Raw genomic sequence first — 48,688 nt, 5'->3', positions numbered from 1 at the left:
AGGCGCTCGACGCCTTCCTCGCGAAGCCGAACAAGGTGTCGCCCCGCGTGCGCTGCGCCCTGCGCATCGCGGCGTTCGAGCTGCTCTACGGCGGCACCGCCCCCGAGGTCGCGGTGAGCCAGGGCGTCGAGCTCGTGCGCGCTTCGGCCCGGGGCGCGGCCGGGCTCGCCAACGCCGTGCTCCGCCGGGTGTCGGAGGCGCGCGAGGCGTACCTCTCCGCCGAGGACGTCGCCCCTGCCGGGCGCGCCGCGGGCGCCGAAGCGCGCCGCGCCGGGCTGCCGGTCTGGCTCGCGGCCGAGATCCGCTCTTCCTGCGGGGACGCCGCGCGCCCCCTGTTCGGCTCCCAGCTCGGCGTCGCGCCGCTCGCGGTGCACGTGAGCCCGCGCGCCGAGGGGTCCGTCGACGCCGCGTCGGTCGGGGGGAGCCCGTCGGCGCTGCCCGGTTGCATCCAGGGCGCCGACGGCCCCCGGCTCGTGGCGAGCGGCCTGTTCGAGCGCGGCGACGCGGCCGCGTCCGACCTTCGCGCCCAGCTCGTCGCCACGGCCGCCACGCGGCCCGGTACCTGCCTGGAGATCGGGGCGGGGAGGGGGACCAAGACCTACGTCATGGCGGCTCAGGGGCGCCGGGCCGGGTACGCGCGCGAGCACACGGCGCTCGACCTGCACGAGCGCAAGTGCGCGCTCAACCGGGGGCGCCTGGAGGCCGCCGGCCTCATCGACGGGGTGCGCCTCGTCACCGGGGACGCGCGCGACCTCGATGGCGCGCTCGCGGGGGCGGATGCGCCGCCGCGGCTGTTCGACACCGTGCTGGTCGACGCCCCCTGCTCCGGAACGGGCACGATGCGCCGCCATCCCGAGATCCCCTGGCGCCTCGACCCCGCGGATGCGCGCACCGGTCTGCCCGGCCTCCAGCTCGCCATGCTCGAGCAGGCCGCCGCGCACGTGGCACCGGGCGGCGAGCTGTTCTACGCCACCTGTTCGGTGCTTTCCGCGGAGAACCGCGCGGTGGTCGAGGCCTTCCTGTCCGGCGACCGGGGCGCCGGCTTCTCTCCCGTCCCGGTGTCGGGGTCCGGCATCTTCTCCCTCCCGGCGTTCGCCCCGGCCGCCGAACTGCTGCGCGTCTGCGAGGACGGGGACGGGATGTTCCAGAGCGTGCCGGCCCCGGGGTGCTACGACGGCCATTTCTGCGCGCGCCTGCGCCGGAGCGCCTAGGCCCCGCTCCGCCGTCCGGCCCGCGACAAGGTGCCCGACGGGATGCGCCCGCGCCTCCCGGCGCCGCGCCGACCCGGTCCATGCGAAGGCCGCCGCGCCGAAGGGGGGTCCCTCGGCGCGGCGGCCTTCGAGCGCTCTGTCGATCGCCGGTCGCTAGTCGTTCTTGTGCGGGCAGTTCTCGCAGCTGTGGCCGGCGGGCTCGGACGACCCGGAGGTCGCCGCGGTGCTCGAGGAGCCCCCGCGCTGGTCGGTGTTGTAGAACCCGGAGCCCTTGAACTCGATGCCGCTCGGCGAGAAGACCTTCTCGGCGTCGCCGCCGCAAGCCGGGCAGCTCACCGCAGGGCGCTCGGTCATGCCGTGCTCGACCTCGAAGACGGTGCCGCACGAGGTGCAGCGGTAGTCGTAACGTGCCATCTCAGCTCTCCTTGTCCCCGGCCGCGCGCACGCGGCCCCATCGTTCGTCATACGCTCGATACTCTACCCGAATCCGCATCGGGTCCCGCGGCCGCCGGCGCATCGACGGCGAATCTGCATGAGACCGCCGCCGCACCGGATCGGCGCGGCGGCGGGAGGGGCCGCGGGCCGGCGGGTCAGAGGCGGCCGGTCTCCTCCACAAGGGACCGGATGCGCGCGACGGCCGCGGTGACGTCGGCCTCATCGGCCTGCCACGACCAGTTGCCCTCGGTGGTCCCCGGGACGTTCATGCGGGCGTCGTCCCCGAGCATCAGCACGTCCTGCAACGGCATCATGACGAGGTCCGCGGACGATTCGAGCGCGGAGCGCATGATGGAGGCCGCGAGCCCCTCCCGCTCCTCGGCGGTCGCGTCGGCGCCCCAGCGCGCCCCCGTCCACCCCAGGAGCGTCGAGGTGTCGTGCGTCGAGGTGTAGACCACCTTGTCAGCCGCCGGCTTCACGCCGCCGCGCACGTCGTAGTCCTCGAACTCGAGCACGTCCATGCCGGGGAAGCCGCAGGAGGCGGTCAGCGCGCGCACGGCCGGCGTGAGGTAGCCCAGGTCCTCCGCGATGAACGGCAGGGGTCCGAACTCCTCGTGGGCGCGGCGGAACAGGTCGATACCCGGTCCGGGGAGCCAGCGGCCGGCGCTTCCCTCCTTGCCCGCGGGGATGTTGAAGTAGGACTGGAACCCCAGGAAGTGGTCGAGGCGCACGCGGTCGTACAGCGCGAGCGAGCGGCGCAGGCGCTCGATCCACCAGGTGTAGCCGTCCTCGCGCATGCGGTCCCAGCGGTAGGTGGGGTTGCCCCAGACCTGCCCGGTGGCGGAGAAGCGGTCGGGCGGGGTGCCCGCGATCTCGGTGGGCCTGCCCGTCGCGGACAGGGAGAACATCGCGGGCTCGCTCCAGGCGTCCGCGGAGTCGTCGGAGACGTACATGGGGATGTCGCCGACGATCTCGATGCCGCGCGCGTTCGCGTAGGCGCGCAGCTCCGCCCATTCGGCGTCGAAGCGGTACTGCGCGAAAGCGTGGAAGCGGCCGCGGTCGATGAAGCGGGCGTCGTCCAGGATGCGGACGTCGTAGCGGCTGTAGGCGCGCGGCCAGCGGTGGCGGCTCGCCCCGCGCGAGGCGTCGCGCACGGCCATGAAGGCGCAGTAGGGGTCGAGCCAGACCTCGTTGCGCTCCTGGAAGGCGATGAAGTCCGCGGAGTTCTGGCCGCCGTCGGACTTGAACCGCTCGTAGGCCGCCTCGAGCTCGCGGGGCGTCTCCTCGAGCAGGTCGGTGCTGCCGGCGAACGCGGAGGGCCCCGCGTAGGGCGATCCGAACGAATCGGTGGGGTTCACGGGCAGCACCTGCCAGTAGCGCGCGCCCATCTCCGCGAGGTGGTCGACGAAGGCGCGCGCCGGTGCGCCGAGGGTGCCCGGCCGGCCGTCCTCGTTGGGCACGGAGGTGATGTGGCACACCACGCCCCAGCCGCGTTCGAGCGGCTTCTGGAGGCGCTCCGCCTCATGGAAGTAGGCGACGGCGCTGCCGAGCGGCCACAGGGAGAGCTCCGCGGTCCCGTCCTCCCCGCGCACGAGGTCGGCGCCGCCGATGACGTCGACGCCGCGCTCGCCGCGGAAGGGGATCCTCACCGTGCGGAGCTCGGTCGTGCTGCGGTTGACGACGACCGTCGCGCTCTCGCCCTCCCCGCCGTCGCGGGTGTAGGAGAGGACGTCGTCGTCGAGCGCCTCGGCCTCGAGCGGGGCGGAGGTCAGCAGCGGGAGGGCGCGGCGCAGGGCCGAGGCGTTGCGCACCATGGTGAAGAAGTCACGGTCCTCGTGGCCCCAGGGGAAGGTCGCGCGGTTGCCGGGGTCGGTGAGCCCCTGCACGCCCGCCTCGTCGCCGTAGTAGATGGACGGCACGCCCTTGAAGGTCATCTGCATGAGGGCGGCGAGCCAGAAGCGGCCCTTCGCCAGCCCGAGCTGCTCGTCGGTGAGGCGCCAGGTGCCGCGCTCCCGCTCGGGGAGGGCGTCGATGTCGGGAAGGCCGCCGAGCACTGAGATGATGCGGGGGCGGTCGTGGCTCCCCAGCAGGTTGAGCGCGCAGTCGAGCGCCTCGGGCGGGTAGTTCTCGACGAGGCTCTCGATGGCCTCGGCCGCGTCGCGCGCGGTGTAGCCGGACCCCTCGCCCGTGAGCAGCCCGATCACGAGGTCGCGGAAGGGGTAGTTCATGGCCGAGTCGAGCTCGTCGCCCAGCAGGTAGCGGCGGAGCCTGCCGTAGGAGATCTTGTTGGACGCGTCCTCCCAGACCTCGCCGAGCACGAGCGCATCGGGCTTCTCCCGCGTCGCGGCCTCCTTGATGCCGGCGAGGAACTCGTCGGAGAGCTCGTCGGCGACATCGAGGCGCCAGCCGCTCGCCCCGGCGCGCAGCCAATGGCGGATGACCCCGTCTGGTCCCAGGATGAGCCGGCTGATGGCCTCGGAGCCCTGGTTGACGGCGGGCATGTTGCCCACGCCCCACCAGCAGTCGTAGGTCCCGTCGTCGTTGATGCGGAAGGCGTCGCGCCACAGGGAGTCCTCGTCGCCCGACCAGGCGCCTGGCTCGGGGTAGTTGCCGAACGCGTTGAAGTAGACCGAATCCGAGCCGGTGTGGTTGAACACGCCGTCCAGGATGATGGAGATGCCGAGCGCGCGGGCGTGCCAGCACAGGCTCCGGAAGTCCTCCTCGGTGCCGAGGAGCTGGTCGATGCGCATGTAGTCCGCCGTATCGTAGCGGTGGTTGCTCGCCGCCTCGAAGATGGGGTTGAGGTAGATCGCCGTGACGCCCATCTCGGAGAGGTAGGGGAGGTGCTCCTCGATGCCGCGCAGGGAGCCCCCGTAGAAGTCCCAGCTGCGGATGGCGCCCGTCTCGTCGCGGTCGTAGACCGGGGGCGTGTCCCAGTCCTCGACGATGTGCTGCTCGCAGCCCCTCCGCGGATGGGCGAGGCGCCCCAGGGCGCGGGTCCGCCAGTCGTCGTCGCGGGCGAAGCGGTCGGGGAAGATCTGGTACACGATGCCCCGTTCGTACCATGTCGGCCGCTGGGCGCGGTGTCGGTAGACGGTGATCTGGAAGGAGGGGACGTCGGCGCGGTCGTAGTAGGTGACCCCCTCGCCGCCCACATGGCCCTCGGGGGCGCCCACGCGGCTCTCGAAGCCGTCGGTGGTGCGGACGATGAAGCTGTACCACACGATGTTCGGATCGCTCCAGCTCACGGTGACGCGGTAGCCGCCCGAGCCGTCGGCCGCCATGGGGTAGAGCTGCTCGCCGACCCCGTCGATCCAGGTGCGCAGGGTGCATTCGATGCCCGCCGCGTCCTCCTTGACGACCTCGAGGGTCAAGGTGACCTCGGTGCCGGCGGTCACGGCCCCGAAGGGGGTCCGGTATCGGGCCAGACGGCTGTTGTGTCGAAGTTTCATAGCGGAATCCTTGCATGCGTACCGCGCGGCTGCGCGATAGGGGGTCGGTTCATTCGGCGTGAACGCCAAACGTACAGTTTAACGTAGTTGCGCCGCTTCTTGGGCGTTACGCGCGCGCAAAAGGGACGGGGAGCCGTGCGCGAGCTCGGCTCCCCGTCCGGAGGGCGAATCTTGCTCGGCCGTCCTAGCGCTTCTTGCGCGCGGGGGCCTTGCGGGCCGCGGAGACGCTCGTCGCCTTGGGCGCCTTCTCCTCCGGGGCGGCAGGTGCGGGCTCGGTCGCGGCGGGCTTCTTCGCGGCGGTCGCCTTGGTCGCCGGCACGGCGGCGGGCTCGTCGGATGCGGGCTTCTCCGTGGGCGTCGCCTTGGCCGCCGCGGTCTTCGCGGCAGCGGTCTTGGTGGAGGCGGGCTTGGCGGCCGCGGTCTTGGTCGCGGTGCGCTTGGCGGCCGTCGTCTTCGCGGCGGGCTTGGCAGCGGCCTTCGTCGCCGTGGAGGCCTTCGCGGCCGTCTTCGTCGTCTTCGCGGTCGCCGGCTTCTCCTCGGCGGCCGCGGCGGTCGCGGCGTCCTCCTTGGGGGCGGCCTTCGCGGCCGCGGTCTTGGCGGCGGACGCCTTGGTCCCGGCCGTCTTGGTCGCCGTCGTCTTCGCGGCAGCCGTCTTGGTTGTCGTCGCCTTCGCGGCAGTGGTCTTCGCGGCGGTCGTCTTGGTCGCCGCCGCCTTGGTGGCGGGGGCCTTCTTGGCAGCCGGCTTCTTCGCGGCGGTCGTCTTGGTCGCCGCGGTCTTCGTCGCCGTCTTGGTCGTCTTGCGGGCGGTCGTCTTCTTCGGCTCCGGATCGGCAGCCGGCTTCTCCTCGGCCTTCGGCTCCGGCTCGGGGGCGGGCTCGGCGTCGGCCTTCGGCGCAGCCGGCTTCTCCTCGGCCTTCGGCGCCGCGGGCTCGGGTGCGCTCACCGCGGGCTCAGCGGGCTTCTCGGCCGCCTGCTCGGGAGCGGCGGCCTCGTCGGATGCCGCCTCGGGCTCGACGGGGGCGGCGTCGGTCTCGTCGGCCTTCGGCTCGGCGGCCGTCTCAGGCGCAAAAGGGACGTAGCGCTCCATCTCGGGGTGCAGCCCGTAGTAGACGTCCATGTAGGCGGCGGCGGAGCGCGTCCAGCTGAAGTCCGCGTCCATGGCGTTGTCGATCAGCTTGTTCCAGGCGTCCTTGTCATCCCAGAAGGTGCGGGCGGCGCGGAAGACGGCATCGCCCATCTCGTCGCCGTTGAAGTGGGTGAACGTGAAGCCCGTGCCCTCGCCGGTGAACATGTTGTAGGGGATGACGGTGTCCTTGAGGCCGCCGGTCTCGCGCACGATGGGCAGCGTGCCGTAGCGCATGGCGATCATCTGGGACAGGCCGCAGGGCTCGAACAGCGACGGCATGAGGAACATGTCGGCGCCGGAGTACATGCGCTGGGACAGGTACGGGTCGAACTCGATGCACGCGGCCATCGAGCCGGGGTAGGTGCGCTCGAAGTAGCGCAGGGCCTCCTCGTACTCGGCGTCGCCGGTGCCGAGCACGGCGACCTGCACGCCGCCGGAGAGGATGCGGTCGAGCGAGTAGGTGACGAGGTCCATGCCCTTCTGGCGGGTGAGGCGCGTGACCATGGCCATGAGCGGGCGGTCGTCGCGGACCTCGAGGCCAAGCTCCGCCTGGAGCGCGGCCTTGCACGCGGCCTTGCCGGAGCGGTCGTCGCGCGAGTAGTTGGCGTGGACCCGCGAGTCGGTCGCGGGGTCGTTGCTCTTGAGGTCGAGGCCGTTCAGGATGCCGGACAGGACGTTCTCGCGGCGGCGCAGGACGCCGTCGAGGCCCTCGCCGAACTCGGGCGTGCGGATCTCCCAGGAGTAGGTGGGAGAGACGGTGGTGATGGCGTCGGAGTAGTTGAGGGCGCCCTGCATGTAGTTGATGGAGCGGGCGTCGCAGCGCAGTTGGCGGACGGCGGGCTCGATGTGCGCCATGCCGAGCACGTCGCCGAGGAGCATGTCGGTGAACTGCCCCTGGAAGGCGATGTTATGGATGGAGAACACGGTCTTCACGTTGCGGTACAGCGGCATGTCCATGTAGAACTCGCGCAGGAACACGGGTGCGAGCGCGGTGTGCCAGTCGTTGCAGTGCAGGATGTCGCACATGAAGCCGTCGGGCAGGTACTGCAGGCTCTCGCAGACGGCCTTGGAGAAGAACGCGAAGCGCTCGCCGTCGTCGAAGAACCCGTAGGGGTAGCTGCGGTTGAAGTAGTGCTCGTTGTCGAGGAACAGATAGGTCACGCCGTCGCGGACGATGCGCTTCATGCCGCAGTACTCGTTGCGCCATCCGAGGGGCACGTAGAACTGGCCGACGTGCTCCATCTGGGCCTTGAACTCGTCGGCGATGGTGGCGTACTTGGGCACCATGACGATGACGTCGGCGCCCGCCTGCACGAGCGCCTCGGGCAGGGAGCCCGCGACGTCGCCCAGGCCGCCCGTCTTCACGAAGGGCGCGGCCTCCGCGCTCGCGAACACGATCTGCAGTTTCTTAGCCATGGGAATCTTCTCCTGTTTAAGCTCACGGTCTTGCGAAATCGCCGCCCGGCGGACAGCCGGACGGCGATTCCATGATACCCCTGTTCGGCCTCCGTGGGGCGAGGGGGTCGGTTTTGTAACCGGACGGACGCGCCCGTTACTCGGTGATGGGGGCCTTCCCCACCACGAGGATGTCGCTCGGGGTGCCGCGCAGCTCGGTGTTGGCGGGCACCACGTTGTTCTTGTCGATGATGGCGTTCTCGACGCGGGCGCCGCTGCGGATGATGCAGCCCTGCATGACGATGCTGTTGATCACGCTGGCGCCGCTCTCGACGACGACCCCGCGCGAGAGGATGGAGTTGCGCACCGTGCCCATGATCTCGCAGCCCGCGGAGATGCGGGAGTTGCAGGCGAGCGAGCCGGAGGCGTACTTGGCCGGCGCGGCGTCGTGGGCCTTCGTGAGGATCGGACGGTCCTTCATGAACAGCTGGTTGCAGACGCGCGGGTCGAGCATCTCCATGCTGCGGCGGTAGTAGGTGCCCTCGTTGAACATGCCGACGGCCAGGCCCTTGAACTCGTAGCTGCACACGTCGATGCGGGCGAAGTCGGAGGCGATGGCCTCGAAGATGTCGAGGTAGTCCGCGGTGGCGTAGCGGTCGATGATCTCGAGCAGCAGCTCGCGGCCGATGATGAAGCAGTCGAGGAACTTGTTGTCGCCGTAGCGGCAGCCCTCCTTGACGCTCTGCACGCGGCCCGCGTCGCCGATCACGAGCGAGCTGCAGTCCTCGTGGTCGCGCTCGGTCTTGACGTAGACCATGGTGATGCCGGCGCCGCTGGTCTCATGGGCGTCGATGATGGCGTTCAGGTCCATGTTGAAGATGATGTTGGAACCCATGAGCACGACGTAGGGCTGGGTGGCGCGCTGGAACAGCGTCTTGTTGGAGATGATGTCGCGCAGCAGGAAGCGCATGCCGGTCTTGGTAGAGCCGTAGGGGTTGCCCGGCAGGGGGAACAGGCCGCCGCGCTTGCGGTCGAGGCCCCAGTCCTTGCCATGGCCCACGTGGTCGATGATGGAGCGGTAGTTGCCCGGCATCACGAGGCCGACGGTCCTGATGCCCGCGTTGGCCATGTTGGACAGCGGGAAGTCGATCAGGCGGTAGCGCCCCATGAACGGCACGGACGCAAGCGGGCGGCTGGCGAGCAGCTTGCCCTGCTCGATCGCGGTGTAGTTGGCTGTGATGTAACCGATGGCCTTGTTGTTGATCATCGGATCATTCCCCCTTCCCGATGACGACGTCGTTTCCGACGACGGCGGTGTCCCTCTGCGTGTCGACGCTGCCGAGCTTGACGCCCTCCTCGACGACGGCGTTCTCGCCCAGGATCGCACGGACCACATGGGCGCCGCTCTTCACGACCGAGCCGGGGAGCAGGACGGAGTCCTCGACGACGGCGCGCTCCTCGATGACGCAGTCGGTGGACAGGATGGAGTGCTTGGCGGTGCCGAAGACCTCGCAGCCGTTGGAGACCAGGCAGTCGTCGACGCGGCCGTCCGGGCCGATGTAGTGCGGCGGGCGGGTGGTGTCGTTGCTCATGATCGGAGCGGTCTTCTCGTAGATGTCGAACTCGGGGTTCGCGCCCAGAAGGCCCATGCTCGTCTCGTGGTAGCTCGCGATCGTGCCGACGTCCTTCCAGTACCCGTGGAACTCGTGGACGAACAGGCGCTTGCCGGCAGCCAGCGCGTTGGGGATGATGTCCCCGCCGAAGTCATGGCTGGAGCGCTGGTCGAGCGCGTCCTCCTCGAGGGCGTTGATGAGGAAGTCCGCGGTGAAGATGTAGATGCCCATGGAGGCCAGGTTGGAGTCGGGCTTCTCGGGCTTCTCGGTGAACTTGACGATGCGCCCCTCGTCGTCGGTGGTGAGGATGCCGAAGCGGCTCGCGTCCTCCCAGGGCACCGGCATGACGGCCACGGTCAGGTCCGCGCCGTTCTCGATGTGGCTGTCGAGCATCTTGCGGTAGTCCATGCGGTAGAGGGCGTCGCCGGACAGGATCAGGACGTACTCGGGGTCGTTCGCCTTGATGTAGTCCAGGTTCTGGGTGACGGCGTCGGCGGTGCCGGCGTACCAGGCCCCGCCGTCCTGGGTGGCGTACGGGGGCAGGATGGAGACGCCGCCGCCGCGCTCATCGAGGTCCCACGCCGATCCGCTGCCGAGGTAGGCATGCAGGCGGTAGGGGCGGTACTGGGTCAGCACGCCCACCGTGTCGATGCCCGAGTTGGCGCAGTTCGAAAGCGTGAAGTCGATGATGCGGTACTTGCCGCCGAAGCTGACCGCGGGTTTGGCGATCTTGGATGTGAGGGCCCCCAATCTGCTGCCTTGTCCTCCTGCGAGGAGCATAGCGATGCATTCTTTTCTGCTCATCGAATTCTCCTTCATTGCCTAAACGTCTCGGATACTGCCTTGCCTGTATGCGAGCGGTCCGCCGCCCGTGGCGGACGACGGACCGCGAGCGGCCGCCCCTTACGCGTGCCAGATCTCGTCGCGGTACTCGCGGATGGTGCGGTCGGACGAGAAGTGGCCGGAGTTGGCGATGTTCATGAGCGCCATGCGCTGCCAGGTGCGCGTGTCGTCGTAGACCTGCGTGAGCTCCTCCCACGCCTGCACGTAGCTGGCGAAGTCGGCGAGCACGAAGTCGTAGTCGTTGTTGTTCATGAGCTCGGCCTGGATGGACTCGAAGTTGCCCGACAGGCGGCCGAAGGTGCCGTCGGTGAGCTCCTCGATGCACCGGCCGATGCCCTCGCGGTCGGCGTTGACGAGGTCCCAGGCGAAGTAGTTGCCATGCCGCAGGGCCTCGACCTCGTCGACCTTCATGCCGAAGATCTTCTCGTTCTCGAGCCCGGCGAGCTCGGCGATCTCGATGTTGGCGCCGTCGAGGGTGCCGAGCGTGATGGCGCCGTTCATCATGAGTTTCATGTTCGAGGTGCCCGACGCCTCCTTGCCGGCCGTGGAGATCTGCTCGGAGATGTCGGTGGCAGGGTAGATGAGCTGCGCGTTGGAGACCGCGAAGTTGGGGATGAAGGCGACCTTGATGACGTCGTTGACGCGCTCGTCGGAGTTCACCACGTCGGCCACCGAGTTGATGAGGCGGATGACCTCCTTGGCGAAGGTGTAGGCGCTCGCCGCCTTGCCCGAGAAGATGAACGAGGTCTTGTGCGGGCGGTAGCCGGGGTCGGCGATCATGCGGTTGTAGATGTGCATGACCTTGAAGATGTTCAGCAGCTGGCGCTTGTAGGCGTGGAAGCGCTTGACCTGGACGTCGAAGATGGAGTCGACGTCCAGCTCGATGTCGCAGGTCCGCTTCACGTACGCGGCGAGGCGCGCCTTGTTCTCGCGCTTGCTCTGCGCGAGCGCGTCCAGGAACTCGCCGTCATCGGCCCAGGCCTCCAGGCGCTTGAGCTCGGAGGCGTCGACCAGCCAGCCGTCGCCGATCTTACCGGTGATGAGGCGGGAGAGCGACGGGTTGGCGTTGCCCAGGAAGCGGCGCGGGGAGATGCCGTTGGTCTTGTTGTTGAACTTCCCGGGCGCGAGCTCGTAGAAGTCGTGCAGGGTCTCGCGCTTCAGGATGTCGGTGTGCAGCTGCGCCACGCCGTTGACCGAGTGGCTGCAGATGACCGAGAGGTTGGCCATGCGCACCTGGCCGTCCCAGAGGATGGCGGTGTTGCGCAGCTTGTCCTGCCAAGCGTCGATGTCGCGCGGGAAGGACTCCATGTAGCGGCGGTTGATCTCGTCGATGATCATGTAGACGCGCGGCAGCAGGTGGCGGAAGGTGTCGATCGGCCACTTCTCGAGCGCCTCGGGCAGCACGGTGTGGTTGGTGTAGGAGACCGTGCGGGTGACGATGTCCCAGGCGGTGTCCCAGTCGAGCCCCTCCTGGTCCATGAGCAGGCGCATGAGCTCCGCGCCGCACATGGCGGGATGGGTGTCGTTGGTGTGGATGGCGACGAGGTCGGGGAAGCGCTCCCAGGAGGAGGTGCCGTAGTCGTTCTTGAAGGTGCGCAGGATGGAGGCGACGCCCGCGGCGACGAACAGGTACTCCTGCTTGAGACGCAGGATGCGGCCGTGCTCGCCCGCGTCGTTGGGGTACAGGATCTCCGAGATCGCCTCGGCGTCGGTGCGGAACTTGTTGGCCTTGGCGTAGTCGCCCGCGTTGAAGGCGTCCAGGTCGAAGTCGGCGCCCGCCGGCTCGGCGCTCCACAGGCGCAGGCGGTTCACGGTCTTGCCGCCGTAGCCGATGATGGGCACGTCGTAGGGGACCGCCTCGATGAGGTCGCCGCCGACCACGTCGAAGTGGAAGGTGCCGTCGGGGTCCTCGTGGCGCACGACGTCGCCCCCGAAGCGCACGAGCACGCGGCTCTCGGGGTGGCGGGTCTCCCACGGATAGCCCTTGGCGAGCCAGTTGTCCGTCACCTCGACCTGGCGGCCGTCGCGGATCTCCTGCTTGAACAGGCCGTAGCGGTAGCGCATGCCGTTGCCGAAGCCCAGGATGCCCTCGGCGGCCATGGAGTCGAGGAAGCAGGCGGCGAGGCGCCCCAGGCCGCCGTTGCCCAGACCCGGGTCCCCCTCCTCGGCGAGGAGGTCGTCGAGGTCGATGCCCATCTCGGACAGGCCCTGCTCGACGACGTCGCGGACGCCGTAGTTCAGCAGGTAGTTGTCGAGCAGCGGACCCATGAGGAACTCGAGCGAGAAGTAGTAGACCTTCTTCTTGTCGCTCTTGCCGTTCTCGGAGTCCGACTCGGCGAACTGGCGGTTGGCACGGGACGCGATGAGCTTGGCCAGCGCGCGGTAGCGCTCGCCGTTCTTGGCGACGTCGATGTCCTTGCCGACCTCGGCCATGAGCATCGTGCGGTAGTCGCGCTTGAACTCATCGGTGGTCTCGAAGATCTTATGCATGCGGGTGTCTCCCTTGCGGTCGGTTCGCCGTCCCGGGCGCTTAGGCCTCGGGATCGGCCTTTCTGGCGGCGGCCGCTCCGTGCGCGGCCTTCGCGGTCTTCCTCGCGGCTGCCTTGGCGGGAGCCGTGCGGGTGGATGAGGTGGGGGCGCCGTCCGCCTTCGCGGCGGACGTGCGCTTGGTCGTGCTCTTGGCGGGCGCCTTCTTGGCGGCGCCGGTCGTCTTCGCGGATCCGGAGGCCTTTTTCGCGGCCGGCTTCCCGGCCTTGGTCGCGGCGGCCTTCGTGGTCTTGGACGCGGTCGCCTTCGCCTTAGCGGCGGTCTTCTTGGCGCCCGTCGCCTTCGTGCCGGCAGAGGCCTTGCGGGCGGTCGTCTTGCGCGCGGTGGTCTTCTTGGGCTTGGGCGGCTTGTAGGAGCTCGGGCCGCGGCGCTTGAGCACGATGCCCGCGAGCGGCGGGACGGTGAGCTCGATGGAGTCCTCGAACCCGTGCTCGGGCTCGGGATGGCTCGAGAGCGTGCCGGCGTTGCCCTTGCCCGAGCCGCCGAAGTCCGTGGTATCGGAGTTGAAGATCTCGACGTAGTCGCCCTCGCGCGGGACGCCGATGCGGTAGGTCTCGTAGTACGCCGGGTCGAAGTTGATCAGGATGACGAGGTCGTCATCGGGGTCGTCGCCGTGGCGCACGAAGGAGACGATGGACTGCTCGGCGTTGTCGGGGTCGATCCACTCGAAGCCCTTCTCGACGTACCCGAGCTGGTAGAGGGCCGGCTGTTCGGTGTACAGGTGGTTCAGGGCGCGGATGAAGCGCTGGTGACCCGCATGGGTCTCGTACTGGTCGGTGAGGAACCACTGGATGGACTCGTAGTAGCGCCACTCGATGAACTGGGCGATCTCGTTGCCCATGAAGTTGAGCTTCGCGCCGGGATGCGTCATCTGGTAGAACGCCAGGGTGCGCAGGCCGGCGAACTGGCGCCACCAGTCGCCGGGCATGCGCCCGATGAGCGAGCACTTGCCGTGCACGACCTCGTCGTGCGAGAGCGGCAGGATGAAGTTCTCGGAGAACGCGTACATGATCGAGAACGTGAGCAGGTTGTGGTTGCCCGGGCGCCAGGGGAAATCGGTCTGCATGTAGTGGAGGGTGTCGTTCATCCAGCCCATGTCCCACTTGTAGTTGAAGCCCAGGCCCCCGTCCTCGGGCGGGTAGGTGACGAGCGGCCACGCGGTGGACTCCTCGGCCATCATCATGACGTCGGGGAAGGCGAGCTCGACGGTGGTGTTCACCTGGCGGATGAAGTCGATGGCGTCGAGGTCGCCCTCGTCGCCGTACTTGTTGAACTTCTTCTGGGACGGGTCGTCGACGCCGAAGTTGAGGTAGAGCATGCTCGACACGCCGTCCATGCGGATGCCGTCGGCATGGAACAGCTCGATCCAGAACAGCACGTTGGAGACGAGGAAGCTGCGGACCTCGCCGCGGCCGAAGTCGAACTTGTGCGTGCCCCAGTTGGGATGGATCTCGCGCTCGTAGAGCATGTGCCCGTTGAAGGTGGCGAGCCCCTGGGCGTCGGCGCAGAAGCCGCCGGGGACCCAGTCCAAGATCACGCCGATGCCCGCGGCGTGGGCGGCGTCGATGAGGTGCATGAGCTGCTTGGGCTCCCCGTAGCGGGCGGTGGCGGCGAAGTAGCCGGTGCCCTGGTAGCCCCAGGAGCCGTCGAAGGGGTGCTCCTGGACGGGGAGGATCTCGATGTGCGTGTAGCCCATGTCGCGGACGTAGTCGATGAGCTCGACCGCGAGGTCGTTGTAGCTGTAGTACTCTCCGATCTGGGCGGGGAAGGGGTCCATGGGGCCGGGATAGGTTCCGTCCTCGCGCGGCTCGCCCTGCGGCTGGTCGCCGTGCCTGCGCCAGCTCCCCAGATGGACCTCGTAGATGTTGAGCGGGCTCTTCATGTGGTCGGTCGCGCGGCGGCGCTCCATCCACGCGGCGTCGCCCCACTCGTAGCCGGTGATGTCCATGAGGCGCGACGCGGTGCCGGGGACCTTCTCGCTCCAGAACCCGTAGGGGTCGGCCTTGTAGAGCAGGGTCCCGTCATCGGTCTCGATGACGTACTTGTAGAGGTCGCCCTGGGAGAGGCCGGGGACGAAGCCCTGCCACAGCCCGCCGGTGGCAAGCTCGGTGAGCGGGTCGGCGGTGACGTCCCATCCGTTGAAGTCGCCGATCACGTGGACGCTTCTGACCTCGGGCGCCCAGACGCAGAAGCGCCAGCCGTCCACGCCGTTCTGCGTGTCGGGGTGCGCGCCCATCTTCTCCCAGCTCCGGTTCCAACGGCCCTGGGCGAACAGATGGATGTCGTCGTCCGTGATGATGAGGCAGGGGTCGTCCTTCTGGCGGGCGGCCGACGCCGTGGTGTCGGTCTCAGCGTGCGTGCGGTCCAACTTGTCCGTCCAATCGACATGGGCGACCGGTCGTCGCCCGAATCGGATACGACATCGCCGCGTATGCGCCCCGCATCCGGCGCGGGGTCACCGCCGCCGGGGGTGGGTTCGCAAAAACAGCGACGCCCATAATTTACCACTTGAGCGGTCAAGCAGGGGAGGCGGAGGCGGAGTGCGGTCGCTTTTGTCCGTTGAGCGCCCGCGGGGCGCCCGCGCGGGCACGGGACCCGGTGCGCGATGACGGCGTCGTCACAGCTTGAAGGCAGTCCCGGGCGATGGCTAGCACAGCGGGCGGGTTGCGGGGCGTCGATTCGGCGTACGGCATGTGCGGGGGGCGCCCGCGGGACAGGGGGCCTGCCGTTCCTCTATAGTGGTCGGTGCCGACGGTTTCGGCTCGCCACTCGTGAAAGGAAGGACACGGTATGTCGGACACCCAGCGCACGGCGCCGCGCGCGTTCATCTTCGACTGCGACGGCACGCTGATCGACTCCATGGGCATGTGGCTCACCATCTACCCCGAGCTCGTCGCCCGCTACGGCATCTCCATGACGCCCGAGGACTTCGCCGCGACCGAGAGCCTCGCGCTGCCCGACGAGATCGCCTACTACCATGAGAAGCTCGGCATCGGCGAGAGCGCCGAGGCGCTCATCGCGGAGCTGCGCGGGATGCTGACGGACCGGTACGCGCACACGATCCCGCTTCGCGAGGGGGTCGCGGGGTTCCTGGAGCAGGCGCGCGCCGCGGGCATCCCCATGGCGATCGCGACCTCGACCGACGAGGACCTGGTGCGCAGCGCTCTCGTGCGGCTGGGCATCGACGGGTTCTTCCCCGTGCTCGTGACCACCGCCGAGGCCGGTGCGTCCAAGGAGCACCCCGACGTGTACGACCTCGCCCTCGAGCGGCTCTGCGCCGCGACGGGGTCCGAGGTGCCCGCTCACCGGGACGTCTGGGTGTTCGAGGACGCGATGTTCGGGCTCGCCAGCTCGGGCTCGGCGGGCTACCGGCGCGTCGGCGTGTACGATCCGCACGGGCGCGCCGACCGCGAGGTGGTGCGCTCCCGCTGCGAGATCTTCGTCGACGAGTTCAGCGAGCTCCCGCTCGAGCGCATCCTGTCGTTCACGGAGGGGGAGTAGCCGTGCCGTCTCCGTGCGCGGGGGAGCCGCGCGTGCGCCGCGTCGCGGTGGTGGGCGGGTCCCCGGAGCCGTCGGGCGCATCCGCCGTCCGCCGCGCCGTGCGGGACGCCGACGCGGTCGTCGCGGTCGACCGCGGCCTCGATGCGGCCCGTGCGGCGGGGGTGCCGGTCGACCTGTTCTGCGGGGACGCGGACTCGGTGAGCGCCGAGGGCGCCGCGGCGGTGAGGGCCGCGGAGCGCGCCCGCGACGCGGGGGAGCGCGCGGCGTTCGACGTGGAGCGCTACGACCCCCATAAGGACTTCACCGACCTCTCCCTCGTCCTGCGCGCGGTGCGCGAGCGCTGGGGCGACCCGGCCCTCGTCTGCACCTGCCTTTCGGGCGGCAACCCCGACCACCTGCTCGGCGTGCTCGGCCGCCTGGCCGGCTGGGAGGGCGGCGTCGAGCTCGCCGAGGACGGGTTCGACGGCCGCATCCTGCACGGCGGGTCCTCCTGGCGCCCCGAGGCCCCCGTGGGCTCCCGGTTCTCCTTCATCCCGCTGTCCGGCGAGGCCGTCGTGAGCGAGCGCGGCTTCAGGTGGGAGCTCGACCGCCGGCGCGTGGAGCTCCTCTCCGACCTCGGCATCTCAAACGTGATCGAGGAGGCGTCGCCGACGATCGCCTGCCACGAGGGCACGATCGCCTGCTGGGCGTTCCGTTAGGCCTCCCTGCGGTCCCGCTCTCCCGTCCCCTGCGGCGCTCAAAAGCCCGTCGTCCCCTCCCTCCCGTCCCCTGCGGGCTGATCGCGCCTTCGGCGCTCAGAAGCCCGCAGGGGACGGGAGGGAGGGGCCCATGCGCTGTGCCCGCCCCCTGACGACAAGGCCCCCGCCGTCCTGCGGATGCGCGGGCGGCGGGGGCGTGCATGTCGGTATTCGTGATGCGGCGTCGCGTGCGACGGTCGGTCGGGGCCTTGATCAGCAGACGGCCTCGATCTCGACCTTGGCGCCCATGGGGAGGGCGCCGACCTGGAAGCAGGAGCGCGCGGGGTAGGGGGCGCTGAAGAACTCGGCGTAGACCTCGTTCACGGCGGCGAAATCTGCGATGTCGGCCAGCAGGACCGTCGTCTTGGAGACGTCGGACTACCAGTTCGTCATGGGGTATACCAGCTACATCCTGTCCGAGCACGATTACGGCCAGGGCATCCCGCTGACGATGATCGAGGTGCACACGCTCACCTACATCGAGGACCACCCCGATGTGACCATCACCGAGCTCTCCCAGATCTGGCACAAGACCAAAAGCGCGCTGTCCCAGGTCATCACCCATCTCGAGCGCGAGGGGCTGCTCACCAAGAGCCGCAAGGAGGGCAACGCCCGCGAGATGCGCCCATAAGCGCTATGACACCGAGGACATCGCCCGCACCACCGCCGAGCTGCGGCGGGAGTGCACCGAGGCCGAGGTGGACGCCTTCTACAAGGTGCTCTCGGTCTACAACCGCGTCATGGAGGACGATTTCCAGGCCCGTCCGCCCCGGCGCGGCCGCCGCACGAGGTAGGTACCCGCCCCCTCCCTCCCGTCTCCTGCGGGCTTCTGAGCGCCGCAGGCGCGATTGTTTGCTGAGCGTTCCGGTGGACCTTGCCTGGCCCCTCCCTTCTGTCCCCTGCGGGCTTCTGAGCGCCGAAGGCGCGATCAGCCCGCAGAGGACAGAAGGGAGGGGGCTGTGTATCCCCGCCGTCCTGCGAACAAGCGAAGGCCGACCCGCGCGAGGCGGGCCGGCCTTCATGCTCAATGCATCAGAGCCTATCCGGTGGGGGCGCTCAGAAGGGGCGTGACATCCTGAGCGGTCCTCTGAGGGCCGCAGGCGCGATCGGACCGCGTGGGATGCCCCGCCCCTCGCTGGGACGGTGTCCTACTGGTAGTCGAACACGTCGATGCAGCTCATCAGGAACTCGTCGTTGGCCCCGCCGCGCTTGCGCGCGAGCTCGGAGGCGGCGACGATCGACATATAGCTGCGGACGATCTGGATGGGCTCGTCGGCGCGGTTGCAGTAGAGCTCCAGGTAGGCGTCGGCCTGCTGCTTGTCCTCGAGCGCGAACAGCAGGTAGGTCATGGCTGCGTCGGCCGCAGGGGCGCCCTGGGTGGCGTGCGCCCAGTCGCAGACGTAGAGCTTGCCGTCATCGCCGACGATGACGTTGGAGGGGTTGAAGTCGCCGTGGCAGACGTTGGTCTCGATCTTCATGCCGTCGAGGCGCTGGAGCAGGTCGTAGCGCGTGGAGGCATTCAGCTGATCGAGCTGGTTGATCATGCGGGCGTACTTGTCGCGCTGGCGGTTGAGCAGCGGCGAGCGGAAGGAGTGGATCTCGATCTGCAGGTCCACGAACTGCTCGAGGTACTCGTAGAAGCGCGCGGGCTCGGCAGCCATCTTCTCGGCGAGCGTGACACCGGGGACCTTGGTGGTGACGAGCGCCCAACCGCCCTCGTCGACCTGGGCGACCTCGAGGGCCTTGGGCGAGCGGATGCCGCACTCGTTGATGCGGGCGAGGTTCAGGGCCTCGTTGAAGACGTCGGAGACGGGCTTCGTCTCGTTGAAGACCTTGACGATCTTGTCGCCGAGGTCGTAGACGACCTTGTTGCCGCGGCGGGCGACCTCTACCTTGGTGTCCGGAAGAATCATGGCGTTACCTTCCTTTCTGGGTGCGGCGCGAGGAGATCGCGTCGACACCACTGTAGTGGCTCCGGGGCGCGCCGCGCGCTCGGCGCGGTGAGCGGCGCGCCCCGGGCAGCAAACGAGGGGAGCGAAAGCGGGCGTTACGCCTCGTAGCTCTGCGGCTCGCGGCCGTAGTACGCGTCGAGGTAGAGCTCGCGGATCTCGCTCATCAGCGGGTAGCGCGGGTTGGCGCCGGTGCACTGGTCGTTGAAGGCCTGCTCGGTCATATCGTCGAGGGTCTCCAGGAAGTACTTCTCGTCGACGCCGTACTCGGCGATGGTCTTCTTGATGCCGATGGTCTCCATGAGGTCCTCGAGCTTCTGGATGAAGTTCTCGAACACCTCGCGGTCGTCGGCGCCGGTGCAGCCGCAGTAGCGGCCGAGGTCGGCGTAGTCCTTGAGCGCGTGCGGGTACTGGTACTGGGAGAAGGTGCCCATCTTGACGGGCTTCTCCGCGGCGTTGTAGCGCATGACGCGGGTGAGGATGACGGCGTTGGCCAGACCGTGGGGCAGGTGATGGAAGGCGCCGAGCTTGTGGGCCATGGAGTGGTTGACGCCCAGGAACGCGTTGGCGAAGGCCATGCCGGCGAGGCAGGAGGCGTTGTGCATCTCCTCGCGGGCGTGCGGGTCGTCGGCGCCCTTCTCGTAGGCCGCCGGCAGGTTCTCGAACACGAGCTTGGCGGCGCGCATGGACAGGCCGCGCGTGTAGTCGGAGCTCATGATCGAGACGTAGGACTCGATGGCGTGGGTCATGACGTCGATACCGGAGGCGCAGGTGAGGCCCTTCGGGGCGGTCATGGCGTTGTCGACGTCGACGATGGCCATGTTCGGCATGAGGGCGTAGTCGGTGATCGGCCACTTGATGCCGGTCTCGGCGTCGGTGATGATGGCGAACGGCGTCACCTCGGAGCCGGTGCCCGAGGAGGTCGGGACGGCGACGAAGTAGGCCTTCTCACCGAGCTTGGGGAAGGTGAAGACGCGCTTGCGGATATCCATGAAGTCCATGGCGGCGTCCTCGAAGTTGACCTCGGGGTGCTCGTACATGAGCCACATGATCTTGCCGGCGTCCATCGCGGAGCCGCCGCCGACGGCGATGATGACGTCGGGCTCGAACAGGCGCATGCGCTCGGCGCCCTTCTGGGCGTCCTGCAGGCGCGGGTCGGGGCAGATGTCGTAGAACGCATCGTGCGCGACGCCCATCTCATCGAGCTTGGCCTCGATGGCGCGGCAGTTGCCGTTCTTGTAGAGGAAGGAGTCGGTCACGATGAAGGCGCGCTTCTTGCCCATGACGCGGCCGAGCTCGTCGAGGGCGACGGGCGTGCAGCCCTTTTTGAAGTAGATCTTCTCGGGAGCCCTGAACCAGAGCATGTTCTCGCGGCGCTCGGCCACGGTCTTGATGTTGAGCAAGTGCTTCACCCCAACGTTCTCGGAGACGGAGTTGCCACCCCAGGAGCCGCAGCCCAGCGTGAGGGACGGCTTCATGCCGAAGTTGTACAGGTCGCCGATGCCGCCCTGGGAGGACGGGGTGTTGATCACGATGCGGCACGCCTTCATGGTGTCCTCGAACAGCGCGATCTTCTCCTTCTCGGCGGGGTGCACGTAGAGGGACGCGGTGTGGCCCGGGCCGCCGGCGAGCACGAGGTGCTCGGCCTTGTCGACGGCCTCCTGGAACGTCTTGGCGTGGTACATGGCCAGGACGGGGGAGAGCTTCTCGTGGCTGAACTCCTCGGTCGCGGGGTCGGTGGAGGTGACCTCGGCGATCAGGATCTTGGTCTTGGGCGGCACGGAGATGCCGGCGAGCTCGGCGATCTTGGCGGCGGGCATGCCGGGGATGCGGTGGTCGAGCGCGCCGTTCTTGAACATGGTATCGCGCAGGGCCTCGAGCTCCTTGCCCTTCTTGACGAAGTAGCAGCCGCGGCGCTCGAACTCGGCCTTCACCTGGTCGTACACGGAGTCCAGCGCGGTGACGGACTGCTCGGACGCGCAGATCATGCCGTTGTCGAAGGTCTTGGAGTGGATGATGGAGTTGACCGCGTTCAGGATGTCGGCGGTCTCGTCGATGACGACGGGGGTGTTGCCGGCGCCGACGCCCAGGGCGGGCTTGCCCGAGGAGTAGGCGGACTTGACCATGCCGGGGCCTCCGGTGGCCAGGATGATGTCCACGTCGCTCATGAGGCGGCTGGTGAGCTCGAGGGTCGGCTTGTCGACCCAGCCGATGATGCCCTCGGGGGCGCCGGCCTTGACGGCGGCGTCGAGCACGACCTTGGCGGCGGCGATGGTGCACTGGGCCGCGGCGGGGTGCGGGGAGATGATGATGGCGTTGCGGGTCTTCAGGCAGATGAGGCACTTGAAGATCGCGGTGGACGTGGGGTTGGTGGTGGGGATGACCGCGCCGACCACGCCGATGGGCTCGGCGACCTTGGTGATGCCGTAGGCCTCGTCGCGCTCGATCACGCCGCAGGTCTTGGTGTTCTTGTAGGCGTTGTAGATGTACTCGGCTGCGTAGTGGTTCTTGATGACCTTGTCCTCCAGCACGCCGCGCTTGGTCTCCTCGACCGCCATCTTGGCGAGCGGGATGCGCTGCTTGTTGGCTGCCATGGCCGCCTCATAGAAGATCTTGTCCACCTGCTCCTGGGTGAAGGTGGCGAAGACCTTCTGGGCCTCTCGCATGCTCGCGAGCTTTGCCTCGAAGGCCTCGATCGAGTCTACGATTGCGGGGGCGGCTTCGACCGTTGGCTTTTTTGCCATGCTGAGCTCCTTTTCATCGGTGCCTGCCTATGGTGCCCATTGTATGGACACCCCACGCGCGCGGGGCGCTTGTAGGATAGTTTGCCGCAAACGGTACTAATGAAACGCTTCAATAGCAGAAAATTGACGAAATCATGACAGACCTGTGAAGACAAACGTGCAGGAACAAAGTGGGTAGGTTTTTGAAATCGGCACGTAAGAGGGTTGGAGAGCATGAACCAATCAATTGCTGCGCTCTCGAAATATGAAACGCTTCAATATTGAGCGGCTTGCATTTTTGCCATGTTCTGTGAACGCATCGGTGCAAGCGGCATGACCGGAAGGACGGCCCCCGTCATCGCTGTGCCGCCTGCCCGCGTTTCGCGCGGGATTCACGGGCGGCGATCCGCTGATATCATGTATACGGGGCGTGCCCATCGGGGATCGGACCGGCCGCCGCCCCGACTTCTCGGGGCGCATGTGTGGATTTCGCATAGCTTCGACGTTCTGTGATATAGTGCAATGCTGTTTGTTCACGCGGCTTCGAGTTCCGCCGCCCAAGGAGGGTTACGACATGTCTAAAGTTTGCGAAATCTGCGGTAAGCACCCCGTGGCAGGGCGTTCCATCAGCCACTCCCACCGCGTCGCCATCCGCAAGTTCCGTCCCAACATCCAGCGCGTCTACGTCGTCGTCGACGGTCACCGTCGCAAGATGAACGTGTGCACCAACTGCCTCAAGTCCGGCAAGGTGGCCCGCTCCTAATTTTCCTTGCGGCAAACAACGCGTGAACCGGGTCAACGGTACACAACGAACGCTCAGGCGCCCTCCGGGGCGCCTTTTCTTTTCCGTCCCGAGCGAGCCGCCCGTCCCCAAGACGCGTGCCCGGGGCCACGGCGAGCCGATGCGCTCACTAAATAATAAGGTGCCTAAGTTGTTGTCTTCTTATGGAGGAGGGTCGCTTCGGCCGTCCGGACCTCCGCTCGTCCGATCGCATGGGAATAATGGTTCGCGCCGCGCGCCCGGGCATCCGCTCCGGGTGCGCGGCGCGCATCTGAAGGTATCCGGAAGAAGGGGGAGGGTAACCGGGCGTGAAGATCTTCAGTTTCCTGAAACACCACAAGGTCAGCTTTCTGATCGCGCTGGTTCTCCTGTTCGCACAGGCGAACTTCGAGCTCATGCTCCCGCAGATCATGAGCGACATCGTCGACGTGGGCATCAGCCAGGGCGGCATCGACAGCGCGGTCCCCGACACGATCCGTGCGGACGACCTGTCCGACATCGAGCTGTTCCTCGATACCGCGGAGACCGACCGCGTCGAGGCGAGCTTCAGCGAGCCCGACACGAGGGGCGTCCGCACCTTCACGGGGGACGCCTCGGCGCGCGCCGAGCTCGAGGACCCCATGGGCGAGGCGGAGATGCTCACATACCAGTTCGACCAGGGGGTCTCGCTCGACCGGTTCATCGATGCATCCGGCGCCTCGTCGGCTTCGGGCGCATCGGGGGAGGCCCGGACGGCCGCCCGCGAGCGGATAGAGGCCGCGATGGGGGACACCGTCGAGACCTCCGACATCCGGTGGCTCGTCGAGGCCGGTCTGATCGGCCGTGACGACCTCGTCGCCTCGCGCGAGGCGCTGGTCGACTCGCTGGGGGATAACGCGGACACCGTCGTCCGGTCGCGCGCCATCGCCTACGTCGAGCGCGCCTACGAGGACGCGGGGGTCGACCTCACCGCCGTACAGAGCGGCTACCTGTGGAGCCAGGGGCTGTCGATGCTCGGGCTCGCGCTCGCATCCGCCCTGTGCGCGATCCTGGCCGCGCTGAACGCGAGCCGCACCTCCGCGGCGATCGGTCGCGACCTGCGCCATCAGCTCTACGAGCGGGTCCTGGACTACTCGCCGGCCGAGATGAACCGCTTCTCGAGCGCCTCGCTCATCACGCGCGCGACCAACGACATCCAGCAGATCCAGATGATCTGCGTCATGTGCCTGCGCATCGTGCTGTTCGCGCCGTGCATGGGCATCGGCGCGGTCGTGCGCGTGCTCGCCACGCCGACCGGCATGGAATGGATCCTCGTGGTCGCCATCGCGGCCATCGCGATCGCCATCGGCGTGCTCATGGGCGTCACCATGCCCAAGTTCCGCATCATGCAGAAGCTCGTCGACCGCAACAACCTGCTCGCGCGCGAGATCATCACCGGCATCATGCCCATCCGCGCGTTCGGGCGTCAGGAGCACGAGGAGCGCCGCTACAACCAGGCGAATCGCGAGCTGACCTCGACCTACATCTTCACCAACCGCTGCATGGCCCTGCTCATGCCCATCATGCTCATCGTGATGAACGGCACCACGGTCGCCATCGTGTGGTTCGGCGCCCGGGGCGTCGACACCGGCGGGCTGCAGGTGGGCACCCTCATGGCCTACATCAACTACGTCATGCAGGTCATCATGTCCTTCATGATCCTCACCATGATCTCGGTCATGCTGCCGCGCGCGGGCGTCGCCGCCGAGCGCGTGCAGGAGGTGCTCGACACGCGGACCTCCATCTCCGACCCCGAGCCCGAGCGGCGCGTGACGCGCGAGCGCGGGGAGGGGTGGCGCGGCGCCGTCTCGTTCAACGACGTCACCTTCTCCTACCCGGATGCCGACTGCCCGACGCTCGAGCACATCAGCTTCACCGCCGAGCCCGGGCGCACCACGGCCATCATCGGCTCCACCGGCTGCGGCAAGTCGACCCTCGTCCAGCTCATCCCGCGCCTGTACGACGTCACGCAGGGCTCCGTCACCCTCGACGGCGTCGACATCCGCGACATCGACCTCGCCGAGCTGCGCCGCGCCATCGGCTACGTCCCGCAGAAGCGCATGCTGTTCTCGGGGACCATCGAGAGCAACATCAAGTACGGGGACGAGTCGATGAGCGACGCCGACATGGAGCGCGCCGCGGGCATCGCCCAGGCCGCCGAGTTCATCGAGGCGAAGCCCGAGGGCTACGCGAGCCGCATCTCCCAGGGCGGATCCAACGTCTCCGGCGGCCAGAACCAGCGCCTGTCCATCGCCCGCGCGCTGGCGATCCGCCCGAAGGTCCTCGTGTTCGACGACTCGTTCTCGGCGCTCGACTACAAGACCGACGCCGACCTGCGCGCCCGGATCGCGCGCGAGTGCTCCGACGCCGCGGTGGTCATCGTGGCGCAGCGCATCGCCACCATCATGCACGCCGACGAGATCCTGGTCCTCGACGACGGGCGCATCGTCGGGCGCGGCACCCATGCCGAGCTGCTCCGCAGCTGCCCCGAGTACCTGGAGATCGCCAAGAGCCAGCTGTCCGCATCCGAGCTGGGGCTCGACGGGGAGGAAGCCCCCGCACCCGGCTCCCTTAAGGAAGGAGGTGAGCGCTGATGCCAGGTCCCGCGCACCGCGGCCCCGCCTCCGAGCGCGCCCGCGACTTCTCGGGCACGCTCAAGCAGCTGGTCGCCTACCTCGCCCATGAGCGCATCGCGCTCGTCATCGCGCTCGTCTGCGCCATCGCCTCGGTCGTCTTCAACGTCGTGGGCCCGCGCATCCTGGGCCAGGCGACCACCAAGCTGTTCGAGGGCATCACCGCCAAGGTCATGGGCACCGGCTCGATCGACTTCGCCGGGATCGGGTACATCCTTGCCGGCCTGCTGTGCCTCTACCTCACCTCCGCGGCCTTCAACTTCTGCCAGGGCTGGCTCATGACCGGGGTCACGCAGCGCGTGTGCTACCGCATGCGCCGCGAGATCGTGGAGAAGATCGACCGCATGCCGCTCGCCTACTTCGAGCGCAACGCGGTCGGCGACGTGCTGTCGCGCATCACCAACGACGTCGACACCGTCGGCCAGTCGCTCAACCAGTGCGTCACCCAGCTCATCACCTCCATCACGCAGATCATCGGCGTGACGGTCATGATGCTGTCGGTCTCCGTCGCGCTCGCCGGCCTCACCTTCCTCACGATCCCGGTCTCGCTCGTGCTCATCGTGCTCGTCGTGCGCACCTCCCAGCGCTACTTCCGCCAGCAGCAGGCGCTGCTCGGCCGGGTCGACGGCACCATCGAGGAGAGCTTCTCCGGGCAGAACGTCATCAAGGTGTTCAACCGCGAGCAGCGCGCCGTGGCCGATTTCGACGCCGACAACGACCTGCTCTACCAGGCCGGCTGGCGCTCGCAGTTCCTCTCGGGCCTCATGCAGCCGATCATGAACTTCGTGGCGAACCTCGCCTATGTCGCCGTGGTGTCCTTCGGCGCGTTCCTCGCCGTCGCGGGCTCCATCTCCGTGGGCGACATCCAGGCGTTCATGCAGTACGTGCGCAACTTCACCCAGCCCATCACCCAGCTCACGCAGGTGTCCAACATGCTGCAGATGCTGTCCGCCGCCGCCGAGCGCGTCTTCGAGTTCCTCGCCGAGCCCGAGGAGACGCCCGACGCCGTGACGCCCGAGCTCCCTGCCCGCGGGCGCGGCGCGGTCGAGTTCGACCGCGTCCGGTTCGGGTACGTGCCCAACAAGACCGTGATCCACGACTTCAGCTGCCGGGTCGAGCCCGGCCAGACGGTCGCCATCGTCGGCCCCACGGGCGCCGGCAAGACGACCCTCATGAAGCTGCTCATGCGCTTCTACGACGTCAACGCGGGCTCGGTGCGCGTCGACGGCGTCGACGTGCGCGACTACGCCCGCGACGACCTGCGCGCCGGCTTCGCCATGGTGCTGCAGGACACGTGGCTGTTCCAGGGCTCGATCATGGAGAACATCCGGTACGGGCGCGCCGACGCCACGGGCGACGAGGTCCGCGCCGCCGCCCGCGCCGCGCTCGCCGACCACTTCATCCGCACGCTGCCCGGCGGGTACGACTTCGAGCTGAACGAGGACGCCTCCAACGTGAGCCAGGGGCAGCGGCAGCTGCTCACCATCGCGCGCGCCTTCATCGCCGACCGCCCGATCCTCATCCTGGACGAGGCGACCTCGAACGTGGACACGCGCACCGAGGAGCGCATCCAGCGCGCCATGGACGCCCTCATGCAGGGCCGTACGAGCTTCGTCATCGCGCACCGCCTCTCCACGATCCGCAACGCGGACAAGATCCTGGTGCTGCGCGACGGCGACATCGTCGAGTCGGGCACCCACGAGGAGCTGCTCGCGCAGGACGGCTTCTACGCCGAGCTCTACAACTCCCAGTTCGCCGACACGGGCGAGCAGGACTGATCCCGGGCGGCCCCTTCCGGGGCGAGCCGTCCTAGGGCGGGGCCGCGCGCCGTGCGGGCGCCGGGCGGGACGTTCCCGCGCGGCGCCCGCTCGCGTCGGGATCCCCAAGTTTGTTTCAAATCATGAGTGAACGGGTATGATTTAGCCTTAGAATATCGTTCAACGCGTTTGTCCAGCATATGCTTTAGTGCGATGCTGCGCGCATAGACGAAAGGATGCACCATGTCCAACAACACCCCGCGCCCCGAGCTCCTGCTCGACCGCCGTCACGCGCTGCTCGGCCTGGGCGCCGCAGGCGCCGTCGCGGCCTTCGGCCTCTCCGGCTGCAGCGACGAGCCCGCCCCCGCGCCCGAGGGCTCCGGCGACGCAGGCTCCTCCTCCGACGACGCGCAGGAGGCGCAGATCGACGCCGCCGCCTACGACGAGCTCGTGGCCTCAGCGCCCGTCGCCGACGACGCCGTCGTCGAGGCGAGCGCCTGGGCGTCCAAGATCCGCGACGCCGGCAGCATGCGCGTCGGCGGCGTCCAGACCTCCCTGCTGTTCTGCCTCATGAACGAGAAGGACAACAAGGTCCGCGGCTTCGACGCCGGCCTCTTCCAGATGCTCGCCCGCTACATCCTGGGAGACGAGAACGCCTACGAGCTCACCCAGGTGACCTCCGACACGCGTGAGAGCGTCCTCACCAACGACCAGGTCGACGCCGTGTTCGCCACCTACTCCATCACCGACGAGCGCAAGGAGATCATCTCCTTCGCCGGCCCGTACTACACCACCCAGCAGTCCATCCTGGTGATGGCCGACAACTCCGACATCAACGGGGTCGACGACCTCGCGGGCAGGAACGTCGCCGCCCAGTCCGGCTCCACCGGCCCGTCGGTCCTCGAGGAGTACGCCCCCGAGGCGACCATCCAGGAGTTCTCCACCGATGAGGAGGCGCGCACCGCGCTCAAGCAGGGCCGCGTCGACGCCTATGTGATCGACACCGCCATGCAGATGGGCTCCATGACCCGCGAGCCCGGCGTGTACCGCCTGGCGGGCGAGGAGTTCGGCCCGGTCGACGCCTACGGCATCGGCCTGCCGCTCGACTCCGACGGCGTCGAGTTCGTGAACACCTGGCTGGCCTCCATCGAGGAGGACGGCACCTGGTCCGAGCTGTGGAAGGTCTGCATCGGCGACCGCGCCGAGGTTGAGACGGCCCCCGAGCCGCCGGCGATCGGCGCGTAGGCGCCCGTCTCCATCCCGTCGCCGCCGGCGGCGGGGGATAGGTCAGGTTGCCGTGGGGCCGGCGCCGTCGCGCGCGGGCCCCGCGGCCGTTAAGGAGGCTGCATGGGAATCTCCGAGCTCCTCTCAACCTACGGGGGTGACTACCTCTCGGCCCTCGTCACCACCTGGTGGATGACGGCCGTCTCGTTCGCCTTCGTGATGGTGCTGTCCGTCGCCATCACGGTGATGCGCGTGTCGCCCCTGAAGCCCCTGCGGCTCGCGGGCGACTTCTACGTCCAGGTGTTCCGCAACATCCCGGGCGTGGCGCTGCTCGTCATCGTGGTGTACGCCCTGCCCAACCTGCGCGTCGTGCTCGACTACACCACCTGCGTGATCGTGACGACGGTGCTCATGGCCTCGGCGTTCGGCTCCGAGAACTTCATGAGCGGCATCAACACGATCGGCGTGGGGCAGATCGAGGCGGCCCGCTCGCTCGGGCTCACCTTCACGCAGATCATCTCGAAGATCGTCATCCCCCAGGCGCTCCGCTCGGCGGTCCTGCCCATGACGAACCTCCTGATCGCCGTGATGCTCACCACCGCCTTGGGCTCCCAGGTCCCCATGAACCCCGAGGAGCTCACGGGCATCGTGTCCTATATCAACACCCGTTCCACCGGCGGCGTGCTCGCGTTCCTCATCGCGGCGCTCGGCTACGTGGGGACGGCGGCGGTCATCAGCCTGGTCGGCAACCGCCTGGACAAGAAGGTGAGGATCTTGAGATGAGCGCGCCCGCACGTCCCACCAGCATCCGCGATGCGCTCTACGAGGCCCCCGGCCCCCGCACCCGCCGCCTGATGGTGGCGGGGACGGTGGTCACGGGCATCCTCGTGATCATCGGCATCGGCCTCGTGATCCGGCAGTTCTACGTGACCGGCCAGCTCGCCCCGCGCTACTGGACCTTCCTCGCGCAGCCCACCACCTGGCGCTACCTGCTCCAGGGGTTCCGCGGCACGGTGAGCGTCGCGCTGACCGCGGGCGTCCTGTCCCTGCTGCTCGGCCTCGTCCTGATGCTCGGCCGCACGAGCGGCATCCGCCCGCTCTCGGCGCTCTGCCGCGTCGTCACCGACTTCTTCCGCGGCGTGCCGAGCCTGCTGCTCATCTATTTCTTCTTCCTCGCGGTCCCGCAGTACGGCATAAGGCTGTCCTCCTTCTGGATGATCACGCTCCCGGTGACGCTGGCAGCCTCCGGCGTGCTCGCCGAGGTCCTCCGCGCCGGCGTGAACGCCGTCCCGCGCGGCCAGGTCGAGGCCGCCCTGTCCCTCGGCATGCGGCGCGGGCGCATCATGTTCAAGATCGTGCTGCCCCAGGCCGTCCGCTTCGTGATCCCCTCGCTGATCTCGCAGCTCGTGGTCGTCGTGAAGGACACCACGGTCGCCTACGTGGTGAGCTACCCCGACCTCATGCAGAACGCGCGCGTCCTCATCACCAACTACGACGCGCTCGTCTCCATGTACTTCACCGTCGCCATCGTCTACATCCTGCTCAACTACGCCATCAACAAGCTGTCCGGCTTCGTCGCCGAGCGCATGGGCGTCAAGATCATCCGCTAGCCATCGCGCCTGCGAGAGGGGAGAACCATGACATCCGACCGTACCGGCGATGTGCCCGTCATCGAGCTGCGCCACGTCGACAAGCACTTCGGGGACCTGCACGTCCTGCGCGACATCAACCTCGCGGTGGCGCGCGGCGAGGTGCTCGTGGTCATCGGCCCGTCCGGCTCCGGCAAGTCGACGCTGTGCCGGACCATCAACCGCCTCGAGACCATCGACTCGGGCGAGGTGCTCATCGAGGGCAAGCCCCTGCCGCTCGAGGGGCGCGAGCTCGCGGCGATGCGCGCCGAGCTCGGCATGGTGTTCCAGAGCTTCAACCTGTTCGCCCACAAGACCATCCTCGAGAACGTGACGCTCGGACCCGTCGACGTCCTGGGGATGGACAAGGCCGAGGCCCGCGCCCGCGCCATGGAGCTGCTCGAGCGCGTGGGCGTGGCGGAGCAGGCCGACAAGGTGCCCGCCCAGCTGTCCGGCGGGCAGCAGCAGCGCGTGGCCATCGCCCGGTCGCTCGCGATGCACCCCAAGGCGATGCTGTTCGACGAGCCGACGAGCGCGCTCGACCCCGAGATGATCAACGAGGTGCTCGATGTCATGGTCGAGCTCGCGCGCGGCGGCATGACCATGGTCATCGTCACGCACGAGATGAACTTCGCGCGCCGCGTCGCCGACCGCGTGGTGTTCATGGCCGACGGCCAGATCGTTGAGGAGGGGGCGCCCGACGCCTTCTTCGACCATCCGCGGACCCAGCGCGCCCGCGACTTCCTGGACTCGATCCGGGGGCACTGACCCCCTGCGGGGCGCGAGCGCCCCGTCCCGTTCATCCGTCGCGCGCCCGCGCCCGCATCCGGGCGCGGGCGCGCGGATACCCATGAGAGAAGCAAGGTGGATGCCCCATGGCGCAAGAACCCGAATACGTACCCGCTGCCGCCTCTGAGCGGCCCGTGATCCTCGTCGCCCCGCGCCTGGAGGACTGCCAGCCCTGCCTCAAGATGCCCGAGAAGCTCGCGCCCGAGGAGACCGCCGCGACCGTGTTCCTCGATGCGATCCTCGCTGCGGGCGGCCTGCCGCTCATGGCCCCGCTGACCGAGGACGAGGGGCTCATCGCGCGCATGGTCGAGATGGCCGACGGCATCGCCCTGCCCGGCGGCCAGGACGTGAGCCCCGCGCTGTGGGGAGACGACTCCCCCTACGACGAGGCCCTGCTGTGCCCTGAGCGCGACGCGTTCGAGGCCCGCCTCATCAAGGCGGCGCTCGCGGCCCACCGGCCCATCTTCGCCACCTGCCGCGGCGCCCAGATCCTGAACGTCGCGCTCGGCGGGAGCCTGTGCATGGACGTGCCGTCCTTCGAGCCGGTCGACGGGATGGCGCTGTGGCGCCACCGCCCCATCCTGTCCGACCCCGCCCATCCCGTGGAGGTGAGGGCGGGCTCGCTGCTCGAGCGCGCGCTCGGCGGGTTCACACAGGTCCAGGCGAACTCCAGCCACCACTGCTGCGTCGACCGGCTGGGGGAGGGGGTCGAGCTCGTGGCCCGCGCCACCGACGGGGTCCCCGAGGGCATCGAGGTGCCCTCCGAGCGGTTCTGCCTGGGCGTCCAGTGGCATCCGGAGTACACCTGGCGCGCGCTGCCCACCGACTTCAACCTCTGGCGCTCCTTCGTGGACGCCGCGGCGGAGGTCCGCGCCGCGCGCTGAGCCCTGCCGCGCGGGGGCGGAGCCCGTGGGGAGGGTCCGCCCGGCGCGGGGTTCGGGGCGGCACCCTGCCGCCGGGCTCAGGGCGCCGTGTTTCGGGCTCGGGGCCGCGGCGGTCTAGCGCAGGCCCATGCCCCATGCGCCCAGGAACGCCTCGACGGCGTCCTTGAGCGCGGCGGCGTCCCCGTCGAACCGGTGCGCGCGCATCCCCGCGACCTCGGCGCCGCGGCAGTTGTCCGCGTTGTCGTCCACGAACAGGCAGCGGTCCGGGTCGAGGCCGTAGCGTCCGCAGAGCAGCAGGTAGATCGCCGGGTCCGGCTTCATGACCCGCTCGAACCCGGAGACCACCCGGCCGTCCATGAGCGGGTAGGCGGGGCAGCCGGCGAGCTGCAGGTCGATGCGGGTCGAGGCGTTCGAGAGCAGGTAGGCGCCCGCGCCGGCGCGTTTGAGGCGGGCGACGAGGTCGCAGACGGGGATGATGGGCTCCGATCGCTCCGGCCAGTGCTCGAGGCACGCGTGCAGCGCCGCATGCAGCCGAAGGGGCAGGTGCGCCTCCGCGACGCGCCGCATGGTGTCGTGGCCGATCGCGCCCGCGTCGAGCAGGGCCCATTCCGGCCTGCCGAACAGCGCGGCATGGAGCAGGCGCGCGTCGTCGTCGGAGTCGGTGAAGCACCGGGCGAAATACGGCCCGTCGAAGGTCATGAGCACGTTGCCCATGTCGAACACTACGTTCGGGCGGCCGTCCATACCTCTCCCTCCATCCGCCCGCCATGCGGCGGGTCCTCCTACAGGGTCAGCTCCACCACGGCGAAGGGCGAGCCCGCGGCATCTTCCAGGGACGCGGCGATGACGCCGCCGTCGCGGGCGACGCGCGGGTGCACGGTGTCCCCGAGGACCGCGGCGCGGTGGTAATCCACGCGCGCGCGGCGCGGGGCGACCTCGTAGGGCAGGGCCTCCAGCGCGATCTGGATGTAGCGGCAGTTGTTGACGTGCTCGTTGGTGTCGATGAGCCCGCGCCGCACGGGGACGGGGTCGCAGGGCTCGAGCCCATCGGGCAGCTTCACGCGACGGGGCTCCTCGGGCATCTCCAGGGGATCGTGCACCCCGTATGGTTCGACGTGCTCGGGTCCCGGCCGCGTCGGCCTCCCGGTCTCGAGGTCGATGAACGCCCATGACGAGTCGGCGCGGGCGATCATGGTGCCCGACTCGTCGCGCAGGTAGAAGTTGCGCTTCGCGGTGAACCCGCGGAACCGGGCGGCGCGCGTACCCACCGTGATCGATTCGCACAGCGAGGGGTAGCGGTCTATGACGATGTGCCAGTGGGTGAGGACCCAGGCGCGCTGCTCATGCCGGAGCCAGGCCATGCCCACCCCGAGCGCCTCCGACTGGAAGGTGCTGCAGTCCTGGAACGCGTCGACGAGCGCGGGCAGGGTCATGAGGCCCCGGTGCCCGCATTCGCTGTAGCGCACGTAGGTCGGGTATTCGAAGACCGTGAGGTCCCCGGAAAGGTCGATGGGCGGATTCGTCGCCATGGCGGCTCCTCGGGTGCTTCCGTTCGTTTCCGCATCACAGTCTAGCACCGGCCGCCTTCTCGGGGCGGGCGGCTGATTCTCTGAGGCCCCACGGCGGGTCGCGATGCCGTGGATCCGGTTGCCGGGAGGGGGTGTCTAACGGCGCGAGGCGGCTGCCGTGGGAGGCGCTCGGCAACGAGAGGTGAAGGGCTGCCGAGCGGGGAGGGCGGTCAGAGGTCGATAACGCGCACCGACCTGCCGCGTCCTTGCAGCAGGCGGATGAGGTCCCGCGTGCCCACGAGCACGGTCGCCGTGTTGTCGCAGGGATGGACGGCGACCCGCCCCCGTTCCACGAGCGCTCGGTCGAACACGACCTCCACGTCGCGCGCCCCGTCGTGGAGCGCCCCCAGCGGGGTGACCGATCCGGGGGAGAGGGCGAGCCTGTCCGCGAGGTCCGCAGGCGAGGCGAACGAGAGCCTGCGGGAGCCGATGCGCCCCTGCAGCTCCTTGAGTGGCACCCGCTTGTCGTCGGGCATGGTCACGAGATAGTAGCGGCGCTTCCGGTCGTCGCGCACGAACAGGTTCTTGGCGCCGAAGGCGGCGAACGGGATCCCCGCCCCGTGCGCCTGCTCGACGGTGGACACCGCCTCGTGCTCGGCGAGCTCGTAGCGTACGCCCGCCGCATCGAGCGCCGCCAGCGCCTCCCGTCTGTCCATCCCCGTCCCTCCTTCCGTCCCCGCATGCGGCTTCGGGCGCCCGTGCGGATGCTTGCGTCGCGCCTCGTCCCGCATTCTCGCTTGTAGCCCGAGTTTGTGGCCTCGGGCGCATGGCACGGGGTCCCTCGTCATGATGCGGCGCCGCGCGCGGGGCGGGCAGTGCTATCGTCATGACACGAGGGTACCATCCCGGCGCCGCGGCGCCGGGATCCGGGCGGAGACGGGACAGAAGGAGGCACGCGATGGCGGACGAAGAGGTCGGACGGCGGCAGGGCGAGGGCGACGGGGGCTCCCCTCGGCAGTTCTACATCGCGGGGGCGAGCCGGTTCCCGCCCGTCCCGCAGAGCGCCTCCGCGGACCTCGTCTGGGAGTCCGGAGGGGAGCGCATCGCCTACCGGGCGACTGCCGGGCACATCGACGTGCGCTCCGACGGCGGGTCCCTCATGGGCAGGATGTTCCATCTCTCCTATGTCGCCGCGGGGGCGGGCGATGCGCTCGCGCGGCCCGTCACCTTCTGCTACAACGGCGGGCCGGGCAGCGCGTCGGTCCCCATCAACGTCGGCGGCATCGGCCCGCGCCGCGTCGCCACCGCCGGCATCTCCCATCTGGCGCAGCCGGCGGTCATGGAGGACAACCCGGCGACCCTGCTGCGCGCGAGCGACCTGGTCTTCCTCGATGCCTTGGGAACCGGGTACTCGGAGCTCGCGGAGGGCTTCGATCCCACGCAGGCCTGGGGCGTCGAGGGCGACGCCGACTCCTTCGCGCGCGCCATCGAGGCGTGGCTCACCGAGAACGGGCGGTGGGGGAGCCCCGTCTACCTGTTCGGCGAGTCCTACGGCACCGTTCGCAACGCCGTGCTCATGCGCCTGCTCGCCGAGCGCTTCATCCCGGTGACCGGCGCGGTGATGATGTCCTCGGTGTTCGACTGGGTCACGAAGATGCCCGGATCCGACCTCTCCTACCTGGGCCTGCTCCCCACCTACGCGGCGACGGCGCGATACTTCGGCCGCGCGGGGCGGGGAAGCGACGAGGAGGCGTGGTTCGACGACGCCATGGCCTTCGCGGAGCGCGCCTACGCCCCGGCCCTGCTCGCGGGCGACCGCCTGCCCGCCGCCGAGCGCGCCTCCATGGCGCGCCGTCTGTCCGAGCTCATCGGCCTTTCCCCGGAGCTCATCGAGCGGTGCCGCCTCCGTGTCGACCTCGACACGTTCAGGCGCTCCCTGCTCGCCGACGAGGGCCGCGTCCTCGGGCGCTTCGACACCCGCTTCACCTCGTACGCCCCGCTGGCGCTGCAGGGCACCGAGGTCCCCTTCGCCGGCTCCGATGCATCCTCCGACGCGGTCGAGCCGGCGTGGAACGCGGCGTTCCGCCGCCATCTCGCCGAGATCGGTTACCGGGGAGCCCCGCGCTACCCGCTCAGCAGCTTCGCGACGATCGGGGTCGGCTGGGACCGCTCGCACATCGTCCCCGGCGCCGGCGGCATGCGGGCCGACGCCCCCAACGTCGCCTACGACCTCGCGGAGGCCCTCAGGCGCAACCCGACCGCGCGCGTGGCGGTCCTGGGAGGTCGCTACGACGCCGCGACCCCGTTCTGGAACGCCGTGCACGATGTCTCGCGCCTGTTCCTGCCCGACGCGCTCAGGGAGCGGGTGACCTTCAGGCTCTACAGCTGCGGGCACATGGCGTATGTCGACGAGCCCACGCTGGAGCTGCTCGGGCGCGACCTCGCCGCGTTCTACGGCCGCGCAGAGGCCGCCGGGCGCCCCGCTGCGACGGCGCGGGGGTGACACGGGCCGCCCTCCCTGTCGCCATGACACGGGGGCGGCCCCATCCGCCGCCGCGGCGGTCGGTGCGGAAAGCGGGTAATCGGTGATTGTGCGCGGGGCGCCCCCTGAAGGCGCCCGCCAACGGCTACAATACCGAGGTTTGCACACCTGATACCGCCGCCATCGAGGGGGAGCCCATGCCCAGCATCGCCGACCAGATCGCGTCCCGACGGACGTTCGCCATCATCTCGCACCCGGACGCCGGCAAGACGACCCTCACCGAGAAGCTGCTGCTCTACACCGGCCAGCTCCAGTCGGCGGGCTCGGTCAAGGGCAAGAGCAGCTCCAAGCACGCCGTCTCCGACTGGATGGACATCGAGAAGCAGCGCGGCATCTCCGTCACCTCCTCGGTGCTCCAGTTCACCTACGGCGGCTGCTGCGTCAACATCCTCGACACCCCCGGCCACCAGGACTTCTCGGAGGACACCTACCGCACCCTCATGGCCGCCGACGCCGCGGTCATGGTCATCGACGGCGCCAAGGGCGTCGAGGCCCAGACCGTGAAGCTGTTCCGCGTCTGCGCCCTGCGCGGTATCCCCATCTTCACCTTCGTGAACAAGCTCGACCGCGAGATCCGCGACCCCTTCGAGCTCATGGAGGAGATCGAGAACGTGCTCGGGATCGGGACCTGCCCCATGAACTGGCCCATCGGCAGCGGCAGGAACTTCCGCGGCGTCTTCGACCGCGCGAGCCGGCATGTGATCGCCTTCGAGGGCGACGGGCGCGCGAACGCGTCCAAGAAGGTCGACGAGATCGAGGCCGCGCTCGGCGACCCCGCGCTCGACGAGCTGATCGGCACCGAGAACCACCGCTCGCTCATGGACGACATCGAGCTGCTCGACGGCGCGGCCGACGAGTTCGACCTCGACACGGTGCGCGCCGGCAAGCTCTCGCCGGTGTTCTTCGGCTCCGCGCTCACCAACTTCGGCGTCGAGCCGTTCCTCAAGGACTTCCTGCGCTACGCCCCCGCGCCGGGCCCGCACACCGATGCGGACTCGGGGGAGGAGGTCGACCCGCTCACCGACGGCTTCAGCGGGTTCGTCTTCAAGATCCAGGCGAACATGGACCGCAACCACCGCGACCGCATCGCCTTCGTGCGCATCTGCTCCGGCAGGTTCGAGCGCGGCATGGACGCCTGGCACGTCCAAGGGGGCAGGAAGATCAAGCTCGCGACGGGCACCGCCATGATGGCCGACGACCGCGCGACCGTCGACGAGGCGTACGCGGGCGATATCGTGGGCCTGTTCGACCCCGGCATCTTCTCCATCGGCGACACCGTCTGCGCGGGGCGCCGGGTGCGCTACGCCGGCATCCCCACCTTCGCGCCCGAGCACTTCGCGCGCGTCAGCCAGGTGGACACCATGAAGCGCAAGCAGTTCGTGAAGGGCATGGAGGAGCTCGCCCAGGAGGGCGCGATCCAGATCTTCCGCGAGCTCGGCGCCGGCATGGAGAGCGTCATCGTCGGCGTGGTGGGCACCCTGCAGTTCGACGTCCTGGAGCAGCGCCTGAAGTCGGAGTACCGCGTCGAGGTGCGCCGCCAGCCGCTGGGCTACACCGACATCCGCTGGATCGCGGACGCCGAGTCGGTGGACGTGGCCGCCCTCGACCTCACCCGCGACACCCTGCGCGTCGAGGACATGCGGGGCGGGAAGCTCCTGCTGTTCACGAGCCCCTGGAACGTCGACTGGGCGCTCGAGCACAATGCGGGGCTGACCCTGTCCGAGTTCGGCAACGTGAGCTTCTAGGGTCGCGGATCCCCGCGGGGCCCGGGACGGGGGCGCGTGCCCCGCCGCAGGCTCCTCGGAGCGAGCGGCGGCATGACGCGGCCCCGTCCGGTCCGCGCCGCCGCGCACCGGACGGGGCCGCGCCCATGGGGCGTCCCGGTTAGTCCTCCACCTCGGGGCCCTGGACGAACCATTCGAGCGTGCCGGAGCGGCCGTCCGCGTCCAGGCCGACGGTCGCCATGCCGCCCGGCTTGAGCGCGAGCTTCACGCCGGTCAGGCGCTCGACCATGCGCTCCATGAACGGGATGTGGCCCACCGCGATGAGGCAGTCCGCGTCCGTCTGGGCGGGCTGGTCGGCGAAGGCGGCCTCGTCCTGCTCCCATAGGCTGTCGACCGGGACCGTCGTGAGCCAGCCGCCGAGCGCGCGGTCGACCTCCTCGGCGGTCTGCATCGCGCGGACCGCGGGGCTCGACCACAGCGTCGCGTGGGACGAGCTGTGCGCGTCCAGAAGGTAGAACGAGCGCATGAAGCCGTCGACCGAGGAGAGCGCCGCCCGCCCCGGCCCGGTGAGCCCGCGGTCGAAGTCCGACTGGCCGGGGCCGATCGGTTCCGCCTTCCCGTGCCTGATGAGGATGAGCTTCTTGATCATGCGCGCCGCCTCTCGTCTCGGTGCCTCCGCTCCCTCGATTCTATCCAAACCCGGCGCCGCGCGCCCCCGCGAATCCCGTGCCGCCCGCGGACGGCGGCCGACCGTACATGTGGAACATCAGATATCCGCATCGGGGGTCGGGTAACGTTGTAGAATACGGAAATGACTGCTCCCACGGTGGGTGCCCCGTGCATCCGGGAAGGAGATAACCGTGACCGATACCATCCCCGGCAGCCTGAGCGTCTCCAACGACGTCATCGCCGATATCGCCGGCTACGCCGCGCTGTCCTGCTACGGTGTGGTGGGCATGGCCGAGCAGCAGCAGGGGGTCGAGTCCGTCCGCCTGCTCGCCGGCCAGCGCCTGCGCAAGGGCGTCCTCGTGTCCTCGACCGAGGAGGGCCTCTCCATCGACCTCCACATCGTGATCGAGAGCGGCGTCAACATGAAGTCCGTCTGCGAGAACCTGGCCAGCTCGGTGTCGTTCACCTTGGCCGAGATCGCCCAGATCGACCCCGCGGCCCTGAAGATCGCCATCCACATCGACGCGCTGAAGTCGCGCGGCTAGGCATCCATCGATACAACGGAGATACACCAACATGATCGCGAAAACCATCCGCACGTGCTTCCCGGTCGCGGCGAAGGCGGTCGCCGACAAGGCGGAGGACATCAACAAGCTGAACGTCTTCCCGGTCCCCGACGGCGACACGGGCACCAACATGTCCCTGACGCTGGGCTCGGTGGTCAAGGAGCTCTCCGCGCTCCCCGCCGACGCCGACATGGAGGCCGTCGCCGGCGCCATCACCCACGGCTCGCTCATGGGCGCGCGCGGCAACTCCGGCGTCATCACCTCGCAGATCCTGCGCGGGGTGGCCGAGGGGCTCGTCGGCGCGGGCAGCCCGACGTCGAGCGCCGACATCGCGCAGGCCCTGCGCCGCGCGGTGAAGGTCGCCTTCCAGGCGGTGCGCAAGCCCGTCGAGGGCACGATCCTCACCGTGCTGCGCGACATCTCGACCAAGGCGGACGAGTGCGAGAAGAAGCGCCTCACGGTGGAGGAGACGCTCGACGCGATCGTGGTGGAGGCGTACCAGTCGGTCGCCCGCACCCCCGACCTGCTCCCCGTCCTGAAGGAGAACGGCGTCGTCGACTCCGGCGCCTTCGGCTTCGCCATCTTCCTCGAGAACTTCGTCGCGGCGGCCCTGGGCCGCACCGCCCAGGTCGAGGACTTCGCCACCACCTTCGACGCCGGCTCGGCGCGCGACTCGGCCCTGGACCGCGTGAAGATCGAGGCGAACGACGACTGGGAGGGCTCGGAGTACCGCTACTGCAACGAGTTCCTGTTCCGCGCGGAGCGCCCCTTCGACGAGGAGGAGTGCCTGGAGTTCCTGGCGTCCATGGGCGACTGCGAGCTCCTCGTCGGCGCCTACCCCGACTACAAGGTCCACGTGCACTCCAACACGCCCAACCTGGTGCTCGAGCACATGCTGCGCTTCGGCCAGGTCTACGAGGTCTTCATCCACAACATGGATATGGAGTCCCACGAGCGCACCGCCAAGATCCATGCCGACGAGCAGGCCGCCGCTCCCGCCGAGCCCGCCAAGCCCATCGGCTTCGTCGCCGTCGCGGCCGGTTCGGGCCAGGCGGAGATCCTCACCTCCATGGGCGTCGACGTCATCGTGTCCGGCGGCCAGACCATGAACCCGAGCACCGCCGACCTGCTCGACGCCGTCGACCGCGTGAACGCGGAGGCCGTCATCATCCTGCCGGACAACGGCAACATCCGCATGGCCGCCGAGGCCGCCGCGAGCGCCTGCGCGGACAAGCGCGTGTTCGTGGTTCCCACCAAGACCGTGCCGCAGGCCTTCTCCGCCCTGTTCGCCGTCATGCCCGACGCCCCGGTCGAGGAGGTCGTCGAGGCCATGGCCGAGGCCGCGTCCGAGGTGCGCGACGGCGAGGTCACGACCGCCGTGCGCGACTCCCAGGCGGCCGACGGCTCGCCCATCCGCTCCGGCGACGTCATGGGCATCGTCTCGGGCTCCATCGACGTGGTCGGCTCCGACGTCAAGGACGTCACGCTCGAGTGCGTGCGCCGCATGCAGGCCGAGGAGGAGGGCGACACGCTCACCATCCTCGCCGGCTCGGACCTGTCCGACGAGGCGTTCGAGGAGATCGTCGCTGCCATCGAGGAGGACCAGCCCGACCTCGAGATCGACCCGCATCGCGGCGAGCAGCCCCTCTATCCGGTCATCTTCTCCATCGAGTAGGTTCCCGTATGGCGCACCGCATCGCCGCACCCCGCGTGTCGGCGCGTCTGTCCCGTGCGGCCGTCCTCAGCCAGGACGCCGCGCGCCTGAAATACGTGTCGGGTGCGCGCGAGGAGGCCCTGCACCGGCTCGGCATCGAGACGGTGGGGGACCTCCTTCTCCATATCCCGCGCAGCTACCTTGACTTCTCGCACGCCTCGAGCATCGAGGCGGCGCGCATCGGGGAGGTCGCCACGGTGGTCGCGACCGTCGACCGCGTGAGCGAGAAGCACCCCCGCCCGCGCCTCTCCGTGACCGAGGTCTACCTCGTCGACGAGACGGGCGTCATGCAGGCCGCCTTCTTCAAGCAGCCCTGGATCGCCCGGGACCTCCATCCCGGCGACCGCATCGCCGTCATGGGCAAGGTCGAGTTCGCCTACGGGTTCAAGCAGATGAGCGGCCCCCAGTACGAGCGGCTCGACGCGGGCGCGTCCACCGGGACCATCCTGCCGGTCCATCCGGTGACCGAGGGCGTCAGCCGCGCCTGGATGCGCAGGATCGTCTCGGGGGCCCTCGAGGCCGCCTCGACCTTCCCCGACCCGGTCCCGGCGCGCCTGCGCGCCGAGCGCGGGCTCATGAGCCTGTCGCGGGCGCTGCGCGCGATCCACTTCCCCTCGTCGATGGGGGAGCGCGACCTCGCGCGCCGCCGCCTCTCCTACGACGAGGTGCTGCTGCTCCAGCTCGCCCTCCGCCTGCGCGACGACGCGACCCTCTCGGGCGTCGAGCCGATCGGCCACACCCCGGGGGCCCGGGTCGAGCGGCTCGGCGGGGCGCTGCCGTTCGAGCTCACCGACGAGCAGCGGACGGCGGTCGATGAGATCCTGGCCGACATGTCCGATCCCGGGCGCGTCATGAACCGCCTGCTTCTGGGCGATGTCGGGACCGGCAAGACCGCCGTGGCCCTCTTCGCGCTCGCCGCCGCGGCCGACTCAGGGCGCCAGGCGTGCGTCATGGCTCCGACCGGCGTGCTCGCGGGCCAGTACGCGACCTCCTGTATGCCCCTGCTCGAGCGCGCGCAGGTGAGCTCGGCCCTGCTCACGGGCGCGACCCCCGCCCCGGAGCGCGCGGACATCCTCGCGCGCCTCGCGGCGGGCGAGCTGGACGTGCTTTTCGGCACGCATGCGGTCCTCTCGGACGACGTCGTGTTCCGCAGCCTCTCGCTGGCCGTCATCGACGAGCAGCATCGCTTCGGCGTCGGCCAGCGCAGCGCCCTGAGGGCCAAGGGACCCGGTGCCGACCTGCTCGTCATGAGCGCGACCCCCATCCCGCGCACGCTCGCGCTGTCGGTGTACGGGGATCTGGACACGAGCATCATCAGGCACCGCCCCCACCCGGGCGCGGGCGTCGAGACGCGCGTCCTCGACGACGCGAGCCGCGACATCGCCTACGGCGCGATCCGGGAGGCGCTCGAGGCCGGGCAGCAGGCCTATGTCATCTGCCCCCTCGTCGCGGAGCGCGACGATGCCGACGAGCTCGAGGACGTCCCGGGCATCGAGCGCGACGAGGAGGGCCGCGCCGTCCAGCGCGCCCCGCTCCATGCGGCCGAGACCGAGGCCGAGCGCCTGCGCCGCGTGTTCGCGGGCTACGAGGTCGGCCTGCTCCACGGGCGCATGCCGGCGCGGGAGAAGGAGGAGACCATCGAGCGGTTCCGCGACGGCGCCGTGCAGGTGCTCGTCTCTACCACGGTGGTCGAGGTCGGGGTCGACGTGCCCAACGCCACGGTCATGCTCATCGAGAACGGCGAGCGCTTCGGCCTGGCGACCCTGCACCAGCTGCGGGGGCGCGTGGGCCGCGGCGAGCTCGCGGGCCGCTGTTTCGTGGTGGCGGAGGGGGCGCGCGGACGGCGCGGTTCGCCCGCGCTGGACCGTCTGCGCGCGCTGGAGCGGACCGCGGACGGCTTCGAGCTGGCGAGGATGGACCTGAGGCTGCGCCATGAGGGCGAGATCCTGGGGTACCGCCAGCACGGGGGCGTCACGCTGCGCTTCGTCGACCTCGATGCGGACGCCGACCTCATCGAGGCCGCGCATGCCGACGCCGTCGAGCTTCTGCGCTACGCGCGCACCCTTTCGAGCACGGCCACCGCACCGCTGCGGTGCGCCGTCGCGGACCGGTACGGAGATGTGTTCAAGGAGGTCAGCGGAGGATGAGGATCGTCGCGGGGGAGTGGCGCGGAAGAAGGATCGAGGAGCCGCGGGGGCGCGAGGTGACGAGGCCGACCACCGACCGCGTCCGCGAGGCGTGCGCCTCCATGGTCGAGGCGGCGCTCCCGACGGGGATCGAGGGCGCGCGCGTGCTCGACGCGTTCGCGGGGTCCGGCGCCCTGGGGCTGGAGATGCTCTCGCGCGGCGCCGCCTTCGCCGCGTTCTTCGACATCGACCGCCAGGCGGCGGCGCTGGTGGGCCGCAACCTCGCCGGGGTGCGGTGCGCGCGCGAGCGCTACCGGGTCACCTGCGGGGACGTGCTCGCCTACGCGGAGCGCGGGAGGATCGCCGGCGGCCCCTTCGACCTCGTGGCCATCGACGCCCCCTACGCCCTGGGCGCCGAGCCCGCCGAGCGGCTGCTTTGCGCCCTGCGCTCCGCCGGCGCGATCCTCCCCGGCGCGCTCGCCCTCGTGGAGCACGCCGCCGGCGACGCCGGGGCGCGCCCCGACGGCTTCGAGGTCCTCCGCGAGAAGCGCTACGGCATCACCGCGGTGGACCTGCTGCGCCTGACCTGAGCGCGCCGGCCGCGCCATGGTACGGCGACCCTTGCCCCGCCCGCCGCGCTGCGCCACAATGATGCGGTCGCAACGGGGCTGCAAAAGGAGGATCCGACCATGATCTGCACCATCGAGCACGCGCTCGTGCCCGGCACCTTCGACCCGATCACCTACGGGCACATCGACGTGGTGCGCAGGGCGCGCCGCCTGTTCCCGCGCGTGACGGTCGCCGTCGCCGAGTCCATCGGCAAGAACGGCTCCGGTCCGGTGTTCAGCCTCGATGAGCGCGTGGCGCTCGCCCGGGAGGCGCTAGCGGGAACCCCGGGCGTGGAGGTCGAGCCGTTCTGCGGCCTGCTCGTCGACTTCGCGCACCAGCTGGGGGCGGGCGCGGTCGTGAAGGGCCTGCGCGCGATGACGGACTTCGAGTACGAGCTCCAGCAGGCCGACCTCAACTACCGCCTGGACTCCGAGCTCGAATCCATCTTCGTCATGAGCGCGCCCCAGTACGGCTACATATCCTCCTCGGTGGTCCGCCAGATCTCCTCGTTCGGCGGGGACGTCTCGGCCCTCGTCCCTCCCAATGTGGTTGAGGCCCTGCGCGCCCGCTTCTCATAAGATGCACACGGCCGCGCCCGCGAAATCGGGCGCGCTCGGGCCTGTGATACTATTAGCTCTTGAACACAGCCGACGGAAGGAGACTTGATGGCTGGCGACAACTTTCCCGGCGAGAGGATCGAAAGCCTTGTCGATGAGCTGTGGGCTATCATCGAGGAAGCCAAGCCTCCCTTCGGCAAATCCCAGTTCAAGATGATCGAGACCGAGGCGGTCCTGAACATCCTCGACGAGATCCGCATGAGCTATCCCGAGGAGTGGCAGAAGTCCCGCCGCATCCTGAAGGAGCGCGACGAGCTGCTCGCGAGCGCCTCGGCCCAGGCCGACTCGATCATCGCCGACGCCCAGCAGCAGGCCCTCACCATCGCCGGCGAGCAGGAGATCGTCCGCCTCGCCCAGAGCCAGGCCGACGAGATCCGCGAGCGCGCCCAGCAGTACGAGCGCGAGACCCGCTACGCCGCCGAGGATTACGCGGAGCAGGTCTTCACGCACCTCGAGGAGAACCTCAAATCGCTGACCTCCACCGTTGCCCGCTGCCGCCAGCAGCTCAACGAGGGCGCCAACGGCCAGGGCGGTTCGTGGTGATGGACGCGCTCGACCCCATCGTCGTCGAGCTCGGGGAGCGGCTCGAGAACCCGGGCGACTCGCTGCCCGTCTCCGGACGGATAGAGATCGGCTCGTACAGCACCGGGGAGAAGGAGCTCGCCCTGCCCGACGGCGTCTCCTACGACGTGGTCCTCACCCATGCCGGCGACGGCATCCTCGCCACGGGGATCGTCCGCGCGCATGCGCAGGCGTCCTGCGACCGCTGCCTGGAGCCCGCGGACGTGGACATCGCCGGCGAGATCGAGGAGTACTTCCTGTTCCAGGAGCCCGAGGACGCGGATGCCTACGAGGACGGCTTCGAGCTCGTGGGGCCCGATCGCACGGTCGACCTCTCCGGCCCCATCTGGGACGCCATGGTGATGGACACCCCGTTCGTGATCCTGTGCCGCCCGGATTGCGCGGGGCTGTGCCCCACCTGCGGCGCGAACCTCAACGAGGGCCCCTGCGGCTGCGCCGAGCGCGCGGAGCGGGAGCGCCTGGAGGGCGACGACAACCCCTTCGCGGTCCTGCGCGGGCTCGATCTGGGCGAGTAGGGCGGAAGCGCCCCGCCCCGGGAGGGTCCGTGCGTGCATAACCTATGGTCGCGGCATGTGGAGAAGAAAAACATCTGTACAGGCCGGGATTCTATGATAGTATCGCTACTTGCGCGTAATCGTGCCAGGACATAGCAATAAAGGAAGGTCATCATGCCAGTACCTAAGCAAAAGAAGGGCCGCGGAGCCACCCACACCCGTCGTTCCGCCAACATGAAGATTGACGCCCCTTCCCGCTCCGTCTGCCCTCGCTGCGGCGCCGTCAAGCTTCCCCATCACGTCTGCCCCAACTGCGGCTATTATAAGGACCGTGAGGTCATCGTCACCGAGTAGCTCGGTGCCGTGACACCCGGTCGCGCAGTCGCCTCGGGCGGCGTGAGCGAATTGGAACCGTATGGCCGGCTCACCCGAGTCGGCCATTTGCGTATAGGAGGGGATCGTCCCATGAACAAGGTCTGCATCGCGGTCGACGTGATGGGCGGCGACGAGGAGCCGCAGGTCGTCCTCGACGGGATCGACGCCGCACTCGCCGCCGACGGGGACCTCGAGGTCCTCGCGGTCGGCCCCGCCGACCTCGTCGAGCCCTTCGCCGAGCGGCGCGAGCGCGTCCGCGCGCTCGTCGCGCCCGACGTCATCACCATGGAGGACGACCCGCTCGAGGCCGTCATGCGCAAGCGCAAGTCCTCCATCGTGCTCGCCTGCCGCGCGGTCAAGAAGGGGGAGGCGTCCGGCTTCTTCTCCGCCGGGGCCACCGGCGCCATGACCGCCGCCGCGACCGCCTACGTGACCCCCTTCAAGTACCTGAACGCCGAGGGCGAGAAGCGCCCCATCCGCCCCTGCATCGTGAGCGCCATGCCCAACCGCCGCGGCGGCCACACGGTCTTCTGCGACCTGGGGGCCAACCCCGACGTCGAGCCCGAGGACATGGTCCGCTTCGCCCAGATGGGCGCCACCTACGCGCACGTCGTCTGCGGTATCGACGCGCCGCGCGTGGGCCTGCTGTCCAACGGGTCGGAGGACACCAAGGGGTCGCATTTCACCAAGGCGTGCTTCCCGCTCATGCGCGAGCAGGTCCCCGGTTTCGCGGGCAACTGCGAGGGCGGCGACCTCACCTCCGGCGACTTCGACGTCGTGGTGTGCGACGGCTTCGCGGGCAACGTGGCGCTCAAGGCCACCGAGGGGGCCGCGAAGCTCATCCTGCACGAGCTCAAGGACACGCTGCTGTCCTCCGCCAAGGGCAAGCTCGCCGCCCTGCTCGTCAAAGACGACCTCAAGGCCATCCAGGCCAAGCTCTCCGGTGACTCCTACGGCGGCGCGGTGCTGCTCGGCCTGCGCGGCGTGGTGCTCATCGGCCACGGCGCGACGAGCGTCGACGCCGTGAAGAACGGGACGCTCGCCGCCGCCCGCGCCGTGCGCGAGGGGCTCGTGGACAAGCTCGCCGACTCCATGGAGGGCATCGTCCGCTGATCCCGCGGCGCGGCGCGCCCGCACGGCGCGCGGGGTGTCCGCTCGCGCGTGGCGCGCATGCGCGCAAGCGGGTAGAATCCCATCTGGGCCACGATACGGCCGGCGACCGCCGGCCACCGCGAAAGGAGCAAGCTCATGGAGCGCGCAGAGATCCTCGCCAAGATCGCAGACATCGCCGCCGACGTCCTCGGCGTCGACATGGACGGCATCACCGAGGCGACCACCTTCGACGACCTCGAGGCCGATTCGCTCGACCGGCTCCAGCTCGTCACCGCCATGGAGGACGAGTTCGACATCGAGTTCGCCGAGGAGAGCCTCGCGTCGATCGCATCGGTGTCCGACGCCATCGACGCGGTCGAGAAGGCGCTGGAGGGTTAGCGCGTGTCCCTGTCCGATAAGCTCGCGCGCGCCGAGCAGATCTGCGGTCACGAGTTCTCCGACCGCGTCCTGCTCCGGTCCGCGCTCACCCATCCCTCGGCCGTCGAGGGGGAGCCCGTCGACGCCTCCTACGAGCGGCTCGAGTTCCTGGGCGATTCCATCCTGGGCGCCGTGGTCGCCGACTCCCTGTACCGCAGCTACCCGACGTTCGACGAGGGCAAGCTCACGCGGCTCAAGGTCTCGCTCGTCAGCGGCATGACCCTGTCCGACGTCGGCCGGGAGCTGGGCATCGACGCCTGCATCGTCTTCGGATCGTCCGAGATGGGCACCGGTGCCCGCGGCATGCACTCCGCGCTGGAGAACGTCTACGAGGCCCTCGTGGGCGCGCTCTACCTCGACGGCGGATGGGACGTCGCCGCCGCGTTCATCGCGCGCACCCTGAAGCCGCACCTCGCCACCGAGCGCGCCGAGCACCCCACCAACCCCAAGTCGTTTCTGCAGGAGTGCGTCCAGCGCGACCGCATGGAGGCCCCCGCCTACAAGCTCGTGGACAGCTCGGGCCCCGCGCACGAGCCCACCTTCACGGCCGTCGCCATCGTCGACGGGGTGCGCCGCGGGCGCGGTACGGGCTCGTCCAAGAAGGAGGCTGAGGCCGCGGCGGCGCTCGACGCGCTCGAGCGCATGGGGTACACGCACAACGGCGTCATCCTCAAGCGCAAGCTGGGTTAGCGAGGCATCCGGTGTATCTCAAGTCGCTCACCCTGAAGGGGTTCAAATCCTTCGCCGACCGCGCGCAGATGTCCTTCGAGCCCGGGCTCACCGTCATCGTGGGGCCCAACGGCTCGGGTAAATCGAATATCTCCGACGCCATCCTGTGGGTCCTGGGGGAGCAGAGCGCCAAGCAGCTGCGCGGCCAGGCCATGGAGGACGTCATCTTCTCCGGCTCCTCCGCCCGCCAGCCGGTCGGCGTCGCCGAGGTCACGCTCGTGCTCGACAACTCGGACCATGTCCTGCCCGTGGACTTCGAGGAGGTCGCCGTCACCCGGCGCATGTACCGCTCGGGGGAGAGCGAGTACCTGATCAACTCGAGCCCCTGCCGCCTCATGGACATCCAGGACATCCTGCACGACTCCGGCCTCGGCAAGGACACGCACTCCATCATCTCCCAGGGCAAGCTCGACTCGATCCTCCAGAGCCGGCCCGAGGAGCGCCGCAGCCTCATCGAGGAGGCCGCCGGCATCTCCAAGCACAAGCGCCGCCGGGAGCGCGCGGCCCGCAAGATCGCCTCCATGGACGAGCACCTGACGCGCGCCCGCGACATCAACCGCGAGATCAGGCGGCAGCTGAAGCCCCTCGAGCGCCAGGTCGACCGCGCGCGCAAGCACCGCGAGCTCACCGCACGCGCCCGCGAGCTCACCCAGATCCTCGCCGTCGACGAGCTGCGCGGCCTCCAGGCCGCCTGGACCGACCTGGAGGGCCGGGCCAAGGAGGGCGACGCCGCCCTCGAGCTCGCCCGCTACCGGCTCGGCGAGAAGCAGCGCGAGCTCGAGAAGCTGCAGGTGATGCTCGAGGAGAAGGGGCTGTTCGTCGGCGACCTGGGCGAGCAGCGCCGCCATATGCAGGACGTCGTCGGCCGCATCGGCAGCGACATGCGCCTGCTCGAGGAGAAGGGGCGCAACATGGTCGCGCGCCTCTCCGAGATGCGCGGCACCCTCTCGGGCTCCGAGCATCAGCGCCGCCGCGCCGCCGCCGAGCTCGAGGACGTCAACCGCCAGCTCGACGAGGTGCGCGCCGCCGCCGAGGTCGCCCGCGCCGACGTGGCCGCCCTCGGCCCCGCGGCCGATGAGCTGCACGCGCGCCGCGTGGAGCTCGACGACACCATCTCCGAGCTCACGCGCGAGCGCCGGGAGGCCCAGCGCCGCGCCGACGACGCCGCGCTCGAGTACGTCAAGGCCAAGGAGGCCGTATCCAACGCCGAGGTCGAGGACTCGATGTACGCCTCGCGCCTCGAGCAGATCGAGGACCAGGCGGCCGAGGTGCGCGCCTCCCTCGAGAGCCGCCGCGGCCGCGCCGAGGAGCTCGAGGCCGAGCTCGCCGACGCGCGCGACCGCCGCGAGGAGGCCCGCGAGGCGATCGCCGCGGCGCAGTCCGCCCTCGACGACCGGCGCGCGCGGGAATCCGACGCCCGCCGCCGCCATTCGGAGGCCACCTCCGAGCTCGCCGGCCTGCGCAGGCTCGACGAGCGCATGGCCGGCGCCTCCGAGCTCGTGTCGTCGGTCGCCCGCGACCTCGCCGACGCGGTGCTCGCGCGCGCGGGCGACCTCATCGAGGCCCCGCGCGAGCTCGAGGGCCTCGTTGAGGGCCTGCTCTCGTCCGATATCGACGCCCTCGTCCTCGAGGGCCGCGACGACGTCGCCCGCGCCGG

Annotated in this window: 39 protein-coding genes and 1 pseudogene; 26 read left to right on the top strand and 14 right to left on the bottom strand. The window is 69.4% G+C overall.

Going from position 1 to position 48,688, the window contains the following annotated elements:
- Window positions 1-1,211: RsmB/NOP family class I SAM-dependent RNA methyltransferase (locus tag PHA29_RS04075; RefSeq protein WP_270848229.1), on the top strand; the 1,211-nt coding region annotated here is incomplete at its 5' end.
- A gap of 153 nt (window positions 1,212-1,364) precedes the next feature.
- Here PHA29_RS04075 and PHA29_RS04070 read toward each other — a convergent pair.
- From PHA29_RS04070 to glgB, 7 genes are all read right to left on the bottom strand, one after another.
- Window positions 1,365-1,625 carry an FmdB family zinc ribbon protein gene (locus PHA29_RS04070; RefSeq protein ID WP_270403655.1) on the bottom strand — a complete coding sequence of 87 codons (261 nt, stop codon included), beginning with the start codon at window positions 1,623-1,625 and terminating at the stop codon, window positions 1,365-1,367.
- A gap of 176 nt (window positions 1,626-1,801) precedes the next feature.
- Window positions 1,802-5,098, bottom strand: a complete 3,297-nt coding sequence (locus PHA29_RS04065; RefSeq protein ID WP_270848228.1) for a 4-alpha-glucanotransferase — start codon at window positions 5,096-5,098, stop codon at window positions 1,802-1,804.
- A 184-nt stretch (window positions 5,099-5,282) separates the two neighbouring features.
- A complete protein-coding gene (gene glgA / locus PHA29_RS04060) occupies window positions 5,283-7,640 on the bottom strand; it encodes a glycogen synthase GlgA (protein WP_270848227.1) in 2,358 nt (785 codons plus the stop codon).
- Between the two features lie 136 nt (window positions 7,641-7,776).
- Complete coding sequence (gene glgD, locus PHA29_RS04055) at window positions 7,777-8,886, bottom strand: glucose-1-phosphate adenylyltransferase subunit GlgD (RefSeq protein WP_270403661.1); 1,110 nt, start codon at window positions 8,884-8,886, stop codon at window positions 7,777-7,779.
- 4 nt (window positions 8,887-8,890) lie between these two features.
- The gene (locus PHA29_RS04050) at window positions 8,891-10,036 is read right to left on the bottom strand and encodes a glucose-1-phosphate adenylyltransferase (protein ID WP_270403662.1); all 1,146 of its coding nucleotides are present in this window, start codon (window positions 10,034-10,036) and stop codon (window positions 8,891-8,893) included.
- Window positions 10,037-10,135: 99 nt separating this feature from the next.
- Complete coding sequence (locus PHA29_RS04045; protein ID WP_270403663.1) at window positions 10,136-12,565, bottom strand: glycogen/starch/alpha-glucan phosphorylase; 2,430 nt, start codon at window positions 12,563-12,565, stop codon at window positions 10,136-10,138.
- Window positions 12,566-12,605: 40 nt separating this feature from the next.
- Entirely contained in the window at window positions 12,606-14,921 is a 2,316-nt protein-coding gene (gene glgB / locus PHA29_RS04040; protein ID WP_270848231.1) for a 1,4-alpha-glucan branching protein GlgB, read from the bottom strand.
- Between the two features lie 491 nt (window positions 14,922-15,412).
- Here glgB and PHA29_RS04035 point away from each other — a divergent pair, with 491 nt between their 5' ends.
- Window positions 15,413-16,123 (top strand): HAD family hydrolase, encoded by a 711-nt coding sequence (locus PHA29_RS04035; protein WP_270403665.1) that lies wholly within the window; start codon window positions 15,413-15,415, stop codon window positions 16,121-16,123.
- A gap of 2 nt (window positions 16,124-16,125) precedes the next feature.
- Window positions 16,126-16,821, top strand: a complete 696-nt coding sequence (locus PHA29_RS04030) for a thiamine diphosphokinase (RefSeq protein WP_270848225.1) — start codon at window positions 16,126-16,128, stop codon at window positions 16,819-16,821.
- 252 nt (window positions 16,822-17,073) lie between these two features.
- On the opposite strand, the pseudogene PHA29_RS10610 reads toward PHA29_RS04030, so the two are convergent.
- Window positions 17,074-17,389 (bottom strand): annotated as a pseudogene (locus PHA29_RS10610) (Rid family hydrolase).
- On the opposite strand from PHA29_RS10610, the gene PHA29_RS10605 reads away from it, so the two are divergent.
- Window positions 17,312-17,491 carry a MarR family transcriptional regulator gene (locus PHA29_RS10605; RefSeq protein WP_270403727.1) on the top strand — a complete coding sequence of 60 codons (180 nt, stop codon included), beginning with the start codon at window positions 17,312-17,314 and terminating at the stop codon, window positions 17,489-17,491. The pseudogene PHA29_RS10610 and the gene PHA29_RS10605 sit on opposite strands and share 78 nt — an antisense overlap.
- A gap of 517 nt (window positions 17,492-18,008) precedes the next feature.
- Here PHA29_RS10605 and PHA29_RS04015 read toward each other — a convergent pair.
- Window positions 18,009-18,773, bottom strand: a complete 765-nt coding sequence (locus tag PHA29_RS04015) for a phosphotransferase family protein (RefSeq protein ID WP_270403669.1) — start codon at window positions 18,771-18,773, stop codon at window positions 18,009-18,011.
- A gap of 134 nt (window positions 18,774-18,907) precedes the next feature.
- Window positions 18,908-21,553, bottom strand: a complete 2,646-nt coding sequence (gene adhE, locus PHA29_RS04010; RefSeq protein WP_270848224.1) for a bifunctional acetaldehyde-CoA/alcohol dehydrogenase — start codon at window positions 21,551-21,553, stop codon at window positions 18,908-18,910.
- 553 nt (window positions 21,554-22,106) lie between these two features.
- Between adhE and rpmB the strand changes: the two genes are divergently transcribed.
- The 8 genes from rpmB (at window position 22,107) to PHA29_RS03970 (ending at window position 31,246) form a co-directional block, all read left to right on the top strand.
- Window positions 22,107-22,295 carry a 50S ribosomal protein L28 gene (gene rpmB, locus PHA29_RS04005; RefSeq protein ID WP_066832438.1) on the top strand — a complete coding sequence of 63 codons (189 nt, stop codon included), beginning with the start codon at window positions 22,107-22,109 and terminating at the stop codon, window positions 22,293-22,295.
- A gap of 326 nt (window positions 22,296-22,621) precedes the next feature.
- Window positions 22,622-24,925, top strand: coding sequence for an ABC transporter ATP-binding protein (locus PHA29_RS04000; protein WP_270848222.1), 2,304 nt, complete (start codon window positions 22,622-22,624; stop codon window positions 24,923-24,925).
- A complete protein-coding gene (locus PHA29_RS03995; RefSeq protein ID WP_270848220.1) occupies window positions 24,925-26,742 on the top strand; it encodes an ABC transporter ATP-binding protein in 1,818 nt (605 codons plus the stop codon). The genes PHA29_RS04000 and PHA29_RS03995 overlap by 1 nt, the downstream gene beginning before the upstream one ends.
- A 222-nt stretch (window positions 26,743-26,964) precedes the next feature.
- The gene (locus PHA29_RS03990) at window positions 26,965-27,966 is read left to right on the top strand and encodes a glutamate ABC transporter substrate-binding protein (protein WP_270848219.1); all 1,002 of its coding nucleotides are present in this window, start codon (window positions 26,965-26,967) and stop codon (window positions 27,964-27,966) included.
- 102 nt (window positions 27,967-28,068) lie between these two features.
- Complete coding sequence (locus PHA29_RS03985; RefSeq protein ID WP_270403680.1) at window positions 28,069-28,728, top strand: amino acid ABC transporter permease; 660 nt, start codon at window positions 28,069-28,071, stop codon at window positions 28,726-28,728.
- Window positions 28,725-29,555, top strand: coding sequence for an amino acid ABC transporter permease (locus PHA29_RS03980; protein WP_270403682.1), 831 nt, complete (start codon window positions 28,725-28,727; stop codon window positions 29,553-29,555). The genes PHA29_RS03985 and PHA29_RS03980 overlap by 4 nt, the downstream gene beginning before the upstream one ends.
- Before the next feature lie 27 nt (window positions 29,556-29,582).
- Window positions 29,583-30,341, top strand: a complete 759-nt coding sequence (locus PHA29_RS03975) for an amino acid ABC transporter ATP-binding protein (RefSeq protein ID WP_270848218.1) — start codon at window positions 29,583-29,585, stop codon at window positions 30,339-30,341.
- A gap of 107 nt (window positions 30,342-30,448) precedes the next feature.
- Window positions 30,449-31,246, top strand: coding sequence for a gamma-glutamyl-gamma-aminobutyrate hydrolase family protein (locus PHA29_RS03970; protein ID WP_270848217.1), 798 nt, complete (start codon window positions 30,449-30,451; stop codon window positions 31,244-31,246).
- Window positions 31,247-31,360: 114 nt separating this feature from the next.
- On the opposite strand, the gene PHA29_RS03965 is transcribed toward PHA29_RS03970, so the two are convergent.
- From PHA29_RS03965 to PHA29_RS03955, 3 genes are all read right to left on the bottom strand, one after another.
- Window positions 31,361-31,990: an HAD family hydrolase gene (locus tag PHA29_RS03965; RefSeq protein WP_270848214.1), complete on the bottom strand. Its 630-nt coding sequence runs from the start codon at window positions 31,988-31,990 to the stop codon at window positions 31,361-31,363.
- 38 nt (window positions 31,991-32,028) lie between these two features.
- Window positions 32,029-32,775 carry an acyl-[acyl-carrier-protein] thioesterase gene (locus PHA29_RS03960; RefSeq protein ID WP_270848212.1) on the bottom strand — a complete coding sequence of 249 codons (747 nt, stop codon included), beginning with the start codon at window positions 32,773-32,775 and terminating at the stop codon, window positions 32,029-32,031.
- Between the two features lie 209 nt (window positions 32,776-32,984).
- A complete protein-coding gene (locus PHA29_RS03955) occupies window positions 32,985-33,470 on the bottom strand; it encodes a prolyl-tRNA synthetase associated domain-containing protein (RefSeq protein ID WP_270848211.1) in 486 nt (161 codons plus the stop codon).
- 242 nt (window positions 33,471-33,712) lie between these two features.
- Between PHA29_RS03955 and PHA29_RS03950 the strand changes: the two genes are divergently transcribed.
- Window positions 33,713-35,257 carry a S10 family peptidase gene (locus PHA29_RS03950; protein ID WP_270848210.1) on the top strand — a complete coding sequence of 515 codons (1,545 nt, stop codon included), beginning with the start codon at window positions 33,713-33,715 and terminating at the stop codon, window positions 35,255-35,257.
- A 176-nt stretch (window positions 35,258-35,433) separates the two neighbouring features.
- A complete protein-coding gene (locus PHA29_RS03945) occupies window positions 35,434-37,041 on the top strand; it encodes a peptide chain release factor 3 (protein ID WP_270848209.1) in 1,608 nt (535 codons plus the stop codon).
- A 139-nt stretch (window positions 37,042-37,180) separates the two neighbouring features.
- On the opposite strand, the gene PHA29_RS03940 is transcribed toward PHA29_RS03945, so the two are convergent.
- Window positions 37,181-37,669, bottom strand: a complete 489-nt coding sequence (locus PHA29_RS03940; RefSeq protein ID WP_270848207.1) for a SixA phosphatase family protein — start codon at window positions 37,667-37,669, stop codon at window positions 37,181-37,183.
- Between the two features lie 211 nt (window positions 37,670-37,880).
- Here PHA29_RS03940 and PHA29_RS03935 point away from each other — a divergent pair, with 211 nt between their 5' ends.
- The 12 genes from PHA29_RS03935 to PHA29_RS03880 form a co-directional block, all read left to right on the top strand.
- A complete protein-coding gene (locus PHA29_RS03935; protein ID WP_270403696.1) occupies window positions 37,881-38,234 on the top strand; it encodes an Asp23/Gls24 family envelope stress response protein in 354 nt (117 codons plus the stop codon).
- 31 nt (window positions 38,235-38,265) lie between these two features.
- Entirely contained in the window at window positions 38,266-39,930 is a 1,665-nt protein-coding gene (locus tag PHA29_RS03930) for a DAK2 domain-containing protein (RefSeq protein ID WP_270403697.1), read from the top strand.
- Window positions 39,931-39,938: 8 nt separating this feature from the next.
- Window positions 39,939-42,116 carry an ATP-dependent DNA helicase RecG gene (gene recG, locus PHA29_RS03925; RefSeq protein WP_270848204.1) on the top strand — a complete coding sequence of 726 codons (2,178 nt, stop codon included), beginning with the start codon at window positions 39,939-39,941 and terminating at the stop codon, window positions 42,114-42,116.
- Window positions 42,113-42,685 (top strand): RsmD family RNA methyltransferase, encoded by a 573-nt coding sequence (locus tag PHA29_RS03920; protein WP_270848202.1) that lies wholly within the window; start codon window positions 42,113-42,115, stop codon window positions 42,683-42,685. Before recG ends, PHA29_RS03920 begins: the two co-directional genes overlap by 4 nt.
- A 99-nt stretch (window positions 42,686-42,784) precedes the next feature.
- The gene (gene coaD / locus PHA29_RS03915; RefSeq protein WP_270403701.1) at window positions 42,785-43,282 is read left to right on the top strand and encodes a pantetheine-phosphate adenylyltransferase; all 498 of its coding nucleotides are present in this window, start codon (window positions 42,785-42,787) and stop codon (window positions 43,280-43,282) included.
- A gap of 87 nt (window positions 43,283-43,369) precedes the next feature.
- Window positions 43,370-43,864, top strand: a complete 495-nt coding sequence (locus PHA29_RS03910; protein WP_270403702.1) for an ATP synthase subunit B family protein — start codon at window positions 43,370-43,372, stop codon at window positions 43,862-43,864.
- Window positions 43,864-44,418 carry a YceD family protein gene (locus PHA29_RS03905; protein ID WP_270403704.1) on the top strand — a complete coding sequence of 185 codons (555 nt, stop codon included), beginning with the start codon at window positions 43,864-43,866 and terminating at the stop codon, window positions 44,416-44,418. Before PHA29_RS03910 ends, PHA29_RS03905 begins: the two co-directional genes overlap by 1 nt.
- A gap of 153 nt (window positions 44,419-44,571) precedes the next feature.
- Entirely contained in the window at window positions 44,572-44,751 is a 180-nt protein-coding gene (rpmF, locus tag PHA29_RS03900) for a 50S ribosomal protein L32 (RefSeq protein WP_204560275.1), read from the top strand.
- A gap of 111 nt (window positions 44,752-44,862) precedes the next feature.
- On the top strand, window positions 44,863-45,885 hold the full coding sequence (gene plsX, locus PHA29_RS03895) for a phosphate acyltransferase PlsX (RefSeq protein WP_270848201.1): 1,023 nt from the start codon (window positions 44,863-44,865) through the stop codon (window positions 45,883-45,885).
- A 135-nt stretch (window positions 45,886-46,020) separates the two neighbouring features.
- Window positions 46,021-46,263 (top strand): acyl carrier protein, encoded by a 243-nt coding sequence (locus PHA29_RS03890; RefSeq protein WP_270403707.1) that lies wholly within the window; start codon window positions 46,021-46,023, stop codon window positions 46,261-46,263.
- A gap of 3 nt (window positions 46,264-46,266) precedes the next feature.
- Window positions 46,267-46,992, top strand: coding sequence for a ribonuclease III (gene rnc, locus PHA29_RS03885; protein ID WP_270403709.1), 726 nt, complete (start codon window positions 46,267-46,269; stop codon window positions 46,990-46,992).
- An 11-nt stretch (window positions 46,993-47,003) separates the two neighbouring features.
- On the top strand, window positions 47,004-48,688 hold a 1,685-nt coding region (locus PHA29_RS03880; RefSeq protein WP_270848200.1), incomplete at its 3' end, for a chromosome segregation SMC family protein.

It is taken from the genome of Candidatus Collinsella stercoripullorum (assembly GCF_027669965.1).
GTDB lineage: Bacteria > Actinomycetota > Coriobacteriia > Coriobacteriales > Coriobacteriaceae > Collinsella > Collinsella stercoripullorum.
The sequence above is the reverse complement of the archived record's forward strand: the minus strand, read 5'-3'. Positions and strand labels throughout refer to the sequence as shown.

Excerpts from the sequence above, each read along its gene's own strand:
- glgA (WP_270848227.1), bottom strand. The coding sequence starts at position 7,640 with ATGGCTAAGAAACTGCAGATCGTGTTCGCGAGCGCGGAGGCCGCGCCC.
- PHA29_RS03955 (WP_270848211.1), bottom strand. The coding sequence starts at position 33,470 with ATGGACAGACGGGAGGCGCTGGCGGCGCTCGATGCGGCGGGCGTACGC.
- PHA29_RS04070 (WP_270403655.1), bottom strand. The coding sequence starts at position 1,625 with ATGGCACGTTACGACTACCGCTGCACCTCGTGCGGCACCGTCTTCGAG.
- PHA29_RS03920 (WP_270848202.1), top strand. The coding sequence starts at position 42,113 with ATGAGGATCGTCGCGGGGGAGTGGCGCGGAAGAAGGATCGAGGAGCCG.
- PHA29_RS03890 (WP_270403707.1), top strand. The coding sequence starts at position 46,021 with ATGGAGCGCGCAGAGATCCTCGCCAAGATCGCAGACATCGCCGCCGAC.
- glgD (WP_270403661.1), bottom strand. The coding sequence starts at position 8,886 with ATGATCAACAACAAGGCCATCGGTTACATCACAGCCAACTACACCGCG.
- PHA29_RS03970 (WP_270848217.1), top strand. The coding sequence starts at position 30,449 with ATGGCGCAAGAACCCGAATACGTACCCGCTGCCGCCTCTGAGCGGCCC.
- plsX (WP_270848201.1), top strand. The coding sequence starts at position 44,863 with ATGAACAAGGTCTGCATCGCGGTCGACGTGATGGGCGGCGACGAGGAG.
- adhE (WP_270848224.1), bottom strand. The coding sequence starts at position 21,553 with ATGGCAAAAAAGCCAACGGTCGAAGCCGCCCCCGCAATCGTAGACTCG.
- PHA29_RS04050 (WP_270403662.1), bottom strand. The coding sequence starts at position 10,036 with ATGAGCAGAAAAGAATGCATCGCTATGCTCCTCGCAGGAGGACAAGGC.
- PHA29_RS03905 (WP_270403704.1), top strand. The coding sequence starts at position 43,864 with ATGGACGCGCTCGACCCCATCGTCGTCGAGCTCGGGGAGCGGCTCGAG.
- PHA29_RS04065 (WP_270848228.1), bottom strand. The coding sequence starts at position 5,098 with ATGAAACTTCGACACAACAGCCGTCTGGCCCGATACCGGACCCCCTTC.
- rpmB (WP_066832438.1), top strand. The coding sequence starts at position 22,107 with ATGTCTAAAGTTTGCGAAATCTGCGGTAAGCACCCCGTGGCAGGGCGT.
- PHA29_RS03940 (WP_270848207.1), bottom strand. The coding sequence starts at position 37,669 with ATGATCAAGAAGCTCATCCTCATCAGGCACGGGAAGGCGGAACCGATC.
- PHA29_RS04035 (WP_270403665.1), top strand. The coding sequence starts at position 15,413 with ATGTCGGACACCCAGCGCACGGCGCCGCGCGCGTTCATCTTCGACTGC.
- PHA29_RS03990 (WP_270848219.1), top strand. The coding sequence starts at position 26,965 with ATGTCCAACAACACCCCGCGCCCCGAGCTCCTGCTCGACCGCCGTCAC.
- PHA29_RS03985 (WP_270403680.1), top strand. The coding sequence starts at position 28,069 with ATGGGAATCTCCGAGCTCCTCTCAACCTACGGGGGTGACTACCTCTCG.
- PHA29_RS04015 (WP_270403669.1), bottom strand. The coding sequence starts at position 18,773 with ATGATTCTTCCGGACACCAAGGTAGAGGTCGCCCGCCGCGGCAACAAG.
- PHA29_RS10605 (WP_270403727.1), top strand. The coding sequence starts at position 17,312 with ATGATCGAGGTGCACACGCTCACCTACATCGAGGACCACCCCGATGTG.
- PHA29_RS03980 (WP_270403682.1), top strand. The coding sequence starts at position 28,725 with ATGAGCGCGCCCGCACGTCCCACCAGCATCCGCGATGCGCTCTACGAG.
- PHA29_RS03975 (WP_270848218.1), top strand. The coding sequence starts at position 29,583 with ATGACATCCGACCGTACCGGCGATGTGCCCGTCATCGAGCTGCGCCAC.
- PHA29_RS03965 (WP_270848214.1), bottom strand. The coding sequence starts at position 31,990 with ATGGACGGCCGCCCGAACGTAGTGTTCGACATGGGCAACGTGCTCATG.
- PHA29_RS03945 (WP_270848209.1), top strand. The coding sequence starts at position 35,434 with ATGCCCAGCATCGCCGACCAGATCGCGTCCCGACGGACGTTCGCCATC.
- PHA29_RS04045 (WP_270403663.1), bottom strand. The coding sequence starts at position 12,565 with ATGCATAAGATCTTCGAGACCACCGATGAGTTCAAGCGCGACTACCGC.
- PHA29_RS03930 (WP_270403697.1), top strand. The coding sequence starts at position 38,266 with ATGATCGCGAAAACCATCCGCACGTGCTTCCCGGTCGCGGCGAAGGCG.
- recG (WP_270848204.1), top strand. The coding sequence starts at position 39,939 with ATGGCGCACCGCATCGCCGCACCCCGCGTGTCGGCGCGTCTGTCCCGT.
- PHA29_RS03960 (WP_270848212.1), bottom strand. The coding sequence starts at position 32,775 with ATGGCGACGAATCCGCCCATCGACCTTTCCGGGGACCTCACGGTCTTC.
- PHA29_RS03950 (WP_270848210.1), top strand. The coding sequence starts at position 33,713 with ATGGCGGACGAAGAGGTCGGACGGCGGCAGGGCGAGGGCGACGGGGGC.
- PHA29_RS03995 (WP_270848220.1), top strand. The coding sequence starts at position 24,925 with ATGCCAGGTCCCGCGCACCGCGGCCCCGCCTCCGAGCGCGCCCGCGAC.
- rpmF (WP_204560275.1), top strand. The coding sequence starts at position 44,572 with ATGCCAGTACCTAAGCAAAAGAAGGGCCGCGGAGCCACCCACACCCGT.
- coaD (WP_270403701.1), top strand. The coding sequence starts at position 42,785 with ATGATCTGCACCATCGAGCACGCGCTCGTGCCCGGCACCTTCGACCCG.
- PHA29_RS03910 (WP_270403702.1), top strand. The coding sequence starts at position 43,370 with ATGGCTGGCGACAACTTTCCCGGCGAGAGGATCGAAAGCCTTGTCGAT.